Annotated in this window: 54 protein-coding genes (2 of these 54 only partly in view); 27 read left to right on the forward strand and 27 right to left on the reverse strand. The window is 70.9% G+C overall.

Annotated elements, in window-relative coordinates:
• From trxA to ACN4JJ_RS07765, 3 genes are all read right to left on the reverse strand, one after another.
• Positions 1-317: the 5' portion of a thioredoxin gene (trxA, locus tag ACN4JJ_RS07755; RefSeq protein ID WP_440709333.1), read on the reverse strand. The gene continues 109 nt to the left of window position 1, outside the view; only the first 317 of its 426 coding nucleotides appear in the window; it begins with the start codon at positions 315-317; the stop codon falls past the left edge of the window.
• A gap of 67 nt (positions 318-384) precedes the next feature.
• Positions 385-2,412, reverse strand: coding sequence for an APC family permease (locus tag ACN4JJ_RS07760; protein WP_440709334.1), 2,028 nt, complete (start codon positions 2,410-2,412; stop codon positions 385-387).
• A gap of 91 nt (positions 2,413-2,503) precedes the next feature.
• A complete protein-coding gene (locus ACN4JJ_RS07765) occupies positions 2,504-3,346 on the reverse strand; it encodes an exodeoxyribonuclease III (RefSeq protein WP_440709335.1) in 843 nt (280 codons plus the stop codon).
• 37 nt (positions 3,347-3,383) lie between these two features.
• Between ACN4JJ_RS07765 and ACN4JJ_RS07770 the strand changes: the two genes are divergently transcribed.
• From ACN4JJ_RS07770 to ACN4JJ_RS07790, 5 genes are all read left to right on the forward strand, one after another.
• Positions 3,384-4,559 carry a YihY/virulence factor BrkB family protein gene (locus tag ACN4JJ_RS07770; protein ID WP_440709336.1) on the forward strand — a complete coding sequence of 392 codons (1,176 nt, stop codon included), beginning with the start codon at positions 3,384-3,386 and terminating at the stop codon, positions 4,557-4,559.
• 67 nt (positions 4,560-4,626) lie between these two features.
• On the forward strand, positions 4,627-5,535 hold the full coding sequence (locus ACN4JJ_RS07775) for an SDR family oxidoreductase (protein WP_440709337.1): 909 nt from the start codon (positions 4,627-4,629) through the stop codon (positions 5,533-5,535).
• A 77-nt stretch (positions 5,536-5,612) separates the two neighbouring features.
• On the forward strand, positions 5,613-6,161 hold the full coding sequence (gene pyrE / locus ACN4JJ_RS07780; protein ID WP_440709338.1) for an orotate phosphoribosyltransferase: 549 nt from the start codon (positions 5,613-5,615) through the stop codon (positions 6,159-6,161).
• Between the two features lie 2 nt (positions 6,162-6,163).
• Entirely contained in the window at positions 6,164-6,961 is a 798-nt protein-coding gene (locus ACN4JJ_RS07785; protein ID WP_440709339.1) for a septum formation family protein, read from the forward strand.
• Positions 6,962-7,005: 44 nt separating this feature from the next.
• Entirely contained in the window at positions 7,006-8,916 is a 1,911-nt protein-coding gene (locus tag ACN4JJ_RS07790; protein WP_440709340.1) for a DUF2207 family protein, read from the forward strand.
• A gap of 31 nt (positions 8,917-8,947) precedes the next feature.
• Here ACN4JJ_RS07790 and ACN4JJ_RS07795 read toward each other — a convergent pair whose 3' ends face one another.
• The 5 genes from ACN4JJ_RS07795 to speB all read right to left on the reverse strand — a co-directional run bounded on the left by ACN4JJ_RS07795 (position 8,948) and on the right by speB (position 14,711).
• A complete protein-coding gene (locus ACN4JJ_RS07795) occupies positions 8,948-9,328 on the reverse strand; it encodes a DUF4190 domain-containing protein (RefSeq protein WP_440709341.1) in 381 nt (126 codons plus the stop codon).
• A 75-nt stretch (positions 9,329-9,403) separates the two neighbouring features.
• Positions 9,404-10,675 (reverse strand): LCP family protein, encoded by a 1,272-nt coding sequence (locus ACN4JJ_RS07800; RefSeq protein WP_440709342.1) that lies wholly within the window; start codon positions 10,673-10,675, stop codon positions 9,404-9,406.
• A 337-nt stretch (positions 10,676-11,012) separates the two neighbouring features.
• Positions 11,013-12,146, reverse strand: a complete 1,134-nt coding sequence (locus tag ACN4JJ_RS07805; RefSeq protein WP_440709343.1) for an alcohol dehydrogenase catalytic domain-containing protein — start codon at positions 12,144-12,146, stop codon at positions 11,013-11,015.
• The gene (locus ACN4JJ_RS07810) at positions 12,143-13,693 is read right to left on the reverse strand and encodes an APC family permease (RefSeq protein WP_440709344.1); all 1,551 of its coding nucleotides are present in this window, start codon (positions 13,691-13,693) and stop codon (positions 12,143-12,145) included. Before ACN4JJ_RS07810 ends, ACN4JJ_RS07805 begins: the two co-directional genes overlap by 4 nt.
• On the reverse strand, positions 13,683-14,711 hold the full coding sequence (gene speB, locus ACN4JJ_RS07815; RefSeq protein WP_440709345.1) for an agmatinase: 1,029 nt from the start codon (positions 14,709-14,711) through the stop codon (positions 13,683-13,685). The genes ACN4JJ_RS07810 and speB overlap by 11 nt, the downstream gene beginning before the upstream one ends.
• Before the next feature lie 177 nt (positions 14,712-14,888).
• Here speB and ACN4JJ_RS07820 point away from each other — a divergent pair, with 177 nt between their 5' ends.
• Both ACN4JJ_RS07820 and ACN4JJ_RS07825 read left to right on the forward strand, forming a co-directional pair.
• Positions 14,889-15,479 (forward strand): helix-turn-helix domain-containing protein, encoded by a 591-nt coding sequence (locus tag ACN4JJ_RS07820; protein WP_440709346.1) that lies wholly within the window; start codon positions 14,889-14,891, stop codon positions 15,477-15,479.
• A gap of 36 nt (positions 15,480-15,515) precedes the next feature.
• Positions 15,516-16,040: an Lrp/AsnC family transcriptional regulator gene (locus ACN4JJ_RS07825; RefSeq protein ID WP_440709347.1), complete on the forward strand. Its 525-nt coding sequence runs from the start codon at positions 15,516-15,518 to the stop codon at positions 16,038-16,040.
• A gap of 21 nt (positions 16,041-16,061) precedes the next feature.
• On the opposite strand, the gene ACN4JJ_RS07830 is transcribed toward ACN4JJ_RS07825, so the two are convergent.
• The 4 genes from ACN4JJ_RS07830 to ACN4JJ_RS07845 are packed head-to-tail and all read right to left on the reverse strand — an operon-like array spanning position 16,062 to position 19,292.
• Positions 16,062-17,054, reverse strand: a complete 993-nt coding sequence (locus ACN4JJ_RS07830; protein ID WP_440709348.1) for a Gfo/Idh/MocA family protein — start codon at positions 17,052-17,054, stop codon at positions 16,062-16,064.
• The gene (locus tag ACN4JJ_RS07835) at positions 17,051-17,560 is read right to left on the reverse strand and encodes an Lrp/AsnC family transcriptional regulator (RefSeq protein WP_440709349.1); all 510 of its coding nucleotides are present in this window, start codon (positions 17,558-17,560) and stop codon (positions 17,051-17,053) included. The genes ACN4JJ_RS07830 and ACN4JJ_RS07835 overlap by 4 nt, the downstream gene beginning before the upstream one ends.
• 56 nt (positions 17,561-17,616) lie before the next feature.
• The gene (locus tag ACN4JJ_RS07840) at positions 17,617-18,363 is read right to left on the reverse strand and encodes an HpcH/HpaI aldolase family protein (protein WP_440709350.1); all 747 of its coding nucleotides are present in this window, start codon (positions 18,361-18,363) and stop codon (positions 17,617-17,619) included.
• On the reverse strand, positions 18,363-19,292 hold the full coding sequence (locus ACN4JJ_RS07845; RefSeq protein WP_440709351.1) for a DUF6282 family protein: 930 nt from the start codon (positions 19,290-19,292) through the stop codon (positions 18,363-18,365). Before ACN4JJ_RS07845 ends, ACN4JJ_RS07840 begins: the two co-directional genes overlap by 1 nt.
• Before the next feature lie 161 nt (positions 19,293-19,453).
• Here ACN4JJ_RS07845 and ACN4JJ_RS07850 point away from each other — a divergent pair, with 161 nt between their 5' ends.
• The 3 genes from ACN4JJ_RS07850 to ACN4JJ_RS07860 are packed head-to-tail and all read left to right on the forward strand — an operon-like array spanning position 19,454 to position 22,067.
• Positions 19,454-19,867 carry a cupin domain-containing protein gene (locus ACN4JJ_RS07850; protein ID WP_440709352.1) on the forward strand — a complete coding sequence of 138 codons (414 nt, stop codon included), beginning with the start codon at positions 19,454-19,456 and terminating at the stop codon, positions 19,865-19,867.
• On the forward strand, positions 19,864-21,300 hold the full coding sequence (locus ACN4JJ_RS07855; RefSeq protein ID WP_440709353.1) for an MFS transporter: 1,437 nt from the start codon (positions 19,864-19,866) through the stop codon (positions 21,298-21,300). The genes ACN4JJ_RS07850 and ACN4JJ_RS07855 overlap by 4 nt, the downstream gene beginning before the upstream one ends.
• 5 nt (positions 21,301-21,305) lie before the next feature.
• The gene (locus ACN4JJ_RS07860; RefSeq protein ID WP_440709354.1) at positions 21,306-22,067 is read left to right on the forward strand and encodes an IclR family transcriptional regulator; all 762 of its coding nucleotides are present in this window, start codon (positions 21,306-21,308) and stop codon (positions 22,065-22,067) included.
• An 81-nt stretch (positions 22,068-22,148) separates the two neighbouring features.
• Here the strand turns inward: ACN4JJ_RS07860 and ACN4JJ_RS07865 are convergent, their stop codons facing one another.
• The 8 genes from ACN4JJ_RS07865 to ACN4JJ_RS07900 form a co-directional block, all read right to left on the reverse strand.
• Positions 22,149-22,883 (reverse strand): 3-keto-5-aminohexanoate cleavage protein, encoded by a 735-nt coding sequence (locus ACN4JJ_RS07865; protein ID WP_440709355.1) that lies wholly within the window; start codon positions 22,881-22,883, stop codon positions 22,149-22,151.
• Positions 22,884-22,975: 92 nt separating this feature from the next.
• On the reverse strand, positions 22,976-23,677 hold the full coding sequence (locus tag ACN4JJ_RS07870; RefSeq protein ID WP_440709356.1) for an RraA family protein: 702 nt from the start codon (positions 23,675-23,677) through the stop codon (positions 22,976-22,978).
• Positions 23,678-23,741: 64 nt separating this feature from the next.
• On the reverse strand, positions 23,742-24,602 hold the full coding sequence (locus ACN4JJ_RS07875) for a carbon-nitrogen hydrolase family protein (RefSeq protein WP_440709357.1): 861 nt from the start codon (positions 24,600-24,602) through the stop codon (positions 23,742-23,744).
• Positions 24,599-25,711, reverse strand: coding sequence for an ABC transporter ATP-binding protein (locus tag ACN4JJ_RS07880; RefSeq protein WP_440709358.1), 1,113 nt, complete (start codon positions 25,709-25,711; stop codon positions 24,599-24,601). The genes ACN4JJ_RS07875 and ACN4JJ_RS07880 overlap by 4 nt, the downstream gene beginning before the upstream one ends.
• 49 nt (positions 25,712-25,760) lie before the next feature.
• Entirely contained in the window at positions 25,761-26,834 is a 1,074-nt protein-coding gene (locus tag ACN4JJ_RS07885; RefSeq protein ID WP_440709359.1) for an ABC transporter substrate-binding protein, read from the reverse strand.
• 93 nt (positions 26,835-26,927) lie between these two features.
• Positions 26,928-27,710: an ABC transporter permease gene (locus ACN4JJ_RS07890; RefSeq protein WP_440709360.1), complete on the reverse strand. Its 783-nt coding sequence runs from the start codon at positions 27,708-27,710 to the stop codon at positions 26,928-26,930.
• Complete coding sequence (locus ACN4JJ_RS07895; protein ID WP_440709361.1) at positions 27,710-28,633, reverse strand: ABC transporter permease; 924 nt, start codon at positions 28,631-28,633, stop codon at positions 27,710-27,712. Before ACN4JJ_RS07895 ends, ACN4JJ_RS07890 begins: the two co-directional genes overlap by 1 nt.
• A gap of 438 nt (positions 28,634-29,071) precedes the next feature.
• A complete protein-coding gene (locus ACN4JJ_RS07900; RefSeq protein WP_440709362.1) occupies positions 29,072-29,410 on the reverse strand; it encodes a hypothetical protein in 339 nt (112 codons plus the stop codon).
• Here ACN4JJ_RS07900 and ACN4JJ_RS07905 point away from each other — a divergent pair.
• The 3 genes from ACN4JJ_RS07905 (at position 29,409) to ACN4JJ_RS07915 (ending at position 32,594) form a co-directional block, all read left to right on the forward strand.
• Entirely contained in the window at positions 29,409-30,773 is a 1,365-nt protein-coding gene (locus tag ACN4JJ_RS07905) for a flavin monoamine oxidase family protein (protein WP_440709363.1), read from the forward strand. The genes ACN4JJ_RS07900 and ACN4JJ_RS07905 overlap by 2 nt on opposite strands.
• An 89-nt stretch (positions 30,774-30,862) precedes the next feature.
• Entirely contained in the window at positions 30,863-32,242 is a 1,380-nt protein-coding gene (locus tag ACN4JJ_RS07910; protein WP_440709364.1) for an NAD-dependent succinate-semialdehyde dehydrogenase, read from the forward strand.
• Between the two features lie 46 nt (positions 32,243-32,288).
• Positions 32,289-32,594, forward strand: a complete 306-nt coding sequence (locus tag ACN4JJ_RS07915) for a DUF6506 family protein (protein ID WP_440709365.1) — start codon at positions 32,289-32,291, stop codon at positions 32,592-32,594.
• Between the two features lie 49 nt (positions 32,595-32,643).
• Here the strand turns inward: ACN4JJ_RS07915 and ACN4JJ_RS07920 are convergent, their stop codons facing one another.
• From ACN4JJ_RS07920 to ACN4JJ_RS07935, 4 genes are read right to left on the reverse strand one after another with little or no spacing between them, the layout of a single operon-like run.
• The gene (locus tag ACN4JJ_RS07920; protein ID WP_440709366.1) at positions 32,644-34,014 is read right to left on the reverse strand and encodes a glycosyltransferase family 2 protein; all 1,371 of its coding nucleotides are present in this window, start codon (positions 34,012-34,014) and stop codon (positions 32,644-32,646) included.
• The gene (locus ACN4JJ_RS07925; protein ID WP_440709367.1) at positions 34,011-35,174 is read right to left on the reverse strand and encodes a glycosyltransferase family protein; all 1,164 of its coding nucleotides are present in this window, start codon (positions 35,172-35,174) and stop codon (positions 34,011-34,013) included. Before ACN4JJ_RS07925 ends, ACN4JJ_RS07920 begins: the two co-directional genes overlap by 4 nt.
• Entirely contained in the window at positions 35,171-36,076 is a 906-nt protein-coding gene (locus ACN4JJ_RS07930; RefSeq protein ID WP_440709368.1) for a WcbI family polysaccharide biosynthesis putative acetyltransferase, read from the reverse strand. Before ACN4JJ_RS07930 ends, ACN4JJ_RS07925 begins: the two co-directional genes overlap by 4 nt.
• Positions 36,077-36,116: 40 nt before the next feature.
• Positions 36,117-36,914, reverse strand: coding sequence for an HAD-IIA family hydrolase (locus tag ACN4JJ_RS07935; RefSeq protein ID WP_440709369.1), 798 nt, complete (start codon positions 36,912-36,914; stop codon positions 36,117-36,119).
• Between the two features lie 128 nt (positions 36,915-37,042).
• Between ACN4JJ_RS07935 and ACN4JJ_RS07940 the strand changes: the two genes are divergently transcribed.
• The 4 genes from ACN4JJ_RS07940 to ACN4JJ_RS07955 all read left to right on the forward strand — a co-directional run bounded on the left by ACN4JJ_RS07940 (position 37,043) and on the right by ACN4JJ_RS07955 (position 40,436).
• Positions 37,043-37,414, forward strand: coding sequence for a response regulator (locus tag ACN4JJ_RS07940; RefSeq protein ID WP_440709370.1), 372 nt, complete (start codon positions 37,043-37,045; stop codon positions 37,412-37,414).
• A 29-nt stretch (positions 37,415-37,443) separates the two neighbouring features.
• Positions 37,444-37,812, forward strand: a complete 369-nt coding sequence (locus ACN4JJ_RS07945; RefSeq protein ID WP_440709371.1) for a response regulator — start codon at positions 37,444-37,446, stop codon at positions 37,810-37,812.
• A 26-nt stretch (positions 37,813-37,838) separates the two neighbouring features.
• Positions 37,839-39,527, forward strand: coding sequence for a PAS domain-containing sensor histidine kinase (locus tag ACN4JJ_RS07950; RefSeq protein WP_440709372.1), 1,689 nt, complete (start codon positions 37,839-37,841; stop codon positions 39,525-39,527).
• A 111-nt stretch (positions 39,528-39,638) separates the two neighbouring features.
• Positions 39,639-40,436 (forward strand): hypothetical protein, encoded by a 798-nt coding sequence (locus tag ACN4JJ_RS07955; RefSeq protein WP_440709373.1) that lies wholly within the window; start codon positions 39,639-39,641, stop codon positions 40,434-40,436.
• A gap of 40 nt (positions 40,437-40,476) precedes the next feature.
• Here ACN4JJ_RS07955 and ACN4JJ_RS07960 read toward each other — a convergent pair whose 3' ends face one another.
• Positions 40,477-41,622 carry a Fic family protein gene (locus tag ACN4JJ_RS07960; protein WP_440709374.1) on the reverse strand — a complete coding sequence of 382 codons (1,146 nt, stop codon included), beginning with the start codon at positions 41,620-41,622 and terminating at the stop codon, positions 40,477-40,479.
• A gap of 244 nt (positions 41,623-41,866) precedes the next feature.
• Between ACN4JJ_RS07960 and ACN4JJ_RS07965 the strand changes: the two genes are divergently transcribed.
• Genes ACN4JJ_RS07965 through ACN4JJ_RS07985 form a run of 5 tightly spaced genes read left to right on the forward strand, consistent with a single transcriptional unit; the run spans position 41,867 to position 47,841 of the window.
• Positions 41,867-42,640 (forward strand): NUDIX hydrolase, encoded by a 774-nt coding sequence (locus tag ACN4JJ_RS07965; protein ID WP_440709375.1) that lies wholly within the window; start codon positions 41,867-41,869, stop codon positions 42,638-42,640.
• Positions 42,637-43,923, forward strand: coding sequence for a quinolinate synthase NadA (gene nadA, locus ACN4JJ_RS07970; protein ID WP_440709376.1), 1,287 nt, complete (start codon positions 42,637-42,639; stop codon positions 43,921-43,923). The genes ACN4JJ_RS07965 and nadA overlap by 4 nt, the downstream gene beginning before the upstream one ends.
• A gap of 53 nt (positions 43,924-43,976) precedes the next feature.
• Positions 43,977-45,758, forward strand: coding sequence for an L-aspartate oxidase (nadB, locus tag ACN4JJ_RS07975; RefSeq protein ID WP_440709567.1), 1,782 nt, complete (start codon positions 43,977-43,979; stop codon positions 45,756-45,758).
• The gene (gene nadC / locus ACN4JJ_RS07980) at positions 45,758-46,702 is read left to right on the forward strand and encodes a carboxylating nicotinate-nucleotide diphosphorylase (RefSeq protein ID WP_440709377.1); all 945 of its coding nucleotides are present in this window, start codon (positions 45,758-45,760) and stop codon (positions 46,700-46,702) included. Before nadB ends, nadC begins: the two co-directional genes overlap by 1 nt.
• Positions 46,699-47,841, forward strand: a complete 1,143-nt coding sequence (locus ACN4JJ_RS07985) for a cysteine desulfurase family protein (RefSeq protein ID WP_440709378.1) — start codon at positions 46,699-46,701, stop codon at positions 47,839-47,841. The genes nadC and ACN4JJ_RS07985 overlap by 4 nt, the downstream gene beginning before the upstream one ends.
• Positions 47,842-48,025: 184 nt before the next feature.
• Here ACN4JJ_RS07985 and ACN4JJ_RS07990 read toward each other — a convergent pair whose 3' ends face one another.
• Positions 48,026-48,760 carry a metal-dependent transcriptional regulator gene (locus tag ACN4JJ_RS07990; RefSeq protein ID WP_440709379.1) on the reverse strand — a complete coding sequence of 245 codons (735 nt, stop codon included), beginning with the start codon at positions 48,758-48,760 and terminating at the stop codon, positions 48,026-48,028.
• 141 nt (positions 48,761-48,901) lie between these two features.
• Positions 48,902-50,488, reverse strand: coding sequence for a TIGR03618 family F420-dependent PPOX class oxidoreductase (locus tag ACN4JJ_RS07995; RefSeq protein ID WP_440709380.1), 1,587 nt, complete (start codon positions 50,486-50,488; stop codon positions 48,902-48,904).
• Between the two features lie 115 nt (positions 50,489-50,603).
• Here ACN4JJ_RS07995 and ACN4JJ_RS08000 point away from each other — a divergent pair, with 115 nt between their 5' ends.
• The 5 genes from ACN4JJ_RS08000 to ACN4JJ_RS08020 form a co-directional block, all read left to right on the forward strand.
• On the forward strand, positions 50,604-52,217 hold the full coding sequence (locus ACN4JJ_RS08000; RefSeq protein WP_440709568.1) for a SulP family inorganic anion transporter: 1,614 nt from the start codon (positions 50,604-50,606) through the stop codon (positions 52,215-52,217).
• A gap of 159 nt (positions 52,218-52,376) precedes the next feature.
• Positions 52,377-52,703 carry a hypothetical protein gene (locus ACN4JJ_RS08005; RefSeq protein WP_440709381.1) on the forward strand — a complete coding sequence of 109 codons (327 nt, stop codon included), beginning with the start codon at positions 52,377-52,379 and terminating at the stop codon, positions 52,701-52,703.
• Positions 52,704-52,736: 33 nt separating this feature from the next.
• Complete coding sequence (locus tag ACN4JJ_RS08010) at positions 52,737-53,411, forward strand: RES family NAD+ phosphorylase (RefSeq protein WP_440709382.1); 675 nt, start codon at positions 52,737-52,739, stop codon at positions 53,409-53,411.
• Positions 53,412-53,474: 63 nt separating this feature from the next.
• Positions 53,475-54,845, forward strand: a complete 1,371-nt coding sequence (locus ACN4JJ_RS08015) for an Nramp family divalent metal transporter (RefSeq protein ID WP_440709383.1) — start codon at positions 53,475-53,477, stop codon at positions 54,843-54,845.
• Positions 54,846-54,906: 61 nt separating this feature from the next.
• Positions 54,907-55,848 carry the 5' portion of a magnesium and cobalt transport protein CorA gene (locus ACN4JJ_RS08020; RefSeq protein WP_440709384.1) on the forward strand. It continues 117 nt past the right edge of the window, so only the first 942 of its 1,059 coding nucleotides appear in the window; it begins with the start codon at positions 54,907-54,909; its stop codon lies beyond the right edge, outside the window.

Raw genomic sequence — 55,848 nt, forward strand, 5'->3', positions numbered from 1 at the left:
TCGAGCGCACGCACCTGGGCGATGATGTCGTCGAGCACCGTGCCCGGAAGGGCTCCGGGCTGCGCGAAGATCGGGATGCCGTCGCGGTAGCCGACGAGCGTCGGGATCGACGTGATGCCGTAGGAGGCGGCCAGCTGCTGCTGGTCTTCGGTGTCGACCTTGGCGAAGGTGATGTCGCCGTTCGCGTCGGACGCCTTCTCGAACACCGGGGCGAACTGCTTGCACGGTCCGCACCAGTCCGCCCAGAAGTCGATCAGCACGATGCCGTCGGCGACGGTCTCGTCGTGGTTGTCAAGGGTGAGAGTCTTCGTGGCCATGCACACCATTAACGCCACAGACGCCCAGAGATTCCCAGTGCCCCGCAGATGAGCCGCACGGCAGGGCTCAGCTGACGTGCACCTCGGGCCGGTGCGTGCGGTCGCGTTCGGCACGCCGCAGCACCTCGCGCGTGACCGGCGCCACCTCGCCGGTGCCGGTGACCAGGAACTTGAACATGTTCGAGATGGGCGAGCCCTCGGTCCACTCGAAGTAGATGTTCGGCACCACGCCCGTGAGGTCGCGGATCTCCAGCAGCGTGGCGGCGATCGTGTTCGGGATGTTGCCGCTGGTGACCTTGAGCACCCGGAAGCCGTGCAGCACCTCGCCGCGCACCAGAAGGTCTTCTTCGAAGTCGGAGGAGTCGGAGGGGTAGACCTCGAGGAAGATCACCGGGGAGCGCTGCGGGATGCCGCTGTCGCGCCGCTCCTCGCGGATCTTCTGCCGGTACTCCTCGGCCGAGCCGTCGTCGGGCTCGTTGGCGATGATGCGGATCGAGTCGTACTCCTCCGCATCGGTGAGCACGAAGTCGATCGCGTTCGCATCCAGCGACACCGAGGTGGCGCGCAGCTGGAACGAGCGCTGCACCCGCGACACGATCGACACCACGATGATCGCGATGATGAACAGGGCCGCGATCCGCACACCGTCGGGCCGCTCGAAGATGTTCGCCACGGTCGTGTAGAGGAACACCACCGCGATCACGGCGAAGCCGATCGTGGCCGCCCGCTGCTTCTTGCGCAGGGCCGACAGCGTGACGGCGACGGATGCCGAGGTGATGAGCACCAGCACGCCGGTGGCGTAGGCGCCGGCCTGCGCATCCACGTTCGCCCGGAAGACGAGCGTGATGAGCACGGCGATGCCCGTGAACACGAGCACCAGCGGCCGCACCGCGCCGGCCCAGTGCGGTGCCATGCCGTACCGCGGCAGGTACCGCGGCACGAGGTTGAGCAGCCCGGCCAGGGCGGAGGCGCCGGCGAACCACAGGATGGCGATGGTGGCGATGTCGTAGGCCGTGCCGAATCCGTCGCCCAGGAACTGGTGGGCGAGGTACGCCAGGGCTCGGCCGTTGGCCGGACCGCCGGCCTCGAAGTCCTTCTGCGGGATGAGCAGGGTGGTGACGATGCTCGAGCTGATCAGGAAGGTGGACATGATGATCGCCGAGACCGTGAGCAGCCGCTTGGCGCCCTTGATACGCCCCAGCGGCTTGGCGGGGGTGTCGGCGACGCCGGGCGTACCGCTCGCGCCGCGCCTGGTGCGCCCGCTGCTGATCTGCGGCATGACGGCCACGCCCGTCTCGAACCCGGAGAGACCGAGCGCGAGCTTGGGGAACGCGATCAGCGCGATGCCCACCATCACGAGCGGGTTGCCGTGCTCGGCGGTGAGCGCCTTCCACCAGTCGTCGACCACCACGGTGTTCTCGAAGACGTGCCCGATCGAGACGATCACCACGATCGCGTTCAGCACGAGGAACACCGCCACCAGAACCACGGCGATGTTGATGGCCTCCTTGAACCCGCGCAGGAACACCACCGACAGCGCCGCGATCAGCACCAGCGTGATGATCACCTGCTGCCCCTCGAACCAGTCGGGGGCGAAGGGGTTCTCGATGGCGTGCGCCGTGGCATCCGCCGCCGACAGCGTGATGGTGATCATGAAGTCGGTCGCCGCGAAGCCGAGCAGCACCAGCACCACGAGCTTGCCGCCCCACCAGGGCAGCAGCCGCTCGAGCATGGCGATCGAACCCTCGCCGCGGAAGCTCTCGCGCGCCACCCGGCGGTACACCGGCAACGCACCGAACAGCGTGAGCAGCACGAGCACCACCGTGGCGAACGGCGACAGCAGCCCGGCCGCGAGCGCGGCGATGGCCGGCTGATAGCCCAGGGTCGAGAAGTAGTCGACGCCGGTGAGGCACATCACCCGCCACCACGAGTGCGTCTTCTCGGTCTTGACGGCGCCGGGCCCCGGATGCCGGCCCGTGCGATCGACCAGCCCATCCGTCAACCAGACCCGCAGTCGTGACCGCGCCTCGGGCTCAGGATGCGCGGGTTCGCCCGGGGTGAGCGGCGAGCCGGCGCCGACGGTGGGAGAGGACATGCGTCAATCTATACACGCATCCGGCGACGCCGAGACGACGGCGGTGACGCTGTGGAGAACTCTGCGTTCAGAGCCCGCCTGTGGAGGAGCCTCAGCCGAAGATCATCGGGCGGTCGTCGTCGTCTTCGCCGGCCGCGTCGTCGAGGTCGACGACCACCGGGACGTGGTCGGAGGGCGCATCGCCCTTGCGCTCGTTGCGGTCGATCCGCGCCGCCGAGACCCGCTCGGCGAAGGTCTGCGAGCCCATCACGAAGTCGATCCGCATGCCCTCGTTGCGCGGGAAGCGCAGCTGCTTGTAGTCCCAATAGGTGTAGCCCTCCGGCACCAGCGGGCGGACGACATCCTGGAGCCCGATCGCCTCGAAGGCGCGGAAGGCGTCGCGCTCGGGCTCGGAGACGTGGGTGGAGCCCTCGAAGAGTGCGCGGTCCCACACGTCGGTGTCGAGCGGGGCCACGTTCCAGTCGCCCATCAGCGCGAGCGGCTGCTCCGGATGCGCGGCGAGCCAGCCCTCGGTCTGCGCGGCGAGCTCTTTCAGCCAGGTCAGCTTGTAGGCGTAGTGCGGGTTGTCGAGCTCACGGCCGTTGGGCACGTAAAGGCTCCACAGACGCACACCCTCCACGGTGACGCCGAGGGCGCGGGCCTCCAGCGGCAGCGATCCGTCGTCGAGTGCCTTGCCGAAGCCGGGCATGCCCGTGAAGGTGTTCTCGACGTCGTGCATCGGCAGCCGGCTCGCGAAGGCCACGCCGTTCCATTGGTTGAGGCCGTGCAGCACCACCTCGTAACCCGCCTCGTGGAAGGCCTCGTAGGGGAACTGCGACTCCTTGCACTTGATCTCCTGCATGCCGAGCACGTCGACGTCTTCGCGCACCAGCCAGTCGGTGACGCGCCCCACTCGGGCTCGGATGGAGTTCACGTTCCAGGTGGCAACACGCATGCCTCCACGGTACCGGGCGCGTCGCTAGGCTGTGGCCATGGATCGAGGGCCGCGCGACGAGGCCCGGGACCGGATCGGCGAGCGACTGGGCGAGAGACTGGGCGACCGCGTGGGCGATCGACTGGGCGAGCCGCTCGCGAGGATCACCACCCTCACGCAGAACACCCTCGCGCTGTTCCCGAGCCGGGTGTGGCGGCGGTTCCTGGCCGGCAACGGCTTCCTGCTCTCCTCCGGTATGAGCTATCAGGCACTGTTCGCCGTGTTCGCCTCGGTGTACATCGTGTTCGCGGTGGCCGGCATCTGGCTGGTCGGCTCGCCCGAGACGATGGACGCGATGGTGCAGGTGATCAACACCTACGTGCCCGGCCTGATCGGCACGAGCGGCGTCATCCACCCCGACGACCTGCAGCGGATCGCCCAATCGAGCACCTCCCTGCTGGGGGTGACGGGCGTCGCGGCGCTCGCGGTGCTGATCTGGACGGCGATCGGCTGGATCACCTACTCCCGGATGGCCGTGCGCGCGATCTTCGGGATGCCCAAGGACCGCCGCTCGTACGTGCTGCTGAAGGCCCGTGACTTCGTGGTGGCGCTCGTGCTGGGCGTCGCGCTGTTCGTGGCGGCCGCGCTCAGCGTGGCCAGCACCGCGGCGCTGAACTGGCTGTTCGACCTCTTTCCCGAGACGCTGCGGGGGCTGTCGACCACGCTCGTCGTGGTGGTGGGGCTCGCCGTGGTGTACCTGATCGACACGATCGCGCTGCTGGTGCTGTTCCGCTTTCTCGCGGGCGCCCGGCTCACCGTGCGGCGGATGGCCGCCGGAACGTTGATCGGCGGCGGCGGGCTGCTCGGCCTGCAGCTGCTCGGCAGCGGGCTGCTGGGCGGGGCGTCGCGCAACCCCCTGCTGTCGACGTTCGTGGTGTTCATCGCGCTGCTGCTGTGGTTCCGGCTGACGAGCGTGGTGACGCTGGTGGCCGCGTCGTGGATCGCGGTGGCCGCCGAAGACCGCAAGGAGGCTCTTTACGAGCCGACCGCCGCCGAACGCGCGGCGCTCGAGCACGACGCCCTGGTGCTCGCCGCCGGGGTGCGGCTGCGCGAGGCCGAAGGCGAGCTCGCGGAGGCCGCCTGGTGGCGGCGCCCGGGCGCGCGCTGGCGGCGCGACGCGGCGCGCGCCGAGCTCGACGCCCTCACCTCCGCCGGGCTCGACCCCACGCCCTGACCGCTCGGCGCCGCTCGGTCCCAGGTGCCTCCCTTCGGCGAGAGTGCCGATGGGAGAGGATGGAGGGATGGAGAACACGGGCGGCATTCGGATCGGGATCACGGGCGCGAGCGGCGGCATCGGCGGACGCGTGGCGCGGCTGCTCGAGGCGGCCGGAGCCGGGCCGAGACTGCGGCTGATCGTGCGCGACGCCGCCCGGGCGCCGCAGATCGCGGGGGCCGAGGTCGCCGTGGCCACCTACTCCGACGGGCCGGCCGCGCGCGCCGCGCTCGAGGGCGTCGACGTGCTGCTGATGGTCTCGGCAGCGGAGAACGCCGACCGGCTCGCCGAGCACCGGAGCGTCGTCGAGGCGGCCCGGGCATCCGGAGTCGGCCACGTGGTCTACACCTCGTTCTTCGGGGCGGCCCCGAATGCCACGTTCACCCTCGCCCGCGACCACTTCGTGACCGAGAACCTGATCCGCGACGCGGGCCTCGCCCACACCTTCCTGCGCGACAACCTCTACACCGACTTCCTCCCGCTCCTCGCGGGTGAGGACGGCGTCATCCGCGGCCCCGCCGGTTCGGGCCGGGTGGCCTCGGTCACTCGCGACGACGTGGCCGAGTGCGCCGTGACGGCCCTCCTGGCTCCGGAAGCGCACGCCGGCGGCACCTACGAGCTGACGGGCCCCGAGGCGCTCACCCTCGCCGAGGTGGCCGCCGTGCTGAACGAGGAGCGGGGGGCCGCGCAAGCCGGGAATCCGGATGCCGCAGCCGGCTCCGCGACGCCCGTCACCTTCCACGACGAGTCGCTCGACGAGGCCTACGCCTCCCGCGCGGTGTACGGCGCCCCCGACTGGCAGCTCGACGCCTGGGTGAGCACCTACACCGCCATCGCCGCGGGCGAGCTGGCCCGCGTCACCGACGACGTGCGCCGCCTCACCGGCCACGCGCCGCGGTCGCTCCGCGACTTCCTGCGGGCAAAATCAGGCGCCTGAACGGCTCGCGCTGGCCCAGACCATCCGCCCGGTGTCGCCCGGATTCCGGCGAAGACGCGCCGCACTAAACTGGGGGCGTGACCGACGCGCGCAGCCAACTCATCGAGTACATCAAGTCCGACGCCGTGTTCCACGGCGACTTCACGCTCACCAGCGGCAAGCAGGCGAGCTACTACGTCGACCTGCGCAAGGTCTCGCTCGACCACCGCGTCGCCCCGCTGATCGGCCAGGTCATGCTCGACCTGATCGCCGGCATCAAAGACGTCGACGCCGTCGGCGGCCTCACCATGGGCGCCGACCCGATCGCCTCGGCCGTGCTGCACCAGGGCGCCGCGCGCGGGCTCGCCTACGACGCCTTCGTGGTGCGCAAGGAGCCGAAAGACCACGGTCGCGGCCGCCAGGTCGAGGGTCCGGATGTCGCGGGCAAGCGCGTCATCGTGCTCGAAGACACCTCCACCACCGGCGGCTCACCGCTGGCCGCGATCGCCGCGCTCGAGAAGGCGGGCGCCATCATCGCGGGCGTCGCCGTGGTGGTCGACCGCAACACCGGTGCGGGCGCGCGGATCGAAGAGGCCGGCTACCCCTACCACTACGCGATCGGGCTGGCGGACCTCGGTCTGGAATGACCGTGACCGGCCCCGCGAGCGACGCGACGGGTGACCCGGCCGAGCCGGGCGGCCCGGTTGCTGCCGGTGCCCTCGGTGCCGTGACGCCCGGCGCCGCGGATTCGCCCCGCGAGGCCGGAGCCGCTGCCGGTCGTGGGCGCTCAGGCGGTCCGGGGCGCGGAGGCCTGCCGACGCGGTTGATCCTGATCGCCGCCGGCGTGCTGGTGCTCGCGCTCGTCGTGGCGCTGTTCTTCACGGGTCTGCGGGTCGGCGAGAACACCGCGAGCGACGGATCGGCGCACGCCCCGGCCGACGCAGCCCTCACGTCCCCCGGGGCATCCGCGTCCTCGACGCCGACTCCGGCGGCCACGCTCACGCCGGCTCCCGCTCCCACGGAAGCCCCCGCCGCCGATGCCGCCGCCCCGCCCGGGCCCCTCGCCCCGGGCGTGCACGCCTGGGACGCCCTGCACGGCGGCGAGTGCCTCACCGGCTACAGCTCGCCGTGGGTCGAGGAGTTCACGGTCGTCGACTGCGCCGAGGCGCACACCGCCCAGCTGGTGTCGACCGGCCTCTTTCCCGAAGACGCCGCCGCCGCGTACCCCGGCGAGGCCGAGCTCACCTCCCGCCTGAACCTGCTCTGCACCGCCCCGGCGGCGCTCGACTACGCCGCCGGCGAGGCCTTCGCCGACCTGCAGTGGCAGGCCTCGTACCCGGCCGACGAGGCCGAGTGGGCGGCAGGTGCCCGCGGCTACTCCTGCTTCTTCACCCGCAGCTCGGGCGAGCCGCTCACAGGCTCGCTCGCCGCCGTCCCGGCCGGGTGAGAATTCCTCCGCACCGTCGCCGGTGCGGGTTAGAGTGAGGTCCCATGCGCAGCGCAGTCGTCTCCATCCGAACCGCCGTCCGCGGCACCGCCGTGGCGCTCGCCGCGGTGCTGGCCGCAGCGGCACTCCTGGCCGGTGCCTCGAGCGCCTCTGCGCTCACTGCAGCGTCCGCCGTTCCTGCCGTCGCGGCGGCCCCCGGCGACGTCAACGACTTCCGCTTCGCCTCCTTCGACGCGCAGTACGCGCTCGGCATCGACGACACCGGCCACTCCACGCTCCAGACCGTCGAGACCTTCGTGGCGGTCTTCCCCGACACCGACCAGAACCGCGGCATCCAGCGCGCCATCCCGCTGCGCTACCAGGGGCATCCCACCGGTCTCACGCTGGATTCGGTGACGGATGCGGCGGGCACGCCCCGCGAGTACGACTCCGAGACCGACGACGAGAACCTCGTGGTCACCATCGCGGGCGACGACTACGTGCACGGCGAGCAGACCTACGTGCTGCGCTATCACCAGGTCGACGTCACGGCCTACTTCGAGAACACCGACGACGACGAGTTCTATTGGGACACCAACGGAACCCTCTGGCAGCAGCCCTTCGCCGTGCACACCACCACGACCACGGTGGCCCCGGAGCTGGTCGGCGCACTCACCGGCAGCACCGGATGCTTCGTCGGCCCCGAGGGGTCGGGTGATCCGTGCACGATCACCGAGGGTGATCCGGCCGATGCGGTCGATGGCGCCGCCCCCGGCTCGGCGGTCTTCACGACCCGCAACGAGAACCTCGATCCGGGCGACAACGTCACCATCGGCATCGCCTTCGAGCCGCACACCTTCGCCGAGCGCGACACCTCCTACCTCGCCGGCGGCTCGAGCTGGGCGCAGCTCGTGGCGACGATCCTCGCCGCCCTCACGGCCGTACTGGCCCTGATCTACCGCTTCACGGGCCTTCGCGACGCCCCGGGCCGCCCCGTCGTCGTGCCCGAGTACACCCCGCCGCCCGGTGCCGATCTGCTGATCGCCGCCGCGGTGATGAAGAAGACGCCCCGTGCGGCCGCGGCCTCCTTCGTCGACTTCGCCGTGCGCCACAACACGCAGATCGTGGAGCAGACCGAGCAGGGCATCTTCTCCGAGAAGCAGACCTACTGGCTGCGGCTGCTCACCGCCCAGGGCCTGAACCCGAGCGAGCTCGAACTGGCCCGCGCGCTCTTCGGGCCCGAGCTCACGCCGGGCGCCTGGCGCGAGCTGAAGAAGAACGACACCGGGCTCGCGAAGCAGATCGCGAGCATCCTGCAGTCCACCCGAAAGCGCTCGCTGAGCGAGGGCTACTTCCGGTCGGGGCTGCGCTGGCAGGGCTCGGTGCTGCTCGTGCTCGGCATCCTGTTCGCGGGAGTGGCGGTCGTGACCGGATTCGCCTCGCTCGACGCCGACCTCGGCGGCGGTCTGCCCTTCGCCTTCGGCTTCGTCGCCGTGGCGGCCCTGGTGGTCGTCGGCGTGGGTGCGTTCCGGTCGCCGCTCACCGCGAAGGGCGCCGAGCTGCGCGACTACATCGAGGGCATCCGGATGTACATCGAATGGGCCGAGGAAGACCGGTTCCGGATGCTGCAGAGCCCCGAGGGGGCGCTTCGCACGGGAGTGAACGCGCCCGACTGGGGCCAGGTGGTGAAGCTCTACGAGAAGCTGTTGCCCTATGCGGTGCTGCTCGACCTCGAGTCGGAGTGGGCGAAGGTGCTGGGCACCTACTACGAGAGCCTCGGCAACCAGCCCGACTGGTACGGCGGCAACTCGGGCGCCTTCAACGCGGCGCTGTTCGCCTCGAGCATCGGCTCGATGTCGTCGGCCGCCTCGACGGCGTACTCCGGCAGCTCGTCGAGCAGTTCAGGCGGTTTCTCCGGAGGCGGCGGCGGCTTCTCGGGCGGTGGCGGTGGAGGTGGTGGCGGCGGAGGCGTCTGAGCGACGCCCCCGCCTCTGACACCATCCGGCGTCAGTACTGCGCGGCGGCCCCGATGAGGGCGAGGCCCGCGGCGGCGATCCAGAAGAAGGCCACCAGCAGCCAGCCGGCCAGGGTGACGTAGCCGAGGATCAGGCCGGCGAGGGTGAGCCCGCGGCCCTCCTCGCCCGTCCGCTTGATCTGGCCGAGCGCGATGTGGCCGGTGATCACGGGCACCAGGCCGAAGCCGAGCACACCGAGCACGAGCGTGATGATGCCGAGCGTGTTGGTCTTGGTCTGCGCGGGGTACACGTGGGGCGCAGGGCCGGCGGGGATCGGGGGAACCTCCGAGGCTGCCGCCGGGGCGGGAGGCGCCGCGGGGGCGGTGAGGGTCGGGGTGGTCGTGGTCTCTGGGGTGATGGTGTCGTTCGTCATGCTTCAACGCTACGGAGCAGCCGACACACCCGGATCAGACCACAGGCTGATCCGGGTGGTACCGCGGGATGAAGCTCAGTCGGAGAACGCGTTGGCGCAGGTCTGCTCGGCCGCGGTCTGGCCCTTCAGGCCCTCGACCACGTCGGGAGTCGCCGTGCTGTCGGTCGGGGCGTCCGTCGCATCCGGGATCTGCGAGGCGCTCGGATCGGGCTCGGCCGTGGCGACCGGGGCCTCGGGGTCGGCCACGATGGTCGATCCGGTGCCCGTCGCGTCTTCGCCCAGCGTGAACGGCTGGTCGGCCTGCAGGCGGCTGAACAGCTCGTCGGCCAGTGACTGCACCGGCACCACCTTGTTCGGGAACTCCTCCGACGAGCCGGAGGGGTACTGCACGAACACGATGTTGTTCAGGTCGACGTCTTTGAGCGTGAGTGCGAGCGACACCATCGAGTCCAGCCCGGAGAGCGACGTGGAGAGCTGGATGTTCTGCGAGGCGGCCTGGGCCAGCCCGTAGAGCTTGGTGAGGTCAGTGAGCGTGTTGGCGCTCTTCAGCGTGCGCACCATCGACGAGAGGTACTGCTGCTGCGAGGCGATGCGCGAGAGGTCGCTGCCGTCGCCCACTCCGTGCCGGTTGCGCAGGAACGCGAGCGCCATCTGGCCCTCGATCACGGTGGTGCCGGCGGGGAGGTCGAGGCCGGAGTCGGCGTCGAAGATCGGCTCGACGAGACACACGGGCACACCGCCGACGGCATTCGTCATCTCGATGACCCCGTTGAACGAGGTGGCGGCCGCGTAGTTGATGTCGAGCCCGGTGAGGTTCTCGATGGTGGAGTTCACGCAGGCGAGCCCGCCACGGCCGAAGGCGTCGTTCAGCGGCTGGGCGCTCATGGCGTCGAAGACCTCACCCGTGTTGGGGTCGGTGCACTCCGGATGCGCGATCACGAGGTCACGCGGAAAGCTCACCACGACCGCGTTCTTGTGGTCGGCGGAGACGTGCAACAGGATGTTGACGTCGTTGAGCGTCGCATCCCGCTCGCCGAAGCTGTCGCCCTGGTTCGGGTCGTTGTCGGTGCCGACCACCAGCAGGTTGAACCCGCCCTCGAAGGCGCCGAGCACCGGTGGTGCCGGGGGAGCTTCGCCGCCGCCGGAGATGTCGACCGCGTTGGCCGAGACCTGCTGCGCGATGCTGTTCACGGCGTAGGCCGTGACGGCTCCGGCACTCACGAGAGCTACGGCCACCACCACGGCGAGGGCCTTGAGAACGGCCGAGACCGGGCCGGAGGTGTGCAGGCGTCCGTGCCGGACGGAGCCGGAGGACTGCCGGTTCGGGCGTCGGTCGGTTTCGTTCACAGGCGTCTCTTTCGTGCAGGAGCGGGCGGATGTCCGCTTCGCCGGTCGATACTAGCCGACGGATCAGGCAGGTGACCGGGCATTCTCTCAGGCTGGGCCGAGAGCCGAACGCGCCGCGGCCTTGCGATCAGCCCGCTGCGGACCGGGCAGTCCGCCGGGCGGCAGCGCGGCCGACTGGCAGGAATTCGATGCACCAAGGCACTCCGGCCACTGGTGTCAGAATATCGGCGTTCGTAGCGTTACAGCCATGACTCTCTTCCTCATCGTCCTCGCCCTGCTCGCCGTGGCGGCCGTCTCGGCCACCGTCGTCCAGATCGCTCGCGACGGCTACGGCCGATCAGGCTCCGTGATCGGGCCCGGATCCGACCTCCGGTACGAGGACGGTTCGCAGGCCCACACCGTTCCGGAGGTCTTCGAGCGCGTTGCCGGCCTCGGAGACCGGACGCGTCTGGCCGATCAGCTGGTCCAGCGGCAAGCGACCCGCGGTGTACAGGGCGGCGTAGCGCGGGATGTCGACGCGAGCGACGCTCGAGCCGTAGTTGCAGCCGAGGATACGGAGCCCGCGGTCGGCCAGGGTGAAGGGGTCGATGCTCGCGCGGGCGCCGATCGCGGTCATGCCCACGAGAACCGCGGCGCCGCCCGGGACGAGCATCGCCGGGAGGGACTCGATCGTCGGCACGCGCCCGATGGCCTCGAACGCGAAATCGACGCCGCCGAACCGATCGGTGATCGTCTGCACCGGATCGGCCAGGTCGGCGCGGATCAGGGTGGTCGCTCCGAGCCGCTCGGCCACGGCGAGCTTCTCGGCCGAGACGTCGATCGCGATGATCTCGCCCGCGCCGGCCAGGGCCAGGCCCATGATGATCGAGAGACCGACTCCGCCGCAGCCGACGACGGCCGCCGACTCGCCGGCACGCACCCCGGCCGTGTTCAGCACGGCGCCGATGCCGGTGGTGACCGAGCAGCCGAGCAGCGCTCCGACGGAGAACGGCAGGTCAGCGGGCACGACGACCACGGCGGATTCCGGAACGACGATGCGATCAGTGAAGGTTCCGAGCCCGAGATAGGGCCAGACCGGGCGGCCCTTTTCGTCGGCGAAGGCGGTCGTGCCGCCCGGGAGCGTGTTCTCGAGGGCCGTGGTGCCGGTGCAGAGCCAGGCTCGACCGGCGGCGCAGTTGCGGCATCGGCCGCAGGGAGCGAACCAGCTCAGCACGACATGATCACCGATCGCGAGCTCGCTCACGTCGTCGCCGAGCTCGACGACGACGCCCGAGGCTTCGTGTCCGAGCACCAGCGGCCGATCGCTCGGCCAGTCGCCGTTCACGACGTGCAGATCCGAGTGGCAGACGCCACTGGCGCGGATCTCGACCGCGACCTGTCCACGGCCGGGTGACCCGACGGTCACGTCTTCCACGCCGAGGCCGGTCTCGGCCCGGAAGACGACGGCCGGCTGCGTTCCGGTGCGGGTCATCCCTGCTCCTTGATGGTGGTGGGTGCCGAGGCGGGAGGCCCGGCGGGGGTGGAGGTGAGCGGCAAGGCCCGATGGGGCTTGGCCACGAGCAGGTAGACGAGCCCCACGACCATGAGGGCCGAGAACACGATCACGACGGCCCAGACCGTGATGACGGGCGCGCCGGGTGCAGCGAACTCCGCGCGGGGCCACGCGACGTTGACCGCTTCGAACGCCAGCCAGAGAACGGCCAGGATGTTGATCGCCAGGCCCAGCGCGCCGAGCCGGAAGGCCCCGGCCGCCGGCTTCCACCGCCCGGTCAGGCGGGCCACCAGTGCGGTGACCGCGACGATCAGGAACACGATGTAGAACCCGCCGGAACCGAAGGTGATGAGCGTTCCGACCGCGTCGCCGTTCAGGCCGAGCAGCAGCCCGACCGCACCCAGGACGCCCGTCACGATGAGGGCGATCCAAGGCACCTGGTGCCGGTTCACGCGGGTCAGCGCACGCGAGAACGGCAGCTGACCTTCGCGCGCGACGGCGAAGATGGCGCGGCCGACATAGGTCTGGATCGAGACGGCGCAGGCCAGGAACGCGATGAGCACGATCACCACGAACGGCTTCTCCGACCACGGGCCGAAGGCTTCCGTGACGGCGGTGACGACCGGGTCGAAGACCACGCCGTTCACGGCGCGCGAGGGATCCTTCAGCGACAGCGTGACCGCGAACGCCGTCAGCAGCACGGTGAACCCGACGAACAGGAACGACCGCAGCAGAGCCCGCGGAACGCTGCGGCGCGGTTCCCGGGTCTCCTCGGACATCTGGGTCGTCGCGTCGAAGCCGAGGAAAGCCCAGCCCGCCACGGCCAGCGCCATCGTGAAGCCGGCGGCGGTGACGGTCTCGCTCCCCCCGGCCCCCAGCGACTCGAACAGGATGCCGAAGGAGTTGGTGCGGAACGCCAGCAACAGCAGCAGGCCGATCCCGATCGAGGCCACCGCCTCCGCCGCGATGCCGGCGTTCAGGAACACCTTGAGCCCGCGCACCCCGAACAGGTTCACCAGCACGGCCACCACCGAGAAGCCGGCGGCGCAGAGCACGTGGACGACCGGATCGGGGTTCTCGCCGGTGACGAGCAGCCAGACCCAGGTGCCTCCGAGGTAGGCGACGGTGGTCAGCGAGGCGATCGCCGCGGCCAGGTAGAGCAGCCCGGTGAGCCAGCCGGCCCGCGGTCCCACCAGCAGTCGCACCCACTGGTACACGCCCCCCACGATCGGGAACTGCGAGGCGAGCTCGGCGTAGACCACTGCGACCAGCAGCTGGCCGGCGAAGGCGATCACGACCGCCCACACCCAGGCGGGCCCGGTGAGGATGAAGCTCAGTGCGAGCACGCTGAACAGGCCGACCACCGGTGAGATGGTGGCGAAGCCGAGCGCGAACACCGACCAGACGCTCATCTCGCGCTTGAGCTGCGGGGTGTAGCCGAGCCGCTCGAGCTCGGCGTCGTCGATCCCGATCTGCTCGGAATCGCGCGCGGGAATGCTGTCGTCGCGCCGCGGGTCAGGAGACATGGTCGCTCGTTTCGGTCGGGGCCATCGCGGAGATGAGTTCGTAGATCACGTGGGACGCGGCCACGGCGGTGAGCTGGGCGTGGTCGTAGGGCGGGGAGACCTCGACCACGTCGGCGCCCACGATCCGGGTGGAGGCGAGGGCGCGCACGAGGGCGAGCAGCTCCCGGCTGGTGAGTCCACCCGCCTCGGGAGTGCCGGTGCCGGGGGCGTGGGCGGGATCGAGCACGTCGATGTCGATGCTGATGTACACGGGGCGATCCCCGAGCCGGTCGAGGATGCGCGCGATGGCGGCCGGCACGCCGTGATCCGCGATCTCGTCGGTGCTGACGATCGCGAATCCGAGCCGGGCGTCGTCGTGCAGGTCACTGCGCCCGTACAGCGGGCCGCGGGTGCCCACGTGGATGCAGGCGTCGAGATCGAGCAGGCCCTCCTCCGATGCTCGGCGGAACGGCGTTCCGTGAGTGATGGGCGCCCCGAAATAGGTGTCCCAGGTGTCGAGGTGGGCATCGAAGTGGATGACGGCGATCGGCCCGTGCTGGGCGGCCGCGGCACGCAGCAGCGGGAGGGCGATCGTGTGATCGCCGCCGATCGTGACCAGACGCGTCGCGTCGCGGGTCAGCTCCCGGGCGGCCTCCTCGATCTGTCTGACGGCTTCGTCGAGGTCGAAGGGATTGATCGCGATGTCACCGGCGTCGACCACCTGCTGGGTGGCGAACGGCTCCACGTCCTGAGCCGGGTTGTAGGGACGCAGGAGGCGCGAGGCCTCCCGCACGTGGGCCGGACCGAATCGGGCACCGGGCCGGAAGCTCACACCGGCGTCGAACGGGGCGCCCACGACGGCGATGTCGGCGTGTTCCACGTCGTCGATCCGGGGGAGCAGCGCGAAGGTCGCCGGGCCCGCATAGCGCGGGGTCAGGCTGGCGTCGACCGGACCCACCCGCCCGCCCGTGGTCACACGGGATCCGGACGTCGACGGCTCTCGGCCGGTCGCGGGCGAGGAACTCGGGTCGTCAGGCATCGTTTTCTCCGTCACGGGGATGCGGGCGGCGGGTTCCGGATGCATCCTTGCGTCGCCTAATATGCCACAAAAGATGCCTGACTGGCAACATGGTCTCGAGACGGCGACGTGCGTCGAGCGCTGCGGTCCCGCCGGAATCGTTAGGCTCGGGAGCATCGACGTGGAAAGGAAGGGCGTGTGCGCGCTGTCAGGCCGACCCCCTCGAGAGACCCGCTGGCGATCGGGGCCAAGCTCCGCGCGACCCGGCTGGCCCAGTCGCTGACGATCGCCGATGTCGCCGCCGCCACCGGGCTCAACAAGGGATTCATCAGCAAGATCGAGCGTGACGAGACCTCGCCGAGCGTCAGCACGCTAATCTCGGTGTGCGAGGTGCTCTCGCTCCCGGTCGGCTCGCTGTTCGAGGCTCCCAAGTCGCAGGTCGTCCCGTTGTCGGAGGCGCCCCTGATCAACATGGGGGGCAATGCGGTGATCGAGCGTCTGGTCACACCGCGCTCCGAGGCCGGAGTGCAGGTGCTCCGGTCGACGATGGAGCCGGGAGCCTCCGGCGGTGCCGAGCTCTACACGATCAACTGCGACACCGAGGTGGTGCACGTCTTGAGCGGCCGGCTCGACGTGCGCCTGGCCGCTGCCGAACACACGCTCGAGGCGGGCGACACCTTGACGCTGCCCGGCCGCGAACCGCATACCTGGAACAACTTCTCCGAGGGCACCACCGAGGTGCTCTGGGTGCTCGTGCCGGCCGCCTGGAGCGGCTCGACTCCGAGCTGAGAGTCGCCGATTCCTCCCGCGTGCTGTAATTAGGCCGTGGAGCTGGAAGCCATCGACGTGATCGACCGCAAGATCATCGATCAACTGCGCCTCGACGGCCGGCGCTCCTTCGGCCAGATCGCGCGCTACGTCGGCCTCTCCGAGGGCAGCGTGCGCCAGCGCTACCACCGGCTGCTGGCGCTCGGCGTGGTGCAGGTGGTCGGGATGCCGAACAGCCCTCGGCTCGGCTGGGTCGAGGCGCGGCTGTCGATCCGGGTGCGCGGGGCGACCGTCGAGAGCGTGGCGCGGGCGCTCGCCGACCTCCCCGAGGTGCGGTTCGTCGGCGCCTGCATCGGCTCGTTCGACCTCATCGTGGATGTGCGCTGCGACGACCAGGAGCGGATGAACGCGTTCCTGATCGACCGGGTGCGTACCGTGCTCGGCATCGACGCGCTCGAGACCGACACCGTGCTGGAGGTCGTGAAGGACGAGTACCTCTGGTCGGGATTCCGCGATCCCGTGGGCCGGCCGACCCGCCCGCACCCCTCGGCGGGAGCCGCCGGGGCCGCCGAGCGTCTCTAGGCGCTCGCCGCATCCGCCCGCTCAGGCGTCGTAGTCGACGCCGATCAGCGCCCGCACCTCGTCGAGCAGCTCCATGATCTGTACCGACTCGGCCAGCGGAAGCACCGGGCTGTCGAGCGATCCGGCCCGCAGCTGCTCCTCGACGTGCGCCGCCTGGTACTGCATCCCCCGCCCCTCCACCTCGGAGGTGTAGTGCTCGCGCAGCTCCCCGTCCGCGCCGTACCAGCGGAACGACGTCGGGCTGTACCAGACCCGGTCGATCTCGATCCGCCCCTGGTCGCCGTGTACCGCCGCGCGGGTGGCGCCCGCCGAGATCGCCGAGGAGAAGGTCGACGCCATCGCGCCCTCGGCGTGCACCGTGCTCGTGCCCACCTGGCTGTCGGTGCCCTCCGCGTTGAGCACGCCGGCGGCTGCCACCGCGACCGGGGCGCCGAGCAGCTGGTTGGCGAACGAGAGGGGATAGATGCCGAGATCGAGCAGCGCCCCGCCGCCCAGCTCCTTGCTGACGAGCCGGTGGGAGGGATCGCGCGGCAGATCTTGCGTGTGGTCGGCCACGAGCGAGGTCACGCGCCCGAGCTCGCCGCCCTGCACGATCTCGGCGATCCGGCGCATGTGCGGCAGGAAACGGGTCCACATCGCCTCCATCGCGAAGCGGCCGTTGCGCCGGGCCGCGTCGGCGATCGCGGCCGCCTCGGCGCCGGTGAGCGCGAACGGCTTCTCCACCAGCACGTGCTTGCCCGCCTCCAGAGCGGCGACGGCGTTGCGGGCGTGCCACGGATGCGGCGTCGCGACGTAGATCACGTCGACCTCGGGATCGGCGTACAGCGCTTCGTACGATGCGTGAGCCCGCCCGATCCCGTGCTCAGCGGCGAAGCGCTCGGCGCTCTCGGCCGTTCGCGAGGCCACGGCAGTGACGGTGTGCCCGTGCAGCAGCAGGTCGGAGGTGAAGGCGGCGGCGATCCCTCCGGTGGCCAGGATGCCCCAGCGGATGGGGGCGGATGCGGTGTCGGTCATGGGTGTCCTCCTGGGTCGTTCATGGGAAGGCCGGATCCGCCGACCGCGCGCTGGCCGGACTGATCGCGCAGCCCGTTCCAGGAATAGTCCTTGTACAAACGGGTGAGCACGAACTGGTCGATCGTGACGACGCCCGGGGTGCGCCGGATGTCGTCGAGCAGGTCGGCGAGCTGGCCCAGATCGCGCGGGGTGGCCTCGAGATAGATGTCGTGGGCGCCCGAGGTGAGCGAGAGGTGCCCGATCATCGGGATCGAGGTGAGCGACTTCGCCACGTTGCGCGGGCTCAGGCCGTGCACGGTCAGCAGTAGTCGAACCGACTGGTGGCCGAGGGTGAGCGGGTTGCAGAGCGCGACGATGCGTAGCGTGCCGTTGGAGGTGAGCCGCTGCACCCGCGCCCGCACGGTGGCCTCGGAGACGCCCACGATCGCGGCGATGTCGGTGAAGGCGCGCCGCCCGTCCTCGCCGAGCAGCTCGACGAGCCGCCGATCCAGATCGTCCGCTGCCATCCCCCTATTCTCGCCCCTGCGCTCCCGGGTGCGGGCGCAGGGGCTCCGGCCCGCCGTCAGGCGAGCAGGGAGGCGGCTCCCGCCGAGAGCATCGAGAAGTCTGAACCGGCCACGATGTAGCGGTATCCCTTCGCCCGGGCCGCATCCGCCGCCTCGCGTGAACCTGCGAACACACCCATCGGCACCCCGGCCCGGGCCGCGGCCAACTCGATCGCCCGGGCGGCGTGCCGCATCGGCTCGGAGTCGAGCCGGCCCGGCGTGCCCAGATCCACCGAGAGGTCGACCGGCCCGATGAAGGCCACGTCGAGCGCCGCGACGGCCTCGTCGAGCCCGTCGGCGTAGTCCGCGGTCTCGAACTGGCCCACGGCGAGCACCTCGCTGTTCGACCGCTCGAGATGCTCGGTGAGGGGGATGCGCAGGCCGTAGTCGGCGGCGGGCTGGGACATCGAAACCGAGCGGGTGCCGGCCGGGGCGTACGCCACGAGGGAGCGCAGTGCCCTCGCCGAGGCGCCGTGGCCGCGGGCGAGCTGGATACCGGCGGCGCCCGCCTCCAGCAGCCGGTTGATCTCGCCCCGATCCAGGGCCGGCACGCGCACCATCACCGGCATCCCCCGACCGGCACCCGCGCGCACCACCTCGCAGGCCTCGCGGACCGACATCTGCGCGTGCTCGTAGTCGCACACGACGAAGTCGAACCCGGCCAGTGCCAGCAGGTCGACCACCTCGAAGCGCGGGATCTTGAGGAAGGTGCCCGTGACCGCCCGGTCGGCCAGCAGGGCGCGGAGGGAAGACGTGCCCGGCATCAGATGCCCAGCAATGCGGCCGGGTTGTCGTTGACGAGCTTCTTCACCGACTCCGCCGGCAGCCCGGCGTCGAGCAGGCCGCGCACGATCCGCGCGTACGCGTCGACGGGAAGGGGATTGTTCGCCTGGCCCAGGTCGCTGCCTAGCAGGGTGTTGTCGATGCCGGCCGCCTCGATGTACCGCAGCAGCACGTCCAGACCCCACTGGTAGAACGAGGTGCGGTCGTCGTACTGGCAGATGGAGTGCTCGATCCGGGCGCCGAGGCCCACCCAGCGTCGCACCCGCTCCGGATCGGCCTCGATCACGAAGTTCGGATGGTTCACCAGGATGCGCTCGATGCCCATCGAGTGCGCCTGGGCGATCAGCACGTCGATCTGCGCGGGCCCGAGGTGGCCGCACGACATGATCGCGTCGTGCGCCTTGATCACCTCGAGGATGTCGAGCACCTCGGGCTTCAGCGCGCCGTCCTCGTCCACCACGTCGATCTCGGTGGTGTGCCGCAGACCCAGGTTGTTCGTGGGGAACTTGAGGTTCTCGCCCTCGGCCTCGTGCACGCAGATGTGGGCGTGGCTGGAGATGGTGGGGAACCACACCATCCGGCCGCCCTGGGCCAGCGCGAGCTCGGCGGCGTAGGGGTTCAGGCCGCCCACGTAGTTGTTGAGCGCCACCCCCGACACCACCGGGATCGGCAGGCCGCCCAGAGCTTCTGATGCCGAGCGGATGTCGGTGACCATCGAGTGGTGATGGCTCTTGGTGAGGATGGCCCGGAAGCCGGCCTCGTGGGCCTGCCAGGCCGCCTCGGCGATCGGCAGCCGCCGCGGGAACGGCGAAGGGCTGGCGTGCACGTGCAGGTCGACGGCACCGACGAGCAGGTCGGCGACCTCGGGGTCGGTGATGGGCACGGTCTCATGGTCGGCGGGTCGCAGCATCGTCGCCGCTCCTTCCTTCCCGGCGTCTTCGACCGGGGCTTGACGAGTGGGGCGCGGGCCATGCTACGCTCCATACCGCATGACGCACAACCCATACCGGATAGTGGTACAGCCCGGACCGTGGAATAGGCCGGACAGTGGAACAGATCGAAGGAGATCCCATGCCGCACAACGACAAGCTCTTCTCGCGGGTCGTCAGTTTCGACGACATCCCCGAGGAGGAGGCCCGCCGGGGCATCACGCGAAAGGCCTACGCCTCCGACGAGGTGATGATCGTCTGGAACACCGTGGAGCAGGGCCTCGAGGTGCGCCCCCACTCGCACGACGACTTCGACCAGCTGGTGTTCATCCTCGAGGGCGAGGCCGACTACCACGTCGCCGGGGTCGCCCACCGGATGCGGTCGCGCGACCTGATGCTCGTGCCGCGGGGTGCGGAGCACTTCATCGAGGTCACGAACGGGCCCTGCATCAACATCGACATCTTCGTGCCGCCGCGCGAGGACTACGCTCACTTGACGAGATGGGTCGAACAGCTCGCCGCCGGTCAGCCGCTCACGATCGGAACCGGAGCGTGAGCGCCGTGGCGGGCGCGCCCACCGCATCCGTCGTCCCCGGTTCCGGTGCCCGCGAGAAGGCCTCCCCGCAGGAGCGCCGCTCGGTGCTGGGTGCCAGCTTCGGCTTCTTCGTCGACATGTTCGACATCTACCTGCCGGTGATCGCCCTGGCGCCGGCGCTCGGCTTCTTCATGCCCGCCTCGATGGATCCGGGGCTGAAGGCCATCCTGGTCGGACTCATCTTCGCCTCCACCCTCATCGCCCGCCCCCTCGGTTCGATCATCTTCGGCTGGCTCGGCGACCGGATCGGGCGCAAGAAGGCGACCGTGATCGCGGTCACCGGAGCCGGCGTCGGTACCGGGCTCATCGCCCTGCTGCCGGGATACGAGCAGCTCGGCGTGCTCGCGGTGGTGCTGCTGATCGTGCTGCGCTTCATCGACGGCGTGTTCCTCGGCGGTGAGTACACGGGCGCCGTGCCCCTGGCGATGGAGCACTCCGCCCGCGCGCACCGCGGCCGCAACGCCGGGCTGATCGCGTTCGGCTTCCCGGCCTCGTACGTGGTCATCTCGCTGCTCACCCTCGTGGTGCTGCAGTTCGCCCCCGCAGGCGATCCGTCGTCGGCCTATTCGCAGTGGGGCTGGCGGATCGCCTTCGGCATCGGTGCCCTGATCTCGTTCGGCTTCGCCTTCTACTACTCGCGGTCGGTGCACGAATCGCCCGAGTGGGAGAAGACCGCCGCGCTGGCGCTGACCACGGGGGCGCGTAAGAAGCCGAACCCGCTGAAGGAGCTGCTCACCGGCACGCACCGGGTGGCCCTGCTGCAGGCCTTCATCCTGATGACGGGCGTCTGGTTCTCGTCCAATGCCGCCATCGTCATCCTGCCTCCCACCATCGCGGCCACGTCGGGGCTCAGCGCCGTGGAGACGTCGCTGGCGCTGGTGCTGGCATTCCTGGTGGTGTGCGTGGCGTATCCGCTGTTCGGCATGCTCTCGCAGCGGATCGGGCGCCGGGCGTTCTTCGCCTGGTGCGGCGTGGCCTCGCTGCTGGCCATCCCGCTGTTCGTGCTGTTCGCCTCGGGAGCCGTCTCCGGCTTCTGGCCGGTGGCCGGGGTGATCGCCGTGATCGCCCTGCTCGGCATCCCCGCCTTCGGGGCGATCGGCGCCTACATGTCCGAGCGGTTCCCGATCTCGATCCGGGCCACGGGGTACGGCGTCGGCTATTCGCTGGCGCTCATCATCCCCTCCTTCTACGCCTTCTACACGGCCGGTCTCTCGGCGGTCATGCCGCTGGAATACACGCCGGCGGTGCTCCTGGCGCTGGGCGGGGTGCTGCTGATGATCGGCGGGCTCTGGAGCCCCGAGACCAAGGACACCGACCTGGGAGCCGCAGCCGATGACGTGGTCGCCGCCCGGAACGACGTGGCCGGGGCGAGCCCACGACGGCCAGTAGGCTGAGCCGCGTGACGGACTCGGAGCACCGGCCGGACGGTGCCGGCAACCTGCAGGTCGTGGCGCGCGCCGCTCAGATCCTGCGCATGTTCGACGTTCAGCGTGCCGAACTGCGCATCAACGACGTGGCCGACGAGCTGGAGATCGGCCGCACCTCGGCGCACCGCTACCTGCAGTCGATGGCGGTCGAGGGGATGCTGCAGCGCGTCGGGGACGGCTCGTACCGTCTCGGCCCGCTGCTCACCGGGCTGGGCGCCACGATGCTCTCGAGCACGAGGGCGGTCGAGATCGCCGATCCGTTCCTGCGGCAGCTGGCCGAGGCCGGCGGTGAGACGACGGTGCTGGGCATCTGGACCGGGGCGAACGCGGTCGCGGTGCTCTGCAAGGAGCCCCCGGGCAAGACGGTGAACATGACCGTGCGGATCGGGGCCGCCCTGCGCGCCGACTCGGCGCAGGGCCTGTGCTTTCTGAGCTACCTCGACGACGACGCCGTGCTCACCCGGTCGCTGCGCGGCACCGACCTCGACCGCGAGAGCTTCCAGGTGCGGATGGCCGAGACGAGGCAGCGCGGCTACGCGCTGAGCGATGCGGTGCTGCCCGGCATCGGAGCGATCGCGGCACCCGTGTTCGACGGCACGGGCACCGTCGCGGCGACCGTGGCGATCGTCTCCCCCCTGGAGACTCTCCGCGGAGACCGCCTCGCCGCGCTCGCCACCCCCCTGCTCGCCACGGCGAACACGATCTCGCACCAGCTGGGCCACACCCCGAAGTAGTCGCGTCGAGCTGCCTCGACTGGCCGCTGAGCGGGCGGAACACCGGCCACTCGGGGCGAGCCGGCGACCAGGGCCGAAGGGTCAGGTGGTGAGCTGCAGCTCGAGGGAGCGGGCGAGGGCGACCATGGCGGCGTTGTCGGGGGCCGTGCTGCCGTCGTCGAGGGAGAGCATGTCCTCGAAGCCGACGCGCACCTCGACGCCGTCCTCGATCGCGGCGCGGACGACCGGCCAGGCCGTGGCGTCGTAGCCGTGGTAGAGCAAGGGTGCAGTGACGCCGCCCTCGCGGAGCGCGGCGGCGATCGCGCGGGAGTGCGCGACGGCCTCGGCCGGATCCTCGTCCTCCGGCTCGATCAGGATGCGCACGTTCCGGTGCAGGGTCGGCGAGGCCAGCAGCGCCGGCACCTCGCGCAGGTGCCAGACGGCACTCTCCAGGATCATGCCGCGCTCGAGCACGAGAACGGCGGCCTCGGCGGCGCCCTCCTCCGAGAAGGCCACGGAGGCGAAGTCGGGCAGCGCGTCGGCCGGCCACGCCGCGAGGTGCCGCATCCGCTCGTCATGGCCGGAGCAGGTCCAGAGGCCGGTCGTGGTGCCGACGACGATCGACGGATCGGCCGCCTTCACCGCGCGCACCATGGCGGCCACGGCGGACGGCTCGATCGTCTGCCCGCCGTCGGCGGTGCGCACGTGGGCGTGCACCACGTCGGCGCCCGCCTCCACGGCAGCCGCGGCGGCGGCGGCGATCTCGGCGTCGGTGAGGGGGATGGCGGGGTGCTCGTCGCGCCCCCGGCCTCCGTTGATGGCGGCCTTGATCAGCATGTGGTGCTCCGTGGTTCGTGGGTGGTGGGAAGGGTGAAGCAGATGGGACGGCCGGTTCGGGTTCCGCAGCCGCCCCACCTGGTCAGGGGACCTCAGCCGGCGGAGGACGACGAGGAGGACGAGGAGGACGAGCCGAGCGCGGCCAGCGCGGCCGAGGCGCCGGTGAGGTCGCCGAGCCGGGCGCCGTCGCGCAGTTCCTGCACGAGCTCGGGCTCCTCGGCGTCGTCGGCCAGCGCCGTGTCGACGATCGCCGCCGCCACCGAGGGCGCCGCGAAGAACACGCCGTTGCGGTCGGCCAGCACCACGTCGCCCGGGTTCACCGCGACGCCGCCGCAGGTGACGGGCACGTTGACGCCGCCGGCATCCAGGTGCAGCAGCTTGGTGGTGAGCACGCTCGAACCGCGCGCGTAGACCGGCAGGCCGAACGGCTCCACCTCGTCGAGATCGGTCACGACACCGTCGACGATCACCCCGGCGGCGCCCCGGATGGACAGCGTCGCCGCCAGCACCTCGCCCACGGGGGCGTGCCGGGTGTCGCCGCCGGTGTCGATCACGAACACGTCGCCCGGCTCGCACCAGCCCGCGGCGTGGTGCAGCGCGGTGGAGTCCTGGCCGGTGATGCGCACGGTGATCGCCCGTCCCACCACGCGCGAGGTGCCGACGATGCGGCGGATGCCGAATTCGGCGAAGCCCTCTTCGAGGTAGTGCCCGATGGTGGGGAACGAGACGCGCTGCAGCTTCGCGACGAGCGAGGCGTCGAGGGGAGCGGGCGTGGGCCCGGCGGTGAACGGCATGGTGACTACTCCGAGGGGAAGACGGGACGGCGGGAGAAGGGGGAAGAGGGGGAGGATGACGCGGTCAGAACGCGGCCGACGCGACCGTGACGGTCGAGACGAGCCGCCGGTTGGCGAGCGAGGGCAGGATGTCGCGCACCTCGGCGGTGCGGTCCAGCGAGATCTCGACGATCGCCACGCCCGAGGCGACGGGACCGAGCCCCACGCGCTCCACGCCCATCGGGTCGACGATCATGCTGTTCCCGATGCACTCCGGCGAGGTGGAGCTGGCGGCGAGCACCCAGCAGGTGTTCTCGATCGCGCGGGCCTTCACCAGCGTCTCCCAGTGCTCCTCTTTTCGCGCGCCGGCCACCCACGCCGCCGAGATGGAGAGCACGTCGGCGCCCCGGGCCACGAGGTCGCGGCTGAGCTCGGGGAAGCGGATGTCGTAGCAGTTCACCAGGCCGATGGCCACGCCCTCGATCATCACCACGGGCGGCACCTCGTCACCGCCGGTCACGTAGTCGCTCTCGCGGTAGGAGAAGGCGTCGTAGAGATGAAGCTTGCGGTACGACTCCACCAGCTCGCCGCGCGGGTTCACCACCACGATCGTGTTGTAGGGGCGGTCGCTGCCGGTGGGCTCGTAGCCCCCGGCCACGATCCACAGCGCGTGCTCCACGGCGAGCACCGAGAGCTGGGCGAGGAACACGGGCCATTCCGCGGCCACGACCTCGCCGAGCGGCCCCTCGACCTCGCCGGCCAGCAGCATCGACTCCTCGGGGAACACGACCAGACGGGCTCCAGATGCCGCGGCCTCGGCCACGAGCACCGAGATCGTCTCACGGTTGGCGGCGCCGTCGACGGTGGGCGCGAGCTGCGCGACGGCGGCGAGCAGAGACGGGTTGGACGGGGTGGTGCCGGACGGGGTGACACTCGAGCGGCTCATGCGGCCACCTCCTCGGCGGGAAGAACGCGGGCGGCTTCGGCGAGCCAGGACAGCACGACGGATCCGCCGTTCGGGATGGCGCCGAGCGCGGCGGCCTCCTCGCCGCTCGGCACGCTGACGGTCAGCACGGCGTCGGAGGCGAGCCGCACGTGGAAGGTCCACTCGTCGCCGAGGAACACGCGCTCCACGAGCGTGCCGGCCACGGCGCCGACGGGCGGGGTGCCGGTTCCGGCGGCGGTCATCCTGACCCGCTCCGGCCGGATGGCGAGCGTGACGCCGGTGCCGGGCCGGGCATCCGCGGGCACGGATGCCGGCAGCTCCCCGACGCCCGGCACCACGACGGTGCGGCCCTGGCCGTGCACCACGCCGTCGAGCACGTTGCAGCTGCCGATGAAGGTGGCGACGAACCGCGAGGCGGGGGCGTCGTAGATCTCGGTGGGCGAGGCCACCTGCAGCACGCGGCCCTCGCTCATCACGGCGATCCGGTCGCTCATGGTGAGTGCCTCCTCCTGATCGTGCGTGACGTAGATGAAGGTGATGCCCACCTCGCGCTGCATGCGCTTGAGTTCGAACTGCATCTCCTTGCGCAGCTTCTGGTCGAGCGCGCCGAGCGGCTCGTCCAGCAACACCACGGCAGGGCGTCCCACCACGGCGCGGGCCAGGGCCACGCGCTGGCGCTGGCCGCCCGAGAGCTCGGCGGGCTTGCGTTCGGCATAGGCGCCGAGCCGCACGAGGTCGAGCGCCTCGCGCACCCGGCCGTCGATCTCGCGCTTCGGGGTGCGGCGCACCCGCAGCTCGAAGGCCACGTTCTCGTACACCGAGAGGTGCGGGAACAGGGCGTAGCTCTGGAAGAGCATGTTGAGGTCGCGCGACTTGGTGGGAACGCCGTCGACGTTCTTGCCGTCGAGCTCCACCGAGCCGCCGGTGGGCGACTCGAAGCCGGTGATCATGCGCATCAGCGTGGTCTTCCCGCAGCCTGAGGGGCCCAGGATGCTGAAGAACTCGTTGCGGCCGATCTCGAGGTCCAGGGGCTGGACGACCCGGTTGGCTCCGAAGCTCTTGGTGAGGCCTGTCAGCTTCACCGCCGGCGACTCGGTGGTCTCGTTCATGGTTGTGCTCGTTCCTGCAGGGGGATGCGGTGCGCGGGGCGGGTGCGGCCTAGGAGGCGCGGACGCGGGTCCAGCCGTCCTGGAAGAACGCCAGCGCGTCTCCCGGGTCGACGATGAACTCGGAGTTGGTCAGCGAGTCGGCCGGAGCGTAGATCGCCGGGTTCTCGACCTGGCTCTGGTCGGCCACCAGCGGGAGGGCGGCCTCGTTGGTGGAGGCGAGGGAGGCGTCATCCGTCACCAGGGCGGCGACCTCGGGGCGCAGGGTGTAGTTCAGCCACTGGTAGGCGGCGTCCTCGTTCTTGGTGTCCTTGACGATCGAGAAGCTGTCGGTCCAGAGCGTGCCGCCCTCTTCGGGGATGATGTAATGCACGTCGGGGTTGGCCTCGACCGCGGTGGCCGAGGTGGTGCCCGAGTAGGCCTCGGCGATGCAGGCGTCGCCGGCACCGATCAGGTCGGCGTAGTTGCTGCTGTTGTAGCCGGCCAGGATGCTCTTCTGCTCGAGCAGCGAGTCGGTGGCCTTCTCGATGTCGGCCTGGTCGGTGGTGGTGGCGCTCAGGCCGTTGACCTGGAGCCCGGCGATGTAGGCCGAGAGCATGTTGTCGAGCATGTAGACCTTGCCGGTGTAGGCCGGGTTCCACATGTCCGACCAGCCGGTGACGGGAGCGCCGGTGCAGGCCTCGTTGTAGAGGATGCCGGTGGTGCCCCAGGCCCACGGGATGGAGTGCTCGTTGCCGGGGTCGAAGCTCGGGTCGACGAACTTCTCGGCCAGGTTGTCGAAGCCCTCGAGCTTGGACTGGTCGATGGTGGCGATCAGGTCGCGGTCGACCATCAGCTGCACGGCGTACTGGCTGGGCTCGACGACGTCGTAGCCGGAGTTGCCCGCGGCCAGCTTGGAGATCATGGTCTCGTTGCTGTCGAAGGTGTCGACGGTGACCGTGATGCCGGTCTCCTCCTCGAAGCCCTGGATGACCGAGTCGGGGATCTCGCCCGCCCAGGCGTAGATGCTGAGCGTCTTCGAGCCGGAAGCCGAGGTGGAGGAGGCGTCGCCGGAGGCGGAGCAGCCGGCGAGCACGGTGGCCGAGGCCAGCGCCACGGCGCCGAGGGCCAGGAACTTCTTGTTCATGTGGGGTGCCATCTTTCTGAGGAATGGTGCGTGTCGGGTTGGAGTGGTGCGGGGGTGGTGCGGATGCGGCGGTGCGGCCGCGGTGGTGCGGTACTAGGGGCGGGGGCCGGCGAGGATGCGGCGCATCTGCGAGACGCCGACGATCAGGATGACGCCGAGCGTCAGCACGACCAGGATCGTGCCGAGCGCGTTCAGCTCGGGTGTCAGTCCGGTCTTCAGGCTGCTGTAGATGCGCAGCGGCAGCGTGGTGGTGCCGACACCGGAGGTGAAGGTCGAGATGACGATGTTCGAGAACGAGGTGGTGAAGCTCAGCATGAACGCGGCCAGGATGCTGGGCCGCAGCAACGGGAACAGCACCCGCCGGAAGGTCACCCAGGGCGAGGCGCCGAGATCGGTGGCGGCTTCGGAGAGACTCGGATCCAGCGAGCTCATCGCCCCCATCAGCACCAGGGTGGCCAGCGGCAGGGTGATCACGACGTGGCCGAGAACCAGGGTGAACAGGCCGGTCGGCACACCGACGGTGCTGAACACGGTGAGCAGTGCCACACCGAGCACGATCTCCGGCACGATCAGCGGGATCAGGATGGCGCCGAGGAAGAAGCCGCGCCCCTTCACCCGGAACCGCACCAGCCCGAAAGCGGTGAGGAACCCGATCACGGTGGCCAGCAGCGCGGCGATCACGCCCACGATGGCGCTGGTGCGCAACGATTCGAGCAGCATCTGGTCGCGGAACAGCTCGGCGTACCAGCGGAACGACAGCCCGTCGAAGCGGTAGCTCACTTCGGAGGAGTTGAAGGAGTAGACGATCAGCGCGGCGATCGGCAGGTAGAGGAAGACGAAGACGAGCCGGGCGATCCAGGAGGTGACGCGTTCCATCAGGCGGTCCCTTCCTTTCCGTTCGGGCGGGCGGTTCGGGCGGCGCGGGCGTTCCGCCGGCCTGCGGCACGCAGGAGCAGCCCGGCCCCGGCCACCGAGGCGAGCATCAGCACGAGCACCACCATCGACAGCGCGGCGCCGAGCGGCTCGTTGCGGAACTCGGTGAACAGCGTGACGATCAGGTTGCCGACCAGCGGATCCTTGCCGCCGCCGAGCAGCACCGGGATGACGAACACGCCGAGCGTGGGCACGAAGGTGAGCATCACGGATGACGCGAGGCCGGGTGCCGACAGCGGCACGAACACCCGGGCGTGGGTCTGCCACCAGCCGGCGCCGAGGTCGGCCGCCGCTTCGCGGAGCGAGGGGTCGATGGCGCGCATCGAGGCGTAGATCGGGAAGATCGCGACGGGGAGGAACGCATAGAGGAGGGAGAGCGTTACCGCGGCCTGCGAGGGCACGAACGAGTTCGCGTCGACCCCGAACAGCTTCAGCAGGGTGATAAACGGCCCGCCCGAGCCGAGCAGGGTGATCCAGGCGAAGGTGCGCACCAGGAAGTCGGTGAGGAACGGGATGATCACGAGCACGAGCAGCACCGGCTGCGTCTTCGCCGGACGGTTCGCGATGTAGTACGCCACGATGTAGCCGACGATCGTGCAGACCACCGCGTTCAGCGCGGCCATGCCGAGGCTGTAGCCGAGGGTCTTGGCGTACACCGGGTCGAACAGCTTCCCGTAGTTGTCGAAGGTGAACCCGCCGAGGTTGCCGCCGAGCGGGTCGCTGACGGCGAAGCTGTCGCGGGCGATCACGGTGAGCGGCACGATCACCAGCAGCACGATCACGGCGACGGCCGGCAGCAGCATGACGTACCCCGTGAGGTTCGGGATGCTCCGGCGGCGGCCGGACGATGCGGTGGGGGTGGTCACGGGAGGGGTCCTTCGGATCGGTGTGGGCTCAATACTGCGGCAGCGCACACCGCCCGAACCGGCGAACAGCCTCGTTTTCAGTGGCCCCCGTGTTTCGTGCTCGCGCAAATCGCAACCCCTCAGCGAAACATGCCCCCCGCTCCCGCGGAAATCCGCGCCCCACGGTGATGCGCACATCGCACCCACGGTCGAGTGGGTCACCGGATGACCCGGCTCAGAGGGCTCGCCCTCTTCCGGGCGAGGTGGAGGGTGACCTGGCGCTTCAGGTCTCCCAGAGAGACGCGATCGGGAGTGCCCAGAGGCGCTCGCCGAAAGGGACTGCTCGTTCTCCGGTGCGGAGCACGATTCCTGCGACGAATCGGTCGCCGAGGCGTCGCGAGTTCCCCCACGACGAAGCCTTCGACGAGGCCCCCGGTCAGTGCGAAGGACACGACCCGTTCAGGAGGCCATCCGTGTAGCTGGACAACCACCTGTCCCGAGTGCGGTCGGCACGATCGCGGAGTTCGGGGAAGGCGGGGGGTGATCGCGATCTCGATCGACCGACGCCTTCAACGAGGTCAGCAGCTCGGGAACGCGCTGAACTTTCTCCGCTGAATTACCCGAGATTGACTCGGTAGAAATCCCACTTTGCTGACCGTGGAGTTCATCGAGGCCGATGCGCGTGTGGTGCTCGAGCGGCGCATCGGCGTCGTGACTATCGAAATCCACCGCAAACGTGGCACTATTGTTCTTGATCCGCCATGCAAGGTGGCTTTTAGCAACGAAAAGAGTTGTCATGGAAGAGATTCAGCGAGACGTCGTCATCGTCGGCGCCGGAGCCACCGGCCTCACCGCCGCCACCCGCCTGCAGGCCGCCGGCAAGTCGGTCGTCGTGCTCGAGGCGCGCGACCGCATCGGCGGCCGTCTCTGGACGAACGACATCGAGGGCCAGATGTTCGAGATCGGCGGCCAGTGGGTGTCGCCCGACCAGACCGCCCTGATCGACGCGCTCGCCGAACTGGGGCTCGACACCTATTCCCGCTACCGCGACGGCGAGAGCGTCTACGTCGGCCCCGACGGCGAGGCCAAGCGCTTCACCGGCGACATCTTCCCGGCCAGCGACGAGACGAAGGCCGAGATCGAGCGCCTGATCGAGGTGCTCGACGGCCTCGTGGCCGAGACCGACGTGGCCGCGCCCTGGACGCATCCGAAGGCCGCTGAGTACGACCACATCTCGTTCCGCCGCTGGCTCGAAGACCAGACCACGGATGTCGAGGCCGTCGACAACATCGCCCTCTTCATCGCGGACGCGATGCTCACCAAGCCCGCGCACGCGTTCTCGCTGCTGCAGGCGTTGCTGATGGCCGCCAGCGCCGGCAGCTTCAGCCACCTCGTCGATGCCGACTTCATCCTCGACAAGCGGGTCGTCGGCGGTCTGCAGCAGGTGCCGCTCAAGCTCGCCGAGCAGCTCGGCAGCGAGAACGTGCTGCTCTCGCAGCCCGTGCGCACGATCGAATGGTCGGACGAGCCCGGAGCATCCGCCCGCGTGCTCACCGACTCGGTGGCCGTGACGGCCTCGCAGGTGATCGTGGCCGTGCCGCCGAACCTCTACTCCCGCATCGACTACGTGCCCGCCCTGCCGCGGCTTCGCCAGCAGCAGTTCCAGCACCAGTCGCTGGGGCTCGTGATCAAGGTGCACGCCACCTACGAGACGCCGTTCTGGCGCGACAAGGGCCTCTCGGCCACGGCGTTCAGCCCGTACCAGGTCGTGCACGAGGCCTACGACAACACCAACCACGGCGAGAGCCGCGGAACGCTCGTGGGCTTCGTGTCCGACGAGAAGGTGGACGCGCTGTTCAAGCTCCCCGCCGAGGAGCGCAAGCAGCGCATCCTCGAGTCCCTCGCCGCCTACTACGGGCCCGAGGCACTCACGCCGGTCGTGTACTACGAGAGCGACTGGGCCGCCGAGGAGTGGACCGGGGGCGCCTACGCCGCGAGCTTCGACCTGGGCGGCCTCACCCGCTACGGGGCGATGCAGCTCGAGCCGATCGGGCAGATGCGCTTCGGCTCCAGCGACCTCGCCGCCGAGGGCTATCAGCACGTCGACGGCGCGATCCGGGTCGGGCGTAGGCTCGCTGCCGAGATCCTCGACGCGTCCTGACGCCTCACCATCCGCCGGCTCGCACCCGGGCCGGCACGCATCATCCAGACCACCGCGACCATCTCGACCGCCCCACCGAAGGAGCACACATGAGCCAGTACGCCGTCATCAACCCCGCCACCGGCGAGACGCTGTCCGAGTACCCGACCATCACGAACACCGAGCTGGGCGACGCCGTGCAGTCGGCGGCGGATGCCTTCGAGGGCTGGTCGCGCAAGGTCACCGTGGCCGACCGTGCCGCGCTGATCGCGAAGGTCGCCGAGCTGCACACCGAACGCCGACAGGAGCTCGCCGAGATCGCCGTGCGCGAGATGGGCAAGCCGCTGGACCAGGCGCTCGGCGAGGTCGACTTCGCCGCCGCGATCTACCAGTACTACGTCGACAACGGCGAGACGTTCCTGGCCGACGAGCCGATCGAGCTCTCCGACGGCACCGGATCGGCGTTCATCCGCCGGGCCGGCCTCGGCGTGCTGCTGGGCATCATGCCGTGGAACTTCCCCTACTACCAGGTGGCGCGCTTCGCCGGGCCGAACATCGTGGCCGGCAACACCATCCTGCTGAAGCACGCCCCGCAGTGCCCGGAGTCGGCCCTGGCGATGCAGGCCATCTTCGAGGAGGCGGCCGCATCCGTCGGCGCCCCCGCCGGTGTGTACGTCAACATCTTCGCCACCAACGAGCAGATCGCCACCGTGATCGCCGACCCGCGCGTGCAGGGCGTGTCGGTGACCGGCTCCGAACGCGCCGGCGCGGCCGTGGCCGAGATCGCGGGCAAGCACCTCAAGAAGGTCGTGCTCGAGATGGGCGGCTCCGACCCCTTCATCCTGCTCTCGACCGCCGACCTCGACGGCGCGGTCCAGGATGCGGTCAACGCCCGGCTCGACAACAACGGGCAGTCCTGCAACGCGGCCAAGCGGTTCATCGTGATCGACTCGCTCTACGAGGAGTTCGCGGCGAAGTTCACCGCGGCGTTCACGGCGGCGCAGCCGGCGGATCCGTTCGCCGAGGGCACGCTGCTCGGCCCGCTGTCGTCGGAGGCCGCCGCCGAGCGGCTGGGCGAGCAGGTCGACCGCGCCAAGAAGCAGGGCGCCACCGTTCTGGCCGAGGGCTCGCGCTCGGGCACCTTCTTCGGCCCCACCGTGCTGGCCGACGTCTCGGAGGAGATGGACGCGTACCACGAGGAGTTCTTCGGCCCCGTGGCGTCGCTGTACCGCGTGGAGTCGGAGGAGGAGGCCGTGCTGCTGGCCAACGACACCCCCTTCGGCCTGGGCTCGTACGTCTACACCACCGACCAGGAGCAGGCGCTCCGCGTGGCCGACGCGATCGACGCCGGCATGGTGTGGATCAACCTCGTGCTCGGCGACGCCGCCGAACTCCCCTTCGGTGGAGTGAAGCGCTCGGGCTCGGGCCGCGAGATGGGCCGCTTCGCGCTCGAGGAGTTCATCAACAAGAAGCTCATCCGCATCGCCTGACCCGCGAGGAGGCTCGCCGGTTCGGGGAGACGAGACAGGGGGGCGCGTGGCCATCACGGACTGGGCGTTCATCGCGCTGGGCAACGGCGGCGAGAGCGCCGGCGGCGAGCGGGTCGAGGTGCAGGCCGACGGGCTGCGGTCGAGGTTCGTGGTGGTTCCGGATGCGGCGGCCGCGGCATCCGTCGCCGTCGAGCTGGCCGAGGCCGGCATCCAGACCCTCGAGCTGTGCGGCGCCTTCGGCCCCGCCGACGTCGTCGCCATCCGCGAGGCGACGGCCGGCCGGCTTCCCGTGGGATCGGTGCTCTACGGACCCGATTCGGTCACCGACTTCGCCGCCCTGCTGGAGGACTGAGGCGACCGTCTCGGACTCCGGCGGCGGCCTCGGCCACCGTCGGACGGCGTCAGTCGCCCCAGCCCGCGAGGTGCGCCTCGAGGTCGGGCTCGGCGTCAAGCACGCGCAGCGGAGCCGTGCGATGCTCGGTTCGGAAGCCGTGGTCATCGGGGTGGCGCTCCCGGCGCCGCTCGGCCCGGCGCGCGGCCATCCGCAGTGCCGGACCGGCCTCGGGATCGGTGCCTGCACCGGCGGGGCCGGGCTGCGCGGTGACGTCGATCCAGCCGAGGGTGCCCACGCCGATCTGCTCCGTGGCGGCCGCGAGCGTCTCGTGAAAGGCCTCGCGGTCCGCGCGGGGGACGCTGAAGAGCGCGTCGACCGCGATGCTCAGCCGGGCCCCGGCGAGCAGGGCGACTCCCTGACTACGGGCGACGATCCGTTCATCGGCGGGCAGTGCGGCGGCGAGCTCGTCGTCGACCACGATGCGCGCGTCCGGCAAGGCCTCCAGCAGGAGGTCGGCGCAGACGAAGGTGGCGGCCACGGCGCCGGCGGGGAGTTCCACCACCACGTCGAGGGCGGCGGTGCGCAGACCGCGCGTCGCGCCGCCGGGACCGCGCAGTCCGATGCGGTCGAACAGCACCAGCGCCTCGGCGTTCTTGCGTCGCCGCAGCTCGCCGCGGTCGCGGGAGCGCCCGGCGAGATCGGCCCCGTCGTGCCAGGCCACGGCCTCCGGCACGTGCGCGAAGACGGCACCGTGGGTCCAGGCGCGGTGCGCCCACTCCCAGTCCTCCCCGCCGTAGCGGTCGAAGCGCTCGTCGAACCCGCCCGTCTCGGCGAAGAAGGCGCGCGAGCAGGCCAGAACGGCGCCGATGATGAAGCGGTAGGAGTGATGGTCGGCGTCGAGCAGGTTCTGTGAGGCGGCGTAGGCGTCTCGCAGCCAGGCGGGCTCGGGCAGCTCGGCGCGGGGGCCGGCCTTCTCGACCGGCTCCGCCGCGGCGGCATCCGTGTCGTCGAACGCCGCGTGCCGGCGTCGGCCCACGGTCACGGCCTCGGGGCACACCGCCGGCAGCCTGCTGAGGCGGGCCAGGTACTCGGGTTCGGGCGCGGTGTCGGCGTCGAGGAAGCAGAGCACATCTCCCGATGCCACGGCGGCACCCGCGTTCCGGGCCGCCGCCGCGCGGAACCCGCGGTCGGGGAGGCGGATCAGGCGGATGCCCTCGGGCACGTGCGGGGCCGAAGGCGATCCGTCGTCCACCACGATCACCTCGAGAGCGGGGAGGGTCTGCCGGCACAGGGCGTGCAGGGTGCGGCTCAACTCGACCGGCTGATCGTAGTGCACGATGACCACCGAGACGCGCGGGGGTGCATCCGGTTCCAAGTCGTCGAGCAGGTCCCAGGCGTTCCCGGGCACGCTCCGCCCCGGCGCGGGAAGGGGCGTCACCAGGCCACCTCGGCCCAGAAGCGGCGGTAGAGGGCGGCCACCTCGGTGAGGTCGGGGCCGAGCCGGGCGGTGTCGTCGAGCCAGGTGGACTCCGGATGCGCGAGCGCGTGCTCGATCGCCTCGGGGAGGGCGCGGCCGTCCACGACGGTGAGCGCGTTGCGGTGCAGGGCCGCCATCTCGTGCATGTAGCGGCTCGCGAGCACGAGGGGCCGCCGGCCGGCGCCGAGCCAGCTGGCTAGTGATCCCGAGGCCGAGACGTGCCGGTGCGCGATCACGGGCACGGCCGATCTCCGGGAGCGCTCGCGCAGCTCGTCGTCGCTGAGGTATCCCGAGATCGTGAAGGCGACGCCGGCGTAGCGGGCCAGCCGGCGTACGTTCTCGACGTCGTGCTCGTGCCCCTCCGAGGCGCGGCCGAGCGCCTCGACGACGGGCCGAGGCTGCCGGCGCAGTTCGCCCACGGCGCGCAGCACCCGGTCGTGCCCCTTGCCCGGGTAGACGTAGCCGAGCACGCTCACCGCGGGCGCGACTCCGGTGCCCGGGCTGCCCTCGGAATGCCGTGAGGGATCGGCGGGGCGATCGGCGTCGCGGCCGTCGGAAGCGCGGTGGCCGTCGACCGGGAGGGGGATTACCGTCGCGACGGCCGAACCGCCCACGTACTGCCCGAGCAGCTCGGCCTCGTGCCGGCTGTTGCAGACCACACCGCTCGCCGCCTCCACCACCCGCCGGTAGGAGGCGGCCCGCCGCCCCAGACTCCCGGCGCCGTCGGAGGGCTGCGGCAGGTCGTGCAGGGTGACCGTGACGGATGCCCGCCGCGCCAGCTGCTCCACGGCACCGGCGGCGGCATCCGGATCGGAGCCCCACAGCCGGTCGGTGAAGTGCAGGTGCACCCGATCGCCGGTCGCGGCCTCACCGGTCGCGGCCTCCTGGGAGGTCGCCTCGCCGATCGCGCCCACACCGGAGACCGCCTCGTCCGCCGCCCCGGCCACCGCTTCGGCGAGGCGCTGCGCGTAGAGGGTGACCCCGTGGCGGGGGTCGCGGGTGAGGAGCAGGCGGGGTGGGTGCGGGGCGGCGGGAATCGCCGCGAGCCGGTCGTGTGCCGCAGTCTCCGGCGTGCGCACGCGGGCGACGCGCTGCCCGGAGCGGGAGTCGAGGGTGGTCATGCGGCCGCGAGCTCGCGAAGAGTCGTCGCGTGACGGTGCAGCCCGGCGGTCACCGCGTCGGGGTGCTCGGCGTACCAGCGCAGGTGGGCGAGACGCACCTCGGCGGACGGCACGGCGCATCCGTCGACCGTCCAGTCGGAGGTGGACTCGGCGTCGAGACCGAAGGCGTCGATCACGGCCTGTTCGCGCGGTGCGTGCACCGAGTCGAGCAGCGGGCGGCCGGGATCGCGGGGCGACAGCCCGGTCGAGCCCTGGGCGAGGCCGAGCGCCTCGAGCGTGCGCGCGCCGAGGGCGGCCCACACCGGGTTGCCCGGATGGTTGATCGTACGCATCGAGTCGAAGGTGGGCGAGGCGAAGAGGTCGGAGACCACGACGGTGCCGTGCCGCTGTTCGCGCTCGCGCAGCTCACCGGTCGACGCGGCGGCGATCGCGGCGGTGGCGCGCGCCGTGAGCGCGGGCAGCGCCGAGCCGGCGGCCTCCATCAGCACGCCCGCGTCGTGATAGGCCACGAGCGGCGGCGTGAGCGAGGTGTCCGAGGGCGGACGGATGATGAGGTGCCGCGGGTACAGCCCGGCGAACCGGATCACGGGCAGCACGGCCACCCCGGTGCCGGCGCGCGTCGAGGCGAGCAGCTGGCGCGTACCCACCGGGAGCCCCCGGTAGTCGTCGCGGATCGGCTGCAGCACCACGAAGTCCGCGCGCTCGAGCCAGGCGTGCAGCTGCGTGGCCTCGGCCGCCGTGAGCTCGTGCACGGGCGGCGTGCGCACGGTGGTGAGCGCCTCGGGCATGACGGCCCGCACCGACTCGGCCTGGCAGTTGCCCACCGAGAGCAGCACCCGCGCATCGGCCGGCACCGCCTCACGGGGCGTTCGGCGGAACAGGTCGAGCGGATCGGCGGGCACCACCCCACTCTGGCTCGAACCGCCCCGCGCCGCACGCCCCTCAGAGCTCGGACTCGACCGGGGTGGGGTTGAGGAGGTCGGCGACCGAGTTCAGGATCTCCGAGGGGCGGAAGGGGTAGCGGTCGATCTCGGTCTGGTCGCTGATGCCCGTGAGTACGAGGATGGTGTGCAGGCCCGCCTCGATGCCGGCGACCACGTCGGTGTCCATCCGGTCGCCGATCATGCCCGTGTTCTCGGAGTGCGCACCGATGCGGTTCATCGCCGAGCGGAACATCATGGGGTTCGGCTTGCCCACCACGTAGGGCTCCTTGCCGGTGGCCTTTGTGATGAGGGCGGCGATGGCGCCGGTGGCCGGCAGCGGGCCTTCGGCACTCGGCCCCGTGGCATCCGGATTCGTCACGATGAAGCGCGACCCGGCGCCGATCAGGCGGATGGCCTTCGTGATGGCCTCGAACGAGTAGTTGCGGGTCTCGCCGATCACCACGTAGTCGGGCGCGGTCTCGGTCATGATGAAGCCGGCCTCGTGCAGCGCCGTGGTGATGCCCGCCTCACCGATCACGAAGGCGCTGCCGCCCGGCATCTGGTCTTTGAGGAAGGCGGCGGTGGCCAGGGCGCTCGTCCAGATGTACTCCTCGGGCACCTCGAGGCCGCTGGCGCGCAGCCGGGCCGAGAGGTCGCGCGGCGTGAAGATGGAGTTGTTCGTGAGCACGAGGTAGGGCTTGCCCTCGTCGCGCCACTGCTGCAGCAGCTCGGCCGCGCCGGGAACGGGGTGGTTCTCGTGAACCAGCACGCCGTCCATGTCGGTCAGCCAGCATTCGATCTCATCGCGACCGGTCATGTGGAGCTCCTTCCGTGCCGGCCTCCAGAGTACAGCGGGCGGGTGAACGCGGGCTCGGGAGCCCGATCGCGTTGTAAGGTTCGAGGACAGCTCGACGGATCAGGTCGGCCAGGGGAGGGGAGTCCTTCGTGACACGACGAGGCGCGCGATTCGAAGGGCGGTCGGCTCTGGTCGTCGACGATTCGGAGGATCAGGGCGACCTGCTCCGGGTGCACCTCGAGAGACTCGGCTTCACCGTGTCGGTGGTGGGCACGGCCGAGGTGGCGATGAGGTCGTACCGTGCCGACGCACCCGAGGTCGCCGTGGTCGACCTGTTGCTGCCGGGTATCGACGGCTGGCAGCTGGTCGCCGCCATGAAATCGGAGGTTCCCGATTCGCGCCTCGTGGTGACCTCGGTGCTCGGTGTCGAGGATTATCCGAGCGTCGACGCGATCCTGCCGAAGCCGTTCACGTTCAAACAGATCGCCCACACGATGGACACCATTTTCCCGAACGGGTGACGGTCGCAATCGCAGGGGGGAGCGAGCGGATGAGAGTACTGATTGCCGACGACGACGCGGATCTGCGCGACCTGGTGACGATCGCGGTGGAGAAGGCGGGATCCGAGGTCGTCGCCGCCGTCGCATCCGGAACCGAGGCCTGGGCGGCGCTGCAGTCGACGGATGTGGATCTGGCCGTGCTGGACATCTCGATGCCCGGCATGACCGGACTGGAGGTCGTCGAGAAGGTGCGTTCCGACGACGAGCTGCGAGAGCTGAGCGTGCTCATCATCACCGCCGACGGTGCGCCCGGCATCGCCGAGCAGGTGCATCTGGCCGGGGCGAACGGATTGATCACGAAGCCGTTCCCGGTGCGGGAGCTGGTGCGATTCATCCGCGACGTCGCCGAGCGACTGTGATGCCCGCACCGCGTCGGCTCGCCCGCGTGACGCTCGGGACCTTCGGATCGTGGTCCCCGATCCTGAAGCACGGTGCCGCCCTCACCGGTTTCGCCCTCGCGACCCTGGTGCTGCTCTCCCCGTTGGGCATCAGCGGCGACGTCGTGCCGGTGGTCGTTGCGGATGCGATCGTGCTCGCGGCGGCCGCCTTCGCGATCGCACTGCCGCGCACGAGCCTCTCACCGCGCTGGGAGATCGCCATCCCCTTGGTCACCTTCGTGGCCGTGGCGCTGCTTCGGACGGCGACCGGCGGTCAAGTCTCCCCGTTCGGTGCGCTGATCATCATCCCGGTGATCTGGATCGCCTCCGAGCAGGGCGTGCGGCACATCCTGATCGCGGTGGCGGGCGTGCTGTTCATCGTCGTGCTGCCGTTCCTGGTGGGCGTCTCGTCGGTGGACGTGGCCTCCGACGTGGTGCGACTGATCTTCACCCCGGCCGTGTTCGCGATCGCCGCGGTTCTGATCAATCAGATCGCCCGGGTGCAGCACGACCGCCTGCTGCGCGTGCAGCAGCTCGTCGACGAACGGGACCAGCTGGTCGCCTCGCTCGAGCAGTCGACCCGGGAGGCGCACCGCCAGAAGGAGCAGAGCCTCGAGGCGAACCGGCTGCGCGACAGCGTCTGGGATGCGATCACCGGGCACGCCATCATCGGCACCGATCTGGATGGCCGGGTGAACGTGTGGAACCGCGGCGCCGTGAGCCTGCTGGGCTACACCAGCGGGGAGGCCATCGACCGGCTCGCCATCACCGACATCCATCGCCCCGACGTCTCCGGCGAGACCGGCGAGGGCGCCGGCGACGGTGGGTTCACGGGCGACGCCGAGGCGTCCGAGCGGCGGGACTGGACCTACGCGCGGAAGGACGGATCCGAGTTCCCCGCCCACGTCGCGGTGTCGGAGCGGTTCGACGAGGACGGCCGTTCGGCCGGCTTCATCTTCGTCGCCACCGACGAGACGGAGGCCACCGAGCTGCAGCGGCTGAAGGACGAGTTCACGAGCCTGATCTCGCACGAGCTGCGCACCCCGTTGTCGTCGATCCTCGGGTACGTCGAGCTGCTCCGGCCCGAGGACGAGTTCGACGATCCGATGACCGGGCAGCAGCTGAAGTACCTCGACGTCGTCGACCGCAACGCGCGGCGGTTGCTGCAGCTGGTGGGGGACCTGCTGTTCACGGCCCAGGTCGGATCGGGGCGCTTCACCATCGAGCCTGTCCCGACCTCGATCACGGCCCTCGTGCGGGCGGCCGTCGACACGGCGTCACCGACCGCCGAGAACGGCCACATCGCTCTCGCCGTCCTCACGCCCGAGCAGGACGTCATGGTGACGGTCGATCCGCTCCGGATCGGCCAGGCGCTGGACAACCTGCTCTCCAACGCGGTGAAGTTCACGCCCCGCGGAGGCGCGGTCACCCTCACGCTGGAGCGTGGCCCCGACGAGACGAGGGTGATCGTGCAGGACACCGGCATCGGCATCCCCGCGGATGAACTCGACCGCCTCGCGGAGAGGTTCTTCCGGGCCAGCACGGCCAGCCAGCACGCCGTCAAGGGTGTCGGGCTCGGCCTGACCATCACGAAGGCGATCGCCACCGCGCACGACGGCCGGATCGAGATCGCCAGCACGGTCGGGGTCGGCACCACCTTCACGCTGGTGCTGCCCGGGGCGTCCGCCGCCTCCTGACCGGAGCGCGGTGCCGTGCGGTCGTTCGGCTGCATGCGGCCTAGGATCTCCTGGGGGCCTAGGGGCCTAGGGGCCTAGTGGCCTAGGGGTACGAACGAGGGGGGCGGATCCATGAGCGGTCGAGCTGCGAAGTCAGGCGCGACCAGGGCCGCGTTGGTCCTGGCCGTGTCGGTCGCGATCGCGGTGACGGTCTCCGGATGCGCGGGGCCGGCTCCCACGTCCGGGGCGTCTCCGGACTCGACGGCGGTCGGAGCGACGTCGTCGCCGATGCCGATCGAGCAGGTGGTGGCGTTCGATCCGATCGCCGAGCCTCTGGTGGTGGCCGGACGTTCGCTGGTGGCCGGGTCCGACGGATTCGCCTCGCTGGAGGCCCGTACCGCTCTCGACGTGGCCGTGCAGCAGCTCGACGCATCCGTGCAGGTCGCTCAGCTGTCCGCGGCCGGTGGCCCGGCGGCGAGCCAGGCGACTCCGCCGGTCGACGAGGCGAGCATCGCCGCCGACCTGTCCGCCCTGTACGCGGCGATCGGCACCGTGCGCACGGGTGTGATCGAGACGGCTGCCCGGGTCGTCAACGACGAGACCCCGGATGCGCCCCAAGCCGTGCGCGACCAGCTCTACGGTGCGATCGTGGCGCAGCAGGCCGCCGCGGCCGCTCCGGCCACCGACGACACTCCGCGTCAGCTGCTCGAGCTCGTGGCACTGATCCGGGCCGCGCAGGATGCGCAGGTCGAAGGGGCAGCCGCCGCCGAGGTGGCGCGCCAGGCCGACGAGGCCGCCTCGTCGTCGGGCGAGGGTTCGTCATCCGGTGGGGAATCCGGTCCGGACTACATCTCGATCCCGATTCCGCCGATGCCGCAGCTCATCTGCCGCTTCGACGAGAACATGCAGCCGGTCTGCACGAGCGGCTGAGCTTCCTGCCGGCGGTGCTCGAGGAGTCTGCGCCGGCGGGTCAGGACGTCGGGGTCGCGGTTCGGAGTTCGGCTGTGACCCGGTCGCGGATGGTGCGCTCGAGGTCGGTCAGCTCGGCGAGCACCTGATGGGCTGCGAAGGCCCGATCGCGTAGGCGGTCGTTCAAGGGCGTCAGGATGCCCACCTCGGCGAGTGTGGCGATGGCGCCGTTGGCCGCGTTGTAGCTCACGCCGAGCGCCGACTGCACGCTCGATGCGGTGGCGACCGGATGCGCCGGCAGCAGCTCGATGAGGCCGGCGGCCGCCGATCCGGCGCGGGGCCTGACCTCGGAGTGCCATCCGACGGGCAGGCCGGCGAGCATGCCCGGGAGCGTGAGGCAGGCCTCGGCCGCGATGGTCGCTGCACGCGAGATGCCGGTCACGATCGGCTCCGGGTCTCCGTCGCGATAGGCGTTCAGGAGGGCGAAGTACCCCGTCTGGTCGGCCACGAGGGCCGAGGCGATCGGGATCACGGTGTCGCGGGCGAGGCCGCGGTGGCGGAGCACCGCCTGGATCAGCGCTCGCCCGATACGGCCGTTGCCGTCGGAGAACGGATGGATCGATTCGAACTGCGCGTGGACGACGGCAGCCTGCGTGAGCGGGGGCAGGTCGGAGCGGGCTGCGAACACGAGAAGATCGTCGAGCAACTCGGCGACGAGCTCGGGCGGCGGCGGGATGAACAGAGCGTTGCGCGGAGCGTAGTCGCTGCCGCCGATCCAGTTCTGCACCTGGCGCACGGAGCCCGCCTCGGCGCTCTCATGGGCATCGTCACGCATCAAGGCGCGGTGGGCGGTGAGCAGGTCGCCCACCGTTATCGCCCGATCCGGCGACGTGGCATCGACGAGGGAGGCCACCGCCTCTGAGGCCGCGACCATCGCGGTGGCGGAGTCATTGGCCCGGCTGCCTGCCACGGCGCGCGCGTAGTCCTCGACGGACGCATCGAGGTGCTCGATCTTCGACGAGGCCACGGACTCGAGGCGGATCAGCATGTGCCGCAGCGCGCCGAAGCCCGCGCCGGGAGCGGACCGGTTCGTCTCGTCCAGACGCGTGATCGCGGCGATGGCCTCGCGCTCTGTCGACGAGGCCAGGTCGGGGGTGGGGGTAGCCGCTATCCGGGGAGGTATCGACACCTCGATCGCCGTGAGCATACGGTCTGCCTTCGTGCCGGCGCGGCGCGACTGCGACCAATCGATGGTTTGACGCGCGTGAGGGGGCCACTTCATGATCGCCTCCAAACCTGCGATAGTCCGTTTGTTATCTCAGTTTATCGCCTTAACCTGAGATAACGCGAGGCTTATCTCAGGTTAGCGACGCTACCCATTGACTCCCAGCGGTTTGGGTTATTCCGACCCTAAGGGTTATAGTCGGGTTCACCTTTAGGGGGTGAGCGGGATGGCGCAGCAAGATGCAGCGACAGCCGTCGAGGCAGCGGAGCCGACGGCGGGATCGATCGCGCTCGCCGTGTCGACCGTGATCTTCGGGCTGCGGCCCGACCGGCCCACCGCCCTGCCGAGCCTGTGGCTGCCGCTGGTGCGCCGCATCCGCCCGCCGTACGAGGGGCAGTGGGCGCTGCCCGGCGGGCCCGTCCGGCTCGACGAAGACCTCGAGGCGGCCGCCGCGCGCACCCTCGCGGCCACCACCGCGCTCGAACCCGGGTACCTCGAGCAGCTGTACGCCTTCGGTACCCTCGACCGCTCGCCGGCCGGGGCGAAAGACCGGGTCGTGTCGATCGTCTACTGGGCGCTCGTGAATGCCGACGAGGCGAGCGCGGCCGGAGCCGGGGCATCCGAGCCCACGAACGTGGCCTGGTTCTCGGTCGACGACCTGCCCGACCTCGCCTTCGACCACGACGTCATCATCGAGTACGCCCTCTGGCGGCTGCGCAACAAGGTGGAGTACAGCCGCATCGCGCACGCCTTCCTCGGCGACACCTTCACCCTCGCCGAACTGCGCGAGGTGCACGAGGCCGTGCTCGGCCGCACGCTCGATCCGGCGAACTTCCGCCGGCAGATCGAGAGCTCCAACACCGTCGTGCCCACCGGCAAGCGCGTCACGGGCACCAGCTACCGCCCCCCGAAGCTGTACCGCTACAACAACAGCGCCGAACCCGTCGATCGCGGGCCCTTGACGCGAACCACCACTCCCTCGAGAAAGCCGCGAACATGACCCGCACCCTGTCGGTCGACAACGAGATCCAGCTGATCACCCAGGGCGCCCCCGGCGTCTCCGGATCGACCTGCACCCCCGAGCTCGCCGAAGGCCCCTGGGTCTTCGACCTGCAGCCGCCGTCGTACGGGCCGGGCGCGTCGATGGCCGATCCGATCCCGGCCGAGGCGCCCCGGCAGGGTCAACTGCCCGAGGAGTACAAGACGGCCTCGGCGATCGAGCTCGACGCCCGCATCCGTCGCGCCAAGGAGACGCTCGGCGACCGCGTCGTGGTGCTCGGCCACTTCTACCAGCGCGACGAGGTGGTGCAGTACGCCGACTTCGTGGGCGACTCGTTCCAGCTCGCGAACGCGGCGCTGACGGTTCCGGATGCCGAGGCCATCGTGTTCTGCGGCGTGCACTTCATGGCCGAGACCGCCGACATTCTGGCGAAGCCGTCGCAGTCGGTGATCCTGCCCAACCTGGCCGCCGGATGCTCGATGGCCGACATGGCCGACATCGACTCGGTCGAAGACGCCTGGGCCCAGCTCGAGGACATCTACGGAACGTCGCCCGACGCGGACGGTCGCGTGCCGATCATCCCCGTCACCTACATGAACTCCTCGGCCGACCTCAAGGGGTTCTGCGGGCGGCACGGCGGCATCGTGTGCACCTCCTCGAACGCGGCGACCGTGCTCGAGTGGGCGTTCGAGCGCGGGCAGCGGGTGCTGTTCTTCCCCGACCAGCACCTCGGCCGCAACACCGCCAAGGCGATGGGCGTGCCGCTCGAGCGGATGCCGATGTGGAACCCGCGCAAGGCTCTCGGCGGCTCGACCTCAGAGGAGCTGCTCGACGCGCAGGTCATCCTGTGGCACGGCTTCTGCTCGGTGCACAAGCGGTTCACGGTGGCGCAGATCGAGAAGGCGCGGGCCGAGCACCCCGACGTGCGCGTGATCGTGCACCCCGAGTGCCCGATGCCGGTCGTCGACGCAGCAGACGGCGCCGGTTCCACCGACTACATCGTGAAGGCGATCGCCGCGGCGCCCGCCGGCACCACGTTCGCCATCGGCACCGAGATCAATCTCGTGCAGCGCCTGGCGAACGAGTACCCGCAGCACACGATCTTCTGCCTCGACGACGTGATCTGCCCCTGCTCGACGATGTACCGCATCCACCCCGGCTACCTCGCGTGGGTGCTGGAGGAGCTCGTGGCCGGCCGCGTGGTGAACCGGATTTCCGTGGGCGACGACGTGGCCGTGCCGGCCCGCGTGGCGCTCGAGCGGATGCTCGCGGCCCGGCCGTGAGCGCACTCGAGGCGGCGGGCGCGCCGGGTGCGGCGGGTGCGGCGGGCCCCGAGGTGAGTGCTGCGACGAGTGCCGCGGGGCGCGGGCGGGCACGGCGGGTGGTCGTGGTGGGCAGCGGCGTCGCGGGGCTCGTGACCGCGCTGACGCTGAAGGCGCGCTGCCGGGAGCGCGGGGTGCCGATCGAGCTGACGGTCGTGACGAAGTCGACGATCGACGACAGCAACACGCGCTATGCGCAGGGCGGCATCGCGGCGGCCGTGATGCCGGGCGACACCGTCGAGTCGCACGTCGCCGACACGCTGGCGGCCGGAGCCGGGCTGTCCGACCCCGCCGCCGTGGCCGCGCTCTGCGGCGACGGGCCCGAGCGCATCCGCGACCTCATCGCCTGGGGCGTGGGCTTCGACCGCGAAGGCGGTGCCGTGGATGCCCCGTTCGACGCCGGCCTGGAGGGCGCGCACTCGATGCACCGCATCCTGCACGCGGGCGGCGACGCCACCGGCCTCTCGATCGAGAGCGCACTCGTGCGGGCGGTGCGCTGGGCCGGTATCGCGGTGATGTCGTCGACCTTCCTGGCCGATCTGGTGACGGTTCCGGATGCCGGCCGCGTGGTGGGGGTCGAGGTGGTGCGCGGGGGAGCGCGGGAGGTGCTCGCCGCCGACGCCGTCGTGCTGGCCAGTGGGGGCATCGGCCAGCTGTACCCGTTCACGACGAATCCCATCGTCGCCACCGGCGACGGGGCCGCGGCCGCCTGGCGCGCGGGGGCCGTGCTGGCCGATGTCGAGTTCGTGCAGTTCCACCCGACGGCGCTCGCCGTACCCGGCGCCTTCCTGGTGTCGGAGGCGGTGCGCGGCGACGGCGCGGTGCTCGTGAACGGTGCCGGCGAGCGGTTCATGGTGGGGCGGCATCCGCTCGCCGAGCTCGCCCCTCGCGACGTCGTGGCCCGCGAGATCGCCGCCGAGATGCGGCGCTCGGGTCAGCCGGTGCGACTGGATGCCACGGGCATCGGCGTCGAGGAGCTCGGGCGCCGCTTCCCCACGATCTCCGCCGCCATGCGGCAGAACGGCCTCGACTGGGCGCACGAACCGGTACCGGTGGCTCCGGCGGCGCACTACTGGATGGGCGGCGTGGCCACCGACCTCGACGGGCGCACCTCTGTCCCGGGCCTGTGGGCCGTGGGCGAGGTCTCGTGCACCGGTGTGCACGGTGCCAACCGGCTGGCCTCGAACTCGCTGCTGGAGTCGCTCGTCTTCGCGCACCGCGCGGCGACCGCGCTCGCCGAGGCGCTCGCGGGTGCGGCAGCGGAGCCCGCGGTCGCGTCCGCCGCGCCCGACTCGCGCGCGCCGGCCCCCGGTCGCGCCGAGACGCACGAGCCCTCACGGGCTGAGTGGCGCGAGCCCACGCGGGCCGAGCTGCACGAGCTGATGTGGGCGAGCGCGGGGGTCGGCCGCGACGGCGACGCGCTCCGAGCCGCCCGTGCGACGCTCGCGGGGTGGGGCATCGACACCCGGTCCGGAGCGGATCTCGACCTCACCCGGCTGGAGACCGCCAACCTGGTGCAGATCGCGCGCCTCGTGGTGGAGTCGGCGCTGGCACGGGAGGAGTCCCGCGGCGCGCACTTCCGCGGCGACTTCCCCGGTGTCGAGGCCGCCTTCGCCGGCCATCTCGTGCTGTCGCGCGCGCATCCGTCACCGCGTCTCGTGCCGACCGTGGCCCACGCGGTCACGGCGGCGACCGCGGCCGAAGCAGCCCCCGCAGCCGCCGCCGCGCCGGACACGGCGCCGGCACCCGCCCGTACCGAAGCGCCCGCCCGCACTCCAGAGAAGGTCACCGCCTGATGCTCACCGCCCAGATCATCGACGACGTCGTCTCGCGCGCGCTCGCCGAAGACGCCCCGTGGGGCGACATCACCTCGGAGCTGCTCATCCCCGAGGCCGCCGAGGTCGAGGCGACGCTCGGCGCGCGGGAGGAGGGCGTGTTCAGCGGGTCCGCCGTGTTCGAGGCCGCGATGCGGCAGGTCGACCCGCGCATCCGCACGGTGTTCCACGTCGCCGACGGCGAGCGGTTCGCCGCCGGTGCCGTGCTCGCCACCGTGAGCGGTCCCGCACGCGGTGTGCTGCGCGGCGAGCGTGTGGCCCTCAACCTGGTGCAGCGGATGAGCGGCATCGCGACGCTCACCGCCCGGTACGTCGCCCTCGTGGCCGGAACCCGCGCCCGGATCGTCGACACCCGCAAGACCACGCCCGGCCTCCGCGCCCTCGAGCGCCAGGCCGTGCGCGACGGCGGCGGGCACAACCATCGTTTCTCGCTCTCCGACGCCGTGATGGCGAAGGACAACCACCTCGCCGTGCTCGCCGCCCAGCACGGCGGCGACGTGACGGCGGCCCTCACGGCCGTGCGGGCGCAGCTCTCGCACACCACCCACCTCGAGGTGGAGGTCGACCGGGCCGAGCAGATCGAGCCGGTGCTGGCCGCCGGCATCGACACGATCATGCTCGACAACTTCGGCCTCGACGCCCTCCGCGCCGGCGTCGAACAGGTCGGCGGCCGGGCGCTCGTGGAAGCCAGCGGCGGGGTGAACCTCGACACAGTGGCGGCGATCGCGGCCACCGGGGTCGACGTGATCTCGGTGGGAGCGCTCACCCACAGCGTGCGCTCGCTCGACCTGGGCCTCGACGTGGGCTTCGTGCCGGATGCCGCCACCACCGTCCCCGCCGCGGCGCCCGCCGCCACGCCCCTCGCTCCCACGGCCCCCGCCGCCGCCGCGCCCGCCCGCCCGTGATCTATCTCGACGCCGCCGCCACCACGCCCGTGCGCCGGGAGGTGCTCGAGGCGATCTGGCCGTTCCTCACCGGCGAGTTCGGCAACCCGTCCAGCCACCACGGCGTGGGCGACTCGGCCTCGCGGGCACTCGCCGCCGCCCGCCGCACGGTGGCCGAGGTGCTCGGCTGCCGGGTGAGCGAGATCGTCTTCACCTCGGGCGGCACCGAGGCCGACAACCTCGCCGTGAAGGGCATCGCCCTGGCCGCGCCTCGGGGCCGGCATGTCGTGCTCAGCGCGATCGAGCATCCGGCGGTCGTCGAATCGGTCGAGTTCCTGCAGCGGATGCACGGCTTCGAGGTGACCGTCGTGCCGGTGGATGCCACGGGGCTGGTCGACCCCGACGAGTTCACTGCCGCTCTCCGCCCCGACACCACCCTCGCCACCGTGATGACGGCGAACAACGAGGTGGGCACGGTGCAGCCGATCGCCGAGCTGGCAGCGCGCGCGCATGCCCTCGGCGTGCCCTTCCACACGGATGCCGTGCAGGCGGCCGGCTGGCTGCCGCTCGGGCTCGACGCCCTCGGGGTGGATGCGCTGAGCTTCTCGGGCCACAAGCTCGGGGCGCCCAAGGGCATCGGTGTGCTCGCCGCTCGGCAGCGGCTGCGGCTCGAGCCGCTCGTGCACGGCGGCGGTCAAGAACGAGGGGCCCGATCCGGCACCGAGAACGTGGCCTTCGCGGTCGGACTCGCCACCGCCCTCACGCTCGCCGAGGCGGAGCGCGTCGAGGCGGCCGTGCGCATCACGGCCCTGCGCGACGAGTTCATCCGCGGTGTGCTCGACCGCATCCCCGCCGCCGTGCTCACGGGGCATCCGGCCCACCGCCTGCCCTCGGTGGCCTCGTTCTGCTTCCCCGGCACCAGTGGCGAATCGGTCCTCCTCCAGCTCGAGGAGCGCGGCGTGCTCGTCTCCAGCGGCTCGGCCTGCGCCGCCGGCGACGACGCGCCCTCCCCGGTCCTGCTCGCGATGGGCCTGGCCCCCGAGGTCGCGCAGACCGCAGTCCGCTTCACCTTCACGTCCTCCACCACCGAGGCCGACCTGACCACCGCGCTCTCCTCCCTCGAGGCGTCCCTCGCCACCCTCCACGCCCTGGGCTCCTGATCCGCCTGCGCAAGAGCACGACACTCAAGCCCGACAGGCCGTACCCGACGACCCAGGGTGAGTGGGTGGCCGGAGGATGCGACCGAAGGCCGCGTCCTCCGACCGCACACTCACATGTCGCCCGGCGCCGGACAGGGACCGGCGCCGCCCGGTCACGCCGAGCAAAGCCCGGCGCGACCCGCAGCTAGCTGCTCAGCCAGATGGCGTCGAGCGAGGCGGGGGCGATCTCGACGGGGGGCGTGCCGACCGCGCCGGTGACCGCGAGCACGACGCCGTCGCCGAGGGCGATCGGGTCGTAGCCGGCCTCCTCGGCCGTCTCGACGCGCACGGCGGTGCCGGGGCCGATGCCGCTCTCGGCGAGGGTGCGCAGCAGCTCGGGGTCGCGGTCGCTGATGCGCACCACGTGGCCCTCGTGGCCCGGCGCGGCGTCGGCGAGCAACACCGCGTCGAAGTCGGGCACCACGCCGGCGGCGGAGGGGATCGGGTCGCCGTGCGGATCCTGCACCGGCCGCCCCAGCCGTTCGTCGATCGCATCGAGCAGCCGCTCGCTCACGGCGTGCTCGAGCACCTCCGCCTCGTCGTGCACCTCGTCCCACTCGTAGCCCATCTCGCGCACCAGCCAGGTCTCGATCAGGCGGTGCCGGCGCACCACGCCGACGGCGCGCAGGCGGCCCTCGGGGGTGAGGGTGAGCGGGCCGTAGGGCACGTGCGTGATGAGCCCGGCGGCCGCGAGCTTCTTCACCATCTCGGTGACCGACGAGGGCGCGACGCCCAACCGCCCGGCGAGGGCCGACGGGGTGATCGGATCGGGCTGCCACTCGGTGTGGGCGTAGATGGTCTTGAGGTAGTTCTCGGCCGCGGTGTCCTGCCCGGCGATCGTCTTCTGGGCGGGACGGGGTGCGGGCGCGTGCGTCGTCATGATGCCTCCAAGCCTAGGCTCTGGGCCGTTCGGCAGCCGATTCGGTTAGCGGATGCAGATTTCGGCGATAGTGAGGCCGTATACGAGGTCACTCCTCGACATTTCTGCATCCGCTGACCGAAGGAGGCCTCTCGGGTCCCGTCAGGGCTCGAGCAAGAGGCCGGAGGAGGCCATCGCGCGCTCGACGGTGATCTCGATCACCACGCGCTGCGGGTTCGGTCGTGGCTCGCGGTAGCGGGCGGCGTAACGGCGAACGGCGTCGGCCACCGAATCCGGGTCGTCGAGGATGCGCGCCGGGCCCTCGAAGCTCAGCCAGCGGGCGCGCTCGACCTGGCTCACGCTCGCGCGGCCGCCTCGGCGCACGTTGAGCACCTTCTGAGAGGTGCCCGAGGTGATGATGCGCACCGTGCGGCCTTCGAGGGTGAACCCGACCGGCACCTGGTGCGGGCTGCCGTCGGTGCGCAGGGTGGCCAGGGTGGCGAGGTGGTAGTCGGTGACGAAGGCCTCGCCCTCCGGTGTGAGCAGGCCGTGTGGTGCGCCGCCGGGTACGGATGCGCGGGCGGGAGCGGGTTCGGTTGCGGGCACGGGCGACGTCGGGGCGGATCCCGGTCGCGCGGTGCTCCAGGAGGGGAACGTCAGCGTCGTGACCGAGGCCAGCGGCGTCTGCACCGGCGGCCCGTCGGGCAGCCCGGTCGCCCCGTCCAGGGCATGGCTCGTCACGCTTCCCGAGCCCTGGTGCATCACGTGCAGCCGCAGCCCGTCGACCGCGACCGCCCGGGGGAGCTCGCCGCCGCTGGCGAACGGCGCGAGAACGTCGAACGAGCCGTCGGGCTGCACCCGCACGGGCACGATCCGGTCGCTTCCGCGGATGCCGAGGTAGACCGTGCGGCCGTCGTCGGCCACCGCGATGCCCGAGCCGCTCTCGCCGGGGCGCGGGGCCTCGGGCAGCAGGTCGTGGGCGGCGACGATGCGGAAAGGGGCGTCCGGATGCGGTCGGTCGACCACGATCAGCTCGATCGAGTACTCGGTGATCACGAGCAGGCGGCCCTCGGGCAGCGGGGCGAGATGGCGCGGGCCGGATCCGGGTGGCAGGACGAGTTCCTGCTCGAGCACGAGCCGGAGGCCGTCGGTGTCGTCGAGTCGCCAGAAGCGCAGCAGGTCGTAACCGAGGTCGGTGGTGACGAGGTGCGTGGCGTCGAGCAGCAGGGCGGAGTGGGCCCGGCTCGTGCGCGGCTCGCCGGTGTGCGCATCGATCGCGACGCTCTCGTCGCCCGCGTGTGGATCGGCGGCGGCGGGTGCCGGCACTCCCTCGCCGAGCGCGCCCTCGGCGTCGAGCGGGAACAGCACGACGGCGCCGTCACCCCAGCACGAGGCCACCACGAAGCGGCCCTCCGGATCGACGGCGAGGTGGCAGACGGCCGCTCCGGCGGCCCGGCTCAGGCCGAGCGGGGCGAGCGACGGCTCCCGCGGCGCCGCGGCCGTCACGTCGCCGCTCACTCCGAACGCCGAGACCCGGCCCGTGGACTCGGAGGCGGCGTAGAGCACGGGCAGCTCCGGATGCGCGGTCAGCCAGGTCGGCGACGGCAGGGCGAAGGCCGGTCCGGCCACGACGAGCGATCCGTCGGCCATGTGCCGCAGCGGCGTCACTCCGGCGCCGGTACCGCCCGCCTCTTCGGTGTACGAACCGGCCCAGACGACGGGGGCGGTGGGATGCGCGGCGGAGTCCATGCACACCATTCTGGCCCGCGGGCGCTGGTATTCTGGAACCCCGGCGGTCGCCGGCTACCACGGGGGTACTTCGATTCCAATCGGCGACGCCGGCACGCGCATGTCCGTGCGGCAGATGGTCACGCAGAGCGACACCGTGCGGGCGCTGCGCTCGCCGCGCATCCTGAGCCGCGAGGTGCTGGCGGGCATCGTCACCACCCTCGCGCTCATCCCCGAGGTGATCTCGTTCTCGGTGGTGGCGGGGGTCGACCCGCGGGTCAGTCTCGTGGCATCCGTCGTTCTGGCCATCAGCATGTCGGTGCTCGGCGGGCGCTCGGCGATGGTCACGGCGGCGGCCGGATCCGTGGCCCTCGTGGTGGCACCGCTGGTGCGCGACCACGGGGTGGAGTACCTGCTGCCGGCGATCGTCCTGGCCGGCATCGTGCAGATCGCGTTCGGGGTGCTGGGGCTCGCGCGGCTGATGCGGTTCATCCCGCGCAGCGTGATGCTCGGCTTCGTGAACGCGCTCGGCGTGCTGATCTTCGCGGCGCAGGTGCCGCACCTGATCGACGTGCCGTGGATCGTGTATCCACTGTTCGCGCTGACCGTGGCCGTGGTGCTCGCGCTGCCCCGGGTGACGAAGGCGGTGCCCGCGCCGCTGGTGGCGATCGTGCTGGTGACGGCGATCGTGATCGTGGCGAACCTCGACGTGCCGAACGTGGGCGACGAGGGGACGATCGGCGGCGCGCTGCCCGGCATCACGCCGCTGCTGGTGCCGCTGAACCTCGAGACGCTGCAGATCATCTGGGCGCCCGCGCTCAGCGTGGCCTTCGTGGGGCTGATGGAGAGCCTGCTCACCGCGAAGGTGGTCGACGACCTCACCGACACCCGCTCGCACAAGAGCCGCGAGTCGTGGGCGCTCGGCATCGCGAACATCCTGGCCGGCTTCTACGGCGGCATCGCGGGCTGCGCGATGATCGGCCAGACGGTGCTGAACGTGAAGGTCGGGCGGGCTCGCACGCGCATCTCGACGGTGGCGGCCGGGCTCGTGCTGCTGCTGATGGTGACGCTGCTCGCGGACGTGATGGCGCAGATCCCGATGGCGGCGCTCGCGGCCGTGATGATGATCGTGGCCGTCACGACGGTGGACTGGCACAGCGTGCGGCCGTCGACGCTGCGGCGGATGCCTCTTCCCGAGACGCTCGTGCTGGCCGTCACGATCGTGGTGGTGGTGGCGACGGGCAACCTCGCCGTGGGGGTGCTTGTGGGCGTGGTGCTCGCGATGGTGCTGTTCGCGCGCCGGGTGGCGCACGTCATCCGCGTCGAGCGCGTCGTGACGCCCCCGGCCGGTGCGGCGGCGCCGGTTCCGGATGCTGTGGTGCGGCCGGGTGCGCCGGTTCCGGATGCTGTGGTGCAGCCGGTCGCGCCGGTTCCGGATGCCCCCACTTGCGCCGCGCCTGCCGTGCTGTACCGCGTGCAGGGGCCGCTCTTCTTCGGCAGCAGCAACGACCTGGTGGAGCAGTTCCGCTATGCCGACGACGCCGCGCTCGCCCCGGCGCCCGCGGAGGTCGCCGTCACGGTCGACTTCAGCGCCTCGCAGATCTGGGACGCCTCCACGGTCGCCGCCCTCGACTCGGTGCGCACCAAGTTCCACGCGCACGGCCTCGCCGTCGACTTCGCCGGCCTCGACGAGCGCAGCACCCTCTTCCACGACCGCCTCACGGCCTTCGACGCCACCCGCGAGGCGTAGGTCCCGCCGTCGCCTCGCGCAGACGGGTGCCGATGGGCGCACAGGACGGACATTCGGAGGACATTTCAGGTACAATCGAGGAACGGAGGTCGTCCAATGTCCCACGCACTCGCTGTTCCCGACGCTCGGCAAGGTCGTCATCAGGCCCACGTTCGAGCCTTGAAGACCGATTTCGGTGCCGCGATCGAGGTTCTCTCCGACATCCTCGGCAAAGGTCTCGTGGCGGTGATCGTCGACAGAGACGTCAAGACCGTTTCGCGCTGGTCAGCCGGCCAGGGGCCGCGCGGTGATGAGGACCGACGTCGCATCATCGACGCGGTGCAGATCGTCGAGATCCTGCGCACGGTAGAGTCGCCGGACGTGGTTCGGGCGTGGTTCATGGGAATGAATCCTCAGCTCGACGACGAGAATCCCGCCGAGATGCTGGCTGCCGGTCGGGCGCGTGAGGTGATGGCCGCTGCCAGGACTTACGTCGATCTGGGCTGAGTGCGCATGCCTTAACATGAGTGAATGTCGACTGTGCGCTTCATCCCGGTCGTCATGCCGCCCGGAGTGCTCTTTCGCGTGGAGAGGCTCACCCCCGCGTTGCGCTTCTCCCGGATCGATGAAGCCACGGCCGCGCTCGATGGGGCCGGCAACCGCTTCGACGTGCTCGGCTCGGGTGTCCTCTATGCAGCAAGCACGGTCCAGGCCGCCCTTGCTGAGACCGCCGCCCACTTCCGGGTGAGCGTGACGCTGCTCGAGCGCCTTGCAACGGCGGGAGCCTCGGCGAGCGACTTGCGTCGACCTTCCCTCGGTGCGGCGTGGCGGGATGCGAGGGTCATCCGCTCGCTGCGCGTGCGGGATTCTCTTCCCTTCGTCGACATCGAGGACGCTCGGACGCATGTCCTGCTGACGGAGCAGGCCAGCCCGCTGCTGACTGATCTCGGCGTACCGCTCTTGGACGTGCCGGCGGAGCGGGGCCGGTCCCGACTCCTCACTCGTGGTTTGGCGACGTGGGCGCGATCCGCCACGGATGATGCCGGCGATCCGCTCTACGGTGGGATCCGCTACCTGTCCAAGCTCAGCAACGACTACGAGTGCTGGGCGATCTTCGAGGGCGCTCACCTCGAGGTGCGCGAGGAGCGGCGGATCACGCCGACGGATGCCGACCCGCTCGCTGTAGTCGACAGGCATGGGATCCTCGTGGATTAGAGCGCCCACGACCGCAGGTAGATTTTTCGGTGGGCCTAAACCGTTGTGTGCTAATTTTTCGGCATGCCTAAAAGTGCGACGCCGGCGCCGCCCGCCTCCGGTGCGGGGGCGGCGTTCGTGCCGCGGCCTCGGTGGTGGCATCCGCTGGCCCTGTTCGGGCCCGCGTTCGTGGCCTCGATCGCGTACGTCGACCCCGGCAACGTTGCCGCGAACCTCACCTCGGGGGCACAGTACGGGTACCTGCTGGTGTGGGTGCTGGTGCTGGCGAACGCGATGGCGGTGCTGATCCAGTTCCAGTCGGCCAAGCTCGGCATCGTGACCGGGATGACGCTGCCCGAGCACGTGGGGGCGCGAACCCGGCCCTGGGGGCGGCGCGCGTTCTGGCTGCAGGCCGAGCTGGTGGCGGCGGCGACCGACATCGCCGAGGTGATCGGCGGGGCGCTCGCCCTGAACCTGCTGTTCGGGCTGCCGCTCGTGCTCGGCGGCGCGATCGTGGGCGTGGTGTCGATGGTGCTGCTGCTCGTGCAGTCGGCGCGGCGCCAGCGCAGCTTCGAGTTCATCATCATCGGGCTGCTGGCGGTGATCGCCGTGGGGTTCCTGGCGGGTATCTTCGTGTCGAACGTCGACTGGCTGGCCGCCGCCGACGGGCTCGTGCCGCGCTTCGAGGGCGCCCCCACCGTGCTGCTGGCCGCGAGCATGCTCGGCGCCACCGTGATGCCGCACGCCATCTACCTGCACTCCGCCCTCGCCCGCGACCGGCACCACGCCGCCTTCGCCGCCGAAGCGGAGAAGAGCGACTTCACGCTCGGCGGCAGCGCGGATGCGGCGGGAAGCGCGACCGAGCGCGGGACCCGGCCGCACGGGGCCGGTGCCGAGCGACTGCGGGGGCTGCTGAGGGTGACCCGCGCCGACGTGGTCATCGCGCTGGTGCTGGCCGGCGCCGTGAACATCGCGATGCTGCTGCTGGCCGCGTCCAGCCTGCGCGGCGTCGACGGCACCGACACGATCCCGGGCGCCTACGACGCCATCGCCGCCGCCCTCGGCCCCGCCATCGCCACCATCTTCGCGGTCGGCCTGCTCGCCTCCGGACTCGCCTCCACCTCCGTCGGCGCCTACGCCGGATCGGTCATCATGAAGGGCCTGCTCCGGGTGCGGGTGCCCATCCTGGCCCGTCGTGTGGTGACGCTCATCCCCGCGCTGGTCGTGCTCGGCGCAGGCATCGACCCCACGTGGGCGCTGGTGCTGAGCCAGGTGCTGCTGAGCATCGGCATCCCGTTCGCGCTGGTTCCGCTCATCCGTCTCACCGGCGACCGCGCCGTGATGGGCGAGTTCGCCGACCGGATGCCCGTGAGGGCCACCGCCTGGACAGTCGTCGCCCTGATCGTCGCCCTCAACGTCGTGCTGATCGTGCTCACCGTGACCGGCGCCGCGTAGCCTCACGATCGCGCACCCGACGCGTCACCGATCATTCACCCGATCGGCATAATCTGAGCCCATGCCCATCATCGACAACGCCGTCTACGCGGCCGGCCGGCGCATCCACGACCCCGACTCGCTGGACGAGACCTACGAGCTCATGCGCGAGAACGACGGCATGGCCTGGATCGGCCTGTACCGGCCCGACGCCGAGGAGATCCGTTCGGTCGAGCAGGAGTTCGACCTGCACCACCTCGCCGTCGAAGACGCCCTCACCGGCCACCAGCGCGCGAAGCTCGAGCGCTACGGCGACACGCTCTTCCTCGTGCTGCGCCCCGCGCGCTACCTCGACAAGGAGGAGGAGGTGGAGTTCGGCGAGCTGCACGTGTTCGTGGGCCCGGGCTTCGTGGTCACCATCCGGCACGCCGAGTCGCCCGACCTCGCCCGCGTGCGGCGCCGGCTCGAGGGCAACTCCGAACTGCTCGCGCTCGGCCCCGAGGCGGTGCTCTACGCGATCGTCGACGAGGTGGTCGACGAGTACGGGCCGGTGCTCGCGGGGCTGGAGAACGACATCGACGAGATCGAGCAGCAGCTGTTCGGCGGCGATCCGAACGTCTCCAAGCGCATCTACGACCTGCTCGGCGAGGTGATGGAGTTCCAGCGGGCCGTGCATCCGCTCACCTCGATGCTCGAGGCGCTGCTGCGCGGATCGGAGAAGTACAAGGTCGACCTCGAGCTGCAGCGGGGCTTGCGCGACGTGCTCGATCACGTGCTGCAGATCGTGGGGCGGGCGGATTCCTTCCGCGCGACCCTGCAGAACGCGCTCACCGTGCACTCCACGCTCGCCACCCAGCGCCAGAACGACGAGATGCGGCGCATCTCCGAGGCGAGCCTGGAGCTGGCCGAAGACACCCGCAAGCTCTCCGAGACCAGCATCCAGCAGGGCGAGGAGGTGAAGAAGATCTCCGGATGGGCCGCGATCCTCTTCGCCCCCTCGCTGATCGCCGCGATCTACGGCATG

Origin of the sequence: Herbiconiux dendrobii, assembly GCF_052048175.1 — a bacterium.
Lineage (GTDB): Bacteria > Actinomycetota > Actinomycetes > Actinomycetales > Microbacteriaceae > Herbiconiux.

Excerpts from the sequence above, each read along its gene's own strand:
- ACN4JJ_RS07900 (WP_440709362.1), bottom strand. The coding sequence starts at position 29,410 with ATGACAACTCTTTTCGTTGCTAAAAGCCACCTTGCATGGCGGATCAAG.
- ACN4JJ_RS07945 (WP_440709371.1), top strand. The coding sequence starts at position 37,444 with ATGAGAGTACTGATTGCCGACGACGACGCGGATCTGCGCGACCTGGTG.
- ACN4JJ_RS07890 (WP_440709360.1), bottom strand. The coding sequence starts at position 27,710 with ATGGAACGCGTCACCTCCTGGATCGCCCGGCTCGTCTTCGTCTTCCTC.
- ACN4JJ_RS07765 (WP_440709335.1), bottom strand. The coding sequence starts at position 3,346 with ATGCGTGTTGCCACCTGGAACGTGAACTCCATCCGAGCCCGAGTGGGG.
- ACN4JJ_RS07965 (WP_440709375.1), top strand. The coding sequence starts at position 41,867 with ATGGCGCAGCAAGATGCAGCGACAGCCGTCGAGGCAGCGGAGCCGACG.
- ACN4JJ_RS07935 (WP_440709369.1), bottom strand. The coding sequence starts at position 36,914 with ATGACCGGTCGCGATGAGATCGAATGCTGGCTGACCGACATGGACGGC.
- ACN4JJ_RS07995 (WP_440709380.1), bottom strand. The coding sequence starts at position 50,488 with ATGGACTCCGCCGCGCATCCCACCGCCCCCGTCGTCTGGGCCGGTTCG.
- ACN4JJ_RS07795 (WP_440709341.1), bottom strand. The coding sequence starts at position 9,328 with ATGACGAACGACACCATCACCCCAGAGACCACGACCACCCCGACCCTC.
- ACN4JJ_RS07875 (WP_440709357.1), bottom strand. The coding sequence starts at position 24,602 with ATGAGCCGCTCGAGTGTCACCCCGTCCGGCACCACCCCGTCCAACCCG.
- speB (WP_440709345.1), bottom strand. The coding sequence starts at position 14,711 with ATGCCTGACGACCCGAGTTCCTCGCCCGCGACCGGCCGAGAGCCGTCG.
- ACN4JJ_RS08015 (WP_440709383.1), top strand. The coding sequence starts at position 53,475 with ATGCCTAAAAGTGCGACGCCGGCGCCGCCCGCCTCCGGTGCGGGGGCG.
- ACN4JJ_RS07790 (WP_440709340.1), top strand. The coding sequence starts at position 7,006 with ATGCGCAGCGCAGTCGTCTCCATCCGAACCGCCGTCCGCGGCACCGCC.
- ACN4JJ_RS07770 (WP_440709336.1), top strand. The coding sequence starts at position 3,384 with ATGGATCGAGGGCCGCGCGACGAGGCCCGGGACCGGATCGGCGAGCGA.
- ACN4JJ_RS07830 (WP_440709348.1), bottom strand. The coding sequence starts at position 17,054 with ATGACCGACACCGCATCCGCCCCCATCCGCTGGGGCATCCTGGCCACC.
- ACN4JJ_RS07990 (WP_440709379.1), bottom strand. The coding sequence starts at position 48,760 with ATGACGACGCACGCGCCCGCACCCCGTCCCGCCCAGAAGACGATCGCC.
- ACN4JJ_RS07760 (WP_440709334.1), bottom strand. The coding sequence starts at position 2,412 with ATGTCCTCTCCCACCGTCGGCGCCGGCTCGCCGCTCACCCCGGGCGAA.
- ACN4JJ_RS07910 (WP_440709364.1), top strand. The coding sequence starts at position 30,863 with ATGAGCCAGTACGCCGTCATCAACCCCGCCACCGGCGAGACGCTGTCC.
- ACN4JJ_RS07850 (WP_440709352.1), top strand. The coding sequence starts at position 19,454 with ATGCCGCACAACGACAAGCTCTTCTCGCGGGTCGTCAGTTTCGACGAC.
- ACN4JJ_RS07870 (WP_440709356.1), bottom strand. The coding sequence starts at position 23,677 with ATGCCGTTCACCGCCGGGCCCACGCCCGCTCCCCTCGACGCCTCGCTC.
- ACN4JJ_RS07960 (WP_440709374.1), bottom strand. The coding sequence starts at position 41,622 with ATGCTCACGGCGATCGAGGTGTCGATACCTCCCCGGATAGCGGCTACC.
- nadA (WP_440709376.1), top strand. The coding sequence starts at position 42,637 with ATGACCCGCACCCTGTCGGTCGACAACGAGATCCAGCTGATCACCCAG.
- ACN4JJ_RS07840 (WP_440709350.1), bottom strand. The coding sequence starts at position 18,363 with ATGCCGGGCACGTCTTCCCTCCGCGCCCTGCTGGCCGACCGGGCGGTC.
- ACN4JJ_RS07810 (WP_440709344.1), bottom strand. The coding sequence starts at position 13,693 with ATGTCTCCTGACCCGCGGCGCGACGACAGCATTCCCGCGCGCGATTCC.
- ACN4JJ_RS07845 (WP_440709351.1), bottom strand. The coding sequence starts at position 19,292 with ATGCTGCGACCCGCCGACCATGAGACCGTGCCCATCACCGACCCCGAG.
- ACN4JJ_RS07775 (WP_440709337.1), top strand. The coding sequence starts at position 4,627 with ATGGAGAACACGGGCGGCATTCGGATCGGGATCACGGGCGCGAGCGGC.
- ACN4JJ_RS07925 (WP_440709367.1), bottom strand. The coding sequence starts at position 35,174 with ATGACCACCCTCGACTCCCGCTCCGGGCAGCGCGTCGCCCGCGTGCGC.
- ACN4JJ_RS07880 (WP_440709358.1), bottom strand. The coding sequence starts at position 25,711 with ATGAACGAGACCACCGAGTCGCCGGCGGTGAAGCTGACAGGCCTCACC.
- ACN4JJ_RS07805 (WP_440709343.1), bottom strand. The coding sequence starts at position 12,146 with ATGACCCGCACCGGAACGCAGCCGGCCGTCGTCTTCCGGGCCGAGACC.
- ACN4JJ_RS08000 (WP_440709568.1), top strand. The coding sequence starts at position 50,604 with ATGGTCACGCAGAGCGACACCGTGCGGGCGCTGCGCTCGCCGCGCATC.
- nadC (WP_440709377.1), top strand. The coding sequence starts at position 45,758 with ATGCTCACCGCCCAGATCATCGACGACGTCGTCTCGCGCGCGCTCGCC.
- ACN4JJ_RS07835 (WP_440709349.1), bottom strand. The coding sequence starts at position 17,560 with ATGGCAGCGGACGATCTGGATCGGCGGCTCGTCGAGCTGCTCGGCGAG.
- ACN4JJ_RS07955 (WP_440709373.1), top strand. The coding sequence starts at position 39,639 with ATGAGCGGTCGAGCTGCGAAGTCAGGCGCGACCAGGGCCGCGTTGGTC.
- ACN4JJ_RS07865 (WP_440709355.1), bottom strand. The coding sequence starts at position 22,883 with ATGCTGATCAAGGCCGCCATCAACGGAGGCCGGGGGCGCGACGAGCAC.
- ACN4JJ_RS07885 (WP_440709359.1), bottom strand. The coding sequence starts at position 26,834 with ATGAACAAGAAGTTCCTGGCCCTCGGCGCCGTGGCGCTGGCCTCGGCC.
- ACN4JJ_RS07905 (WP_440709363.1), top strand. The coding sequence starts at position 29,409 with ATGGAAGAGATTCAGCGAGACGTCGTCATCGTCGGCGCCGGAGCCACC.